This is a genomic window from Pseudoalteromonas sp. OANN1 (genome assembly GCF_024124685.1).
GTDB classification, from domain to species: domain Bacteria; phylum Pseudomonadota; class Gammaproteobacteria; order Enterobacterales; family Alteromonadaceae; genus Pseudoalteromonas; species Pseudoalteromonas piscicida.
Map to the genome: position 1 here is coordinate 1 of NZ_JAMXSE010000022.1, position 57,671 is coordinate 57,671.

A 57,671-nucleotide genomic window follows, 5' to 3' on the forward strand; every position below is an offset into this window, starting at 1 on the left:
GAAGGCACAGGGCGCGAATACATCAAAGAGGCCGAGGTAGCACCTCATCAAGAGCCCGGATATAAGCACGCAATCACACTAATAATGCTAAAAGTGGCTTGTACAATTGGAGGAGTCCATATAAGCGGTTTACTTTTATCCATAAAGCGGCGGATATCTTCAAATAACATAAGGCACTCTATCGGCACTCTTCCATTTTCATTTACAATAGCGGTAATTTTGCCTTTAGGGAACTTCTGTCCATCTTTATGGCTGATTATTGGTGCATAAGTCGTTGCACCATACTGATCTGTAATTACACGTTGATAGCGTAAGTTTATCTCTGAGTAATCAAAGCAACAATTTCCGAACTCATCTCGTTCGGTACAATGAGGTATATCCAAAGTGAATGATACTTTTTGTTTTTCTCTATCAAAATAAACGCATTTTTCTCCAACGAAGGTCGACAAATAGGGAGTAAGATTGACCAGAGCAAAATTTGATAACATTAACCAGCCTATTACCGTTAAGTGTTCCATCCACGGTATACCTTCAAATAAACAAACAATAATAGTGCTTAAAGAACCTAATAGTGCAGTCGTTGATAAAAGAAAAGGAGCAAGTAGTACTAGCCTAACAACAGAATTGCCGATACTGTAGCTTTTGAAACGGTGGGGCTTATGGAAGCGTTTATCATAAATGGTATCAATCATACCCGCTGCAAAGCTTACGCCAGCCCTCTTTTTGTGCGACCCAAACGTTTTTGCATTTAAGTAACAGTTATAGTGAAAAGAGCTAAGCATCATTCTTCTTGAGTCGTCTCTTCAATCTTTTTCATCACCAATTCCATTTTGATTGACCATTATCGGCTTACCAGCTCTCGATCCAATTTTACATCGGTTTTGATGTTAATAGCTGCATAGCAATCAGCATAAACTCTCTTTTAGCCCCCGCCTTTTCTCTTTTTTTGCCATCTGGTTTCCAATAGTTCCAAGGTTCGCTCAGCTCAGGAAGAGGTTCGGTAGGGTGTAACTCATTAAGCTCCAAGATGGGTTCAAATAATTTGTTTCCTATCTCAATTTGTTGCGTCAATGACATCTCGCTCCAATAGCTAGCAGGTCTACCTATCGCTTTATCATGCTCCGCTGTAACTGGATCTAGATGCCTAAACCCCTCATACTCTGGCGATTCAGGGAGTGGCTTACTTTTATCCATAAAGCGGCGGATATCTTCATACAAAATATCGCACTCCATTGTGCTACGAGCATTTTCATTGACTATCGTTGTCACTTTAGCTTTGGGGTATTTATAGCTATCTTTATGACATATAATCGGTACATATGTCATCGCGCCTGTTTGATCTGTAAAAACATGCTTAATATCTAATTTAATTTCTGAGTAATCAAAACAGCAATGCCCAAATTCATCACGCTCTGTGCAATTTGGAATATCAAAAGTAAAGGACACTTTTTGTTTTTCTCTGTCAAAGTAAACATACTTACCAATCATAAAACTAGAGAGGTAAGGCATTATGTTAACTAAGGCAAAATTAATCAGCAATAACCAAGCTATCACTTGTAAATACTCAAGCCAAGGTTTACCCGTGAATAAACATTCGATAAGCACCAAAATATTGATTAACATACAAGATGTTGAAAACAAAAAAGGGCTCAAAAGAAATATTCTCACGACCGAACTATCCCCACCGTAACTTTTAAACCTATGGGGTTTTTTAAATCTTTTACTATATTTACCACCAATCATATCAGCAGTAAAACTCACTCCTGCTCTAGCTTCATAACGCTCAAACGTATTGATGTTTAGATAATAGTTATATTTGAAGTCTGTGCGCAACTTTAACCTCCTATCATTTCAAGTTCGCTATCAAACCTTAAGCGCGCTTTGAAATCAACATCACTAACATACCCTCCCCTAAGACAGTCTTCATCGATCGAGACTGAATAACTCGCTTTTATCATTTTATTACCGTCATTATCTTTTTGATAAGTCGGCAGGTAGGACTGCAACCCCTTTACATACTTCAAATCTCCCTGAATTGGAGAAGCCCCTTTATATTTACCCTTGACTTTAAACTCCATCATTAATTCCAACTCAGACGTACCGCTAATAAAATCAACCAGATCAACTTCTATAATGTATTCAGTACTACTTATCTTGTTAACTAACAACTTTGGAGTTAAAAGTATTTTAATAATATGCGTGAAGTACTTATTCGGATTATCAAACTTTTTGTACTCTCTATCTCCACTATCTGCTAATTCAGCCTTATTTACATCCACACTGCCAAAAGGTCCTAATTTACACCAGCGCTCAATCGCTGAATCTGTCCACATCGCTGATAAAACGGTAAATACAATCGAACCTACAAAGAGTGCCCAGCCTATAGGTCCCATTGCGGCAAAAAAAGTTCCAAAGACAGCGCTCGCAAGCCCTAACCCAGCCGAAATAACACCAGCAACTCCAGCGTCAGAGTCCCCCTTACTTAACAATTTCTGAGAGTCGCAAAATTGGACATACGCTGTGAAAATACCAGCTATACCCGTAGCACTTCTCAATGCGGTCAATTTAACATCGAATTTTTTTAGACTGAAACGCTCCTTTGTAAGCTTTTCAGTAAACTTGGAATCGTCATAGTTTTCTAATACAGCTCCCACTGCAACCAGCCCTCCTAAAACTAATGATAAGTGCTTTGCGAATCGGTAGTATTCATCACCTTTCTCTGCTGCAAACTCTTTCTCATAGTCCATATAGGTTTTTATGACTGTAATCCCCGTGAGCAAAGCAAGTGGAATAGAGGCAAAGCGTTTTCCCTCAAATTCGGTTACTTGACGTGGTGTATAGTTAATTGTTTTGAGACCTCGTTCCGCTCTTATAATGTTCTCTTCATAAATCTCTTCCCTAGAAAAGTTGGATGCGAGTCTGGTGAGTACTTTACCTCCTACATTCGTGTGGTCTTTAAAGGTCCCTTCAATATCAATTACTTCATCTAGCATATTTTCAATTTCGGCTCTCACCACACTTGCGGGCAAGGTTTTAAACGTCTTGTAGCCTTCAAGTTCATTGCGAAGTCGCGTAGCTATCGTTGCAATATGGTTACCATGAATAGGCTTTCCCGCCTTTCTTGCTGCCAAAGCCTTTGTTAGAGCGTGCTCAGATTTAGCATGTTGTTCACCTAACTCTGGTATCACTGTTCGGTTTTGTTTCTTTGCTTTATCTATATCTCTTTGTTGTACCTTAAAGGCTTCAAATAAAGGGTGCTTAGTCATAGGTGCTGTGATGACTACGCGGTTGGCAGGTACATTATTAAAATCGTGCAATTCAATATCACTAAAGGTGCTTAAGCTGGCACTTTTTGCTATGGCTCCTACCTTATGATAGAAACCTATATACTGATTGGCATCTGCAAGCGTTCTATTTGCGAAGCTTTGTTGCCAGTATATAAGGTTTTCACTTAGCCCTTTCTCAACTACTTGGAGAAATCTAAGCTCAAGAAATAAAAAGGGATACTCGTTTTTATCTATGTCTCTTTCAAACGCTGCTTGCGTCAGCTTTTCAGGATTATAAGCACCAAACTCGCTTCGAATATTATCAACGATGTAATTTTCTGATTTTAAATCTTCGCCATACAAATCTTCTCGTGGCGTAAATTGAACGCATAACCATGAATTATCGTCCGCGTGAAGCTCCGAAGTGAAATCTTTATAACCTTCGTGTATTTTTTTAATCTTTTCAGCAATAAACTTGCGGACTTGATGGTCAACCAATGCAGGAAAGTAAATAGGAAATGTTTTTTCAGAAATATTTAAGCTATTTAAGTGCCCGTACGCACATTCAAATGCATGTCGATAAGCAAGCGGCGACAAAAGGCTCAAGTCCCAGTAGGCGGCGGTGAAGCTGGTGGGTGGCGCTATCTGATTATTTCGACAGGTATCCGCCAGATTAATCTCTTTTTGTTCACCGTATTTGCCCTCAAAAAAATGAAGAAGATCCTCTCTAAAGCGTAAAAATTGCTTAATTTTAGTGATAAGGTTCGGCAATTCGTTCGGCGTGTGGACTAAATGCTTTTGCAGCTTTTCAAGACTTAGGCTCTCGCCTATCTTTCTAGTTGCTTCTGATTGTTTATCATTCTTTGTATAAACTAAGTTATGTCGAGTTTCTGGTCCATCGAACCCCCGCACTTGATAAGTTTCCATCTCAGATTCAAAAAGCTCAGGGTTTGCAAACATGGTTGAGGCAAGGAGTGCGGAATCGTAAAAGTCTTGGGAAGCTAGGTGGTTTTGATGCTGCACAAACGCCAGATATAAGACATCACCCTCGAGCTTTAAATTTTGTACAATCCCCAAAACGTCATGAAAATAGATACAGGGTTCACCGTCTTCGTTGGCTTTTAGGTTTTCAATACTGTCCCAGTTGGGGGCTGATGAAAAATCGATGGTTTGCATCCGCTCGCTACGATAGGTCGAGGCTTTACCTTCGTCTGGGCACTTTGACGTCATTGGCTTTTTATCAAAGCGGCTGTCATCAGGTTTCATATCTCCAAGTGCGCTGATGTAATCCCACGACCATTGCACGCGTGAAAAGGCAACTTGATATGTCATGGTTTCAACTGAAGTTGAATCTGAGAAGAGGCCTTTTGCGCGAATTGGCAGTGTGAGTCTTGGCATGTGCGTGCCGTTGTTGGGCCTGAAGCTTTGACCGTGATACTCACGAAGGTCAACTTCACTGAGCATACCACCTGAAATGGCGGCTATTTCTCGCCACAAATAACCATTAACAAAAAAGTAGTAGTAACCAACCGGCTCATCTTCTTGAAATTCTTTTTGATCTTTAAACATGGGCACGTATTCAGGTGCCTTTGCTTTATTAATATCAAGCGAAGCTTCTGAAAATACACGTAGTTCTACCGTCTCCACAAAAGGAATTTGGTCATCCGGTTTTGGTGATGACGCTCGTTGAACTTCAGCAAAACCAAGTGGCACAGTACAATCTTTGCCATTTAATCCTTGAAGTTGCAATTCCAGCATACAAGGTGCTTGCTCGTCGTTGAGTTCCGTATTAAAAATATGTGCGCCCATGCTTTATTGCCCTCCCTGTTCTAGTTTTTTTTGTTGTTTGTTTGCGCCTTGCTTTATCACGAAATTTCCCTGTGAAATAAGACTACGGCTGCTTTGGTTATTTAAACCAAATGCACTTTGGATTGGATCTTGTTCAGTACCCGTTGCATCTCTTTTCGCCACTGACAGTGAACTAGGGGTCGCACCGCCCGGTTGATTCAAGGGAGAAGGTGGCGTGTTTTTACTGTTAGAGATCATAAGATCTCCTTGGCGTACGGCGGGTTTTCCTTCGATATACACATCAAAAGAGCTGGTAATAAACTCTGCTTTGCCTTTGATTGTGCCACTGGCAATGCCTTTCTTTTTACCGGGTTGGTCACCTGTGCTTTTTGAAAAGTTACTTTTTATATTGGCTGCAGGGTTGCCATTAATTTTTACCGAGCTGGCTGTACTTGCCGCGTCTTTGGATTTGGCCATATTACAGTAAGGTATCGGCACCACTACTTTACCAATTTGAGTCCAGCAAACATCTATCGTCGTGAGCGCGCCACCGCTATCTTTGTGTACTGCGGTGCGACCATTAATTAATACGTTTTGGCCGCTTACGATGCCGACTTGCTGTGCTTCGCTATCTACGTCTTTTTCAATTTGTTCCTCAGTGCCAGCTTGCCATCCGATTTTGCGTTCAACCAAATCTAAAAATGCTCGAGCATTGTCGACCGGTTTGTGCATATCCATGCCAGTATCTGGCTCTTGATGAGGTAAAATTGGCTCGTTTTTTTCGTCGTTCCAGTTTGGCGGTGGGACAATATAGTCACTGGCAAACTCAGTTATCATTTCACCCAATACCATATCGCCATATTTAGCGCGCGCAATCTCATCTATAAATGCGTTTTCACCGCTGGCCTTGTCAGGAAATACGGCTATCCCATTTACACAACCAATGGCACCATTATTTTTCGCTGCGATAGTAAGCTTTAGCAATGCGGGATTACTATGTCGCCACGACACACTCCCGCCTACTCTCAGCGTTGCAGACATGGCATCTTGATCGTACTGAATCGAATCTGGCTCTTTTCCCTTTACTGCTGCGATAAAGCTCATAACACACTCCTTGTTACTGAGATTAATTGTGGTTTTTCTTGCTCTGTGATCAGCCACACTCTTTCAATGTGGCTATTTAACGGGTTGTGTAAATAACTGCTGGCAACCGCAAGCCCCATTGCATTATGGCCAGCGCCAATATAACCAATGGTATTTGCCGTGTTGTTGAGTTCAATTAACGCGTCGTGTTCTTGGTACAAGACGCGGCTAGCATTAAGCCATTCTCTTTGCCACTGCTCACTAAGTAAGCGGGTCGAAATATAAGGCTCGTTTATCTCTGCGTGCAGCTCTTTTAATAGCTCACCTAAGTCGCCCTGGTATGCTTTGGTTTGGCATGCATTTTTATTAGCACTTGTACCAAGCAATGCGCAACCGCCTTCACTTAATACAACACCTTCAGGGCCGCCAACAACTTGTAGCTTGCCTACCCAGTTTGGTTTTGACGCTTCATCATAACCAACGCAACTGTCTACAAATACATAGAGGCTATTTGGCAAGAGCGAATCAATATCAAGCGTTTGATGCAACTGAATATCATCAACGTTCAGCTCAAGATGGTCACAAAGCGTCCTAACATCGGACAGTTCTATATATGGCTCTTCTGCTTTTGTGTTGGCAGTAACTAGATTAATGGTGCCATCCCACGCGTTGGCACTACCATCAAGCCGTTGCTTAGTCTGGCTTAATAACGATTCTAGAATGGTTAAACAGCGGTCTTTACGTAGTGTGACCGAGACTTCTTCAATTTGTGCGCGCAAGTATGGGGCATCTAGACTTATATCGTATCTAACAATGGCTTTGCTTGGCGTGCAAAAGCGCATGTTATTTGCGACGGCGGTATATAAAGCACTGGGGTGGTTACCAGCGGGGGTTTCTAGCGCGATTAGTTCAAACTGCATGTGCCACTCCTTGCGCTTGCGCCTCTTCTACTAAGAACACACTGTTACTGCCCGTTTGGCTCTTTTTTACCCTTCCTCGCCAGATTAATGAAAACAGCTGTGTTTGCGAGTCAATTACCAGCGTATCACACTGCATATCAATAGCCGTGGCGTCTGGGCCATTAACCAAACGACAGCGAGGCACGATTCTGGGCAACGTTAGCTTTAGGCTTTGTCCATAAGGTAAATCTGGTGTCAAGCCCATCATATCAATCCACCAGCCATCACTAAATAGGTTTGGAGTTTGTTGGTCTTGCGGCGCGACTTGATAATGCGCAGCGGGGACTGCTGCTTTAAATGGAAACTTACCCGCGAGGGCTTGGGCTTCGTCAACCTCAGGAAGTTTATCCACCCTTGGCGACCAAAATGGTGGGATCGCTGCAAAACTTGCAACCGCAGTGTCGTGACTCGGCTTTTTTAATACCTGATTGGCATATTCCACTTGTGGCAATGGTTGGCCTTTCGCTTCTTTATTTTTGAGCTTATAGCCACGACCAAGGGGATTTTGGGTTGAAACTTGTTCTTCATCCGACGGACTTGTGCCGCCATAGGCAAGTTGGTAATTTAATACACAGGGCGATAACACTTGTGGATCGCTCGCCACAGGCCCGAATAGCGATCGCTTCCACACACGCTCACCAGTAACTCGAAGTAATTTATCAACAAATACCCTGTCGTTACAGCCGAGTTTGAGTCCAACTTCAATCACTCGCGCTTGCTTATCGGTTGGTGGAAAACAGGTCAATTCACCGTATACTTCAAAACCGGTTTTATAAGGCTGAACTTCGCTAACGGCGGTTAGGCAGGCTTCAAGCCCCTCACCGTCAAAGTCATCAGCAAGCACAACTGGCGCTCCAGTTGGATCGGGATATACATTACCCTTTACGTCGTATTCAAAGTTCTGCTTCACAGCGACGACTACGATGGGATCTTTTTCCTCATCCCAAGCCTCAACCGTGCTACTTTGCCACTCGGATTCATTCACTAGCATGGTTCAACTCCTGTTTCACTGATTGCCATTGAAGATAAGCCATCGGCATGTAAAAAAGCGCAGCGCCAAGTGCATGCGAGGAAATTTTGGAAAGCTTGCGCTGTATAGCAAGGCCAGCCAATCCCTGTTGTAACCAAGCCGCTGGCTCAGAGACTTTACGCCCTGCGAGTTGATGTTGGATATTCGCCGTAATTAGGGCTTGGCGTTCGTATTCTGCTCGCTTAAAACTGGGTAATTTTTGCGATTTTTGAGACTTAACGCCAGTTTGTGCATCACTTATTGCAAATTCTTCAGGCAAGTCGAGAGCGGTGATTTGTTTCCACGCCTCGTAAGCTGGACGAGCAGTACTGGGAACTTCGAGTAACTTAACTAGATTTTGTAACGAACGGGTATGAGAAAAGTACGGAAATACTTCTGCAATGTAGCTTGGATTATGCTGACAATAAAGTAAGCATGGTTCATCCCATTTTGGCTCATCGAGTAAACCTGCCAGCTGCAATAATTTTGCTTTTAGCGCGGCATCATCGGTCATCGCAAACCGCTTTACTAGGTGCTCTGAAAGTTGCTCTGTATTACACAACCACATATTTACCAATGCCGTGTAGGCAATTTCAGGGTTGCTATGATCAAGCGCGGCCATGAGTTGGTGGCGCGACAAGTTAGCCGTACTAAATGCTAAATAGATAAGGCTCGTAGGCCAATTTTCATCTGTTGATAAAATTCGCTGCCTGAGTGCATCACCAAAATCAATGCGCCATGCTGATAAGTTATGCATGAGCAGCTCAGCAAGCGCAGGCTCGCTGTTAATCGCCGTGATGATTTCACTAGCTTGATCTTCAAGCGCTCTTGTACCAAAGAGATGGTTAATAAGTAACAACAGCTGTGGTGAGTCAATCTCTTGGGTTAACGTAAATACATCATCAATCGACCCGTGTGCGATACAATCAAGTTGTGAGTGGTTTATCCAGTGTTCTTCGTCCGTCGCAGCTAAGGTATACACATGATTTAATAGTTGTTTTTCAAGGGCATGTAAACGCCCGGTCTCAACTACTTGGCGTGCATTAAACTTTTGATAATGACGCCAAAGCGACTTGAGTTGTTGACGGTGAACGGCCAATTTGGTTGCAGCTAAAAACATAGTCACACCATATCAGCTTAATTTAATCGAATTGGCCAGCCTTGGAGGCTGAGATCTTGCTCAATATCGGCGTTTAGCAGTTTACCTTCAAGCTGTATCTCACCATTGCCGTTAATTGCTATGCTGCCATTTTTGGTTTTGACACAGACTTTTTGCTCGCCATTTAACACCACAGTGCCGTTGTTATTTGTCACCGACGCTGCCGGAAAGTCTTGCGGTGCAGCTAAGCGACCAATAACGATAGGCATTGCCACACTATGTAGCAACACTTCATCGTCAATACTTACGCGTGTCACACTGTCTAATTGACCTTTAACCTTCATTTCTACATTAGATTCGTCACACTTCACTCGTAACACTTTGCCTAATTTATCAATGGCAGATACACGCCATACGATATTACTCAACGATGGTGGAAATTGTACGACATTGGTTTTCATAGACTTTGCTCCCTGCTTAGTTATGGCTAATTGCAGAGCCAGACACTGAAATGTTGCTGGCGCTTAAGTTCAAGTTGTTCGCATCAATGGTAATATTACCTGCCGCATCTATTTCTATTTTGCCGCCGCCTTGAGAAAGCTGAATTGAGCCGCTACCTTGGCCAACGATAGAAATGTTTCTATCGGCATTGATAGTGAAGTTACCATTTTGTGCCGCAAGCTCGACGTTACCATCAACACTGAAGTAACTGATGTCTTGCGCGGCCTCTAGGTTGATGGATTGTTGCGCTTCAAATTGAATATTGCTGTCAGCAGACTGAATTTTAATGTCGGTATCTGCGGTGAGTTGAATCGCCTCTTTGGCATTGATCTCAATATTGGACTCGATACTTTGGATATAAACAGCATCTTCTGCGCGAATGCTTATTTCTTTGTCGGCTTGTGCCACAATATTCGCTTGTGATTGCAGCGTCATCGCTTCTTTCGATTTAATATCGATGTAACCTTTTTTGGTTTCAAGCTTGATAAATTCGCTGCCTTCGGTGGCATTAAATTCGAGCATGTTTTCTTGCGCTTTGGTGAACAGTTGGATTTTCTCTTCGCCTTGTTTGTCATCCATCAACAAGGTGTTTTCTGCCTTTGTTACCAATTTATTTTCAGTAGCATTCTCGGCTGTCACCGGGCTTAGTGCTTCATCGTTAAATAGCGCACCGAGAATAACCGGTCTGTCTAAGTCACCATTTTCGCCCGCCACCATAACCTCGGTTCCTTTGTTTAGAGGAAAGTGCATGCCGTGCCCGCCAGGTCCACCATAGTGCTGCATAAGCCGAGTCGGTTTACTCTCTTCCCCTTCACCATCTTGGTTAAATGGCAGCTTGACTTTATAGCGCCCTTTGTCATCCACTTCTTGCTCAATGGTGGCGTTAAACGATGCAAATACCTTTTTGCGCTTAATAACAGGCGCTTTAAACTGCACATCAATTGGGATAATCGTCGCTTGGTTTTTATAGGTTAAGCCTTTTACCTTGGAGCCGTATTCAACGCTGCCGCCTTGACAGCCTTTGTGGGCAACGGACACCACTAAGTAACGACCACTATAATTAAGGTGATCGGTTATGGTTAAAGCTACGCCCGGGCGAAGCGCTCGGCAGTCGGTATCGATAACAAAAACATTTCTCCGGCAGTCGATGCTTTGCTGGTGTACTTTGGTAAGCGCATCGCCATCTCCTTCAGTCATGAAGTTTTCCGCAAATATACAGTCTTCACCAAAGCCACCAACCTCTGATTGATTATTGCTATTAACAGACAGTGCGCAGCCTTTTTCATAGTCTTCGTCATACAGCCTAAAGCCGCTATTTAGTAGGCTCGCTTTTTTAGAAAAGGCAAAGACAGACTCACTCGGTCTAACTTGTCCGGTGGGTGACGCATAAGGCAAGGTGATCTCTTCCATCTCTGAAGAAAAATCACTGCTACTGCCAAACACCGACAGGTTGGCTTGGCTACCCGTAGACTCTGTGCTGCCGTAAACAAAACCGTAGCGGCGCATTAAACGCGTTACAAAGTCAAAATCACTCTCGTCGTATTGCACTGTCATGGCAAGGGATGGTGATGAAGCCTTAAATTGTAATTTTCCTGACGGGAACCCTGCCTTATCTAACACGCTTTTAATAATTGCATCCGCAGGCATGTCGGTAAAAACGCGATTAGATCGCTGATGTTTGAGCAACACCAAAAGTGATTGAAAAGATAAGGTATAGACGTAGCCTTGATGACTGCGACCATGGCAAACATATTCGGTAATAATTCCCGAAACCGTTCTGTCAGACATGGCCCACGTAATGGAAAATGTAACATCTTTACCAATCACCAGATCAGGCTCAATTAGCTCTTCACTTAACACCTCAATATCGAAGCGATAGTCACTGCATAGGCTGTCATTCTGTGATTCAAAACTCAATACTTTAAATAAACTCCCAGACAGCCCCGCAATTTCGATTGCAAAGTGACTTTCGTTTGCCTTAGGCAGTTTATCGGCAAGTGATGCGAACATTTCCATTTTTGTCTCCTTACTCGTATCTACCGTTAACTTAAGTCGGCGAATACGGCTTCAATTTCACCATTTTCATCCAGTGTCAGCGTCAGCAGATCTGGCATATCTTCTTCGCTCATAAAGCCCAAAATTGAGCGAGCGATCCCAGGTAAAATTTGTTGTTCAATTGTTGCGTTAACCAATCGTGCGCCGCTATCAGACATAGCGCATTTATCGGCTAGATAATCCAGCGCCGTTTGATCTACGCGCAGTTGTATTGCGTGATTGTCACGAAGTCGCGCCGCGACCTTCTCAAGCTTTAGTGCCACGATATGTTTTAACACATCAGTATCAAGCGGGAAGAAAGGCACAACCTGCATACGCGCTAAAAGCGCAGGTGCAAAATGCGCGAGCAAGTTTGGCTTAATTAAGCTGACTAGCTGCTGAAAGCTCGGTCTCTCAAACGGTGTTTCTTCTTCGTTGTTGTCTTGTGCTTCTTCGTCTTCAGGTACGCCTTGCTGAATGATCCCATCCACCATTTGCTGCATGGCTTGCTGCTCGGTTTCTGGTGTACAAGCATTGATGATTTGCTCAGCCCCTAAATTAGAAGTCATGATGATAACCGTGTTTCTAAAATCGATTTCACGCCCTTCACCATCACGCATTACGCCCATTTCAAACACTTGATAGAACATATTCATGACATCTGCGTGGGCTTTTTCCACTTCGTCAAGTAACACCACAGAATATGGACGTTGACGCACAGCTTCGGTCAACACCCCGCCTTCACCATAGCCTACATAACCCGGTGGCGAGCCTTTAAGTTGTGATACCGTATGTGCTTCTTGATATTCACTCATGTTTATCGTGGTTAAGAACTTCTCGCCACCAAATAGTAGTTCGGCTATGTGTTTTGCAGTTTCGGTTTTACCAACCCCTGAAGGACCCGCTAATAAGAATACGCCCAGTGGGCCAGATGAGGCCGATACACCCGCTTTTGCTACCCGTAAGGTTTGTGCAATCGCAGTCAATCCTGCATTTTGCCCCACAACACTTTGCGCTAGTGATTGCTCGAGCTTAAGTAAGTTCTCCAGCTCGTCTTTCACCATGTTACCTACAGGGATCCCAGTCCAACTTGCGATCACTTGCGCTACCGTATCGCTGGTCACTTCGGAGAAAATCGCGTTATCATCTTGATTTAACGCAGCAAGCGCTTGTCTAATCGCAGGTTTCTCTTCGTCACTCGCACCGTGCAAGGCGTTATAAGCATCAATTTGCAGCTCTCGACCTTGCTCAAGCTCAGCAAGCTGCTCTTGGGCTTGTGTAAGCGCATCGGTGAGACTTTGAATACAGGTTTGATCTGCAATCCCAAGCTTTGACTCAATTGCCAAGCGTTCAATTCTGCTTTGATAGTAACGGATCTGCTCTTTGGCTTTATCAATCACCACAGGCGACGTTGCCGGTCCCATTCTGACCATAGCAGCTGCGGTATCTAGTACATCAATGGCTTTGTCAGGCAATTGTCTACCTGTGATATATCGAGCTGACAACGTAACCGCGGCTTCAATTGCACTGTCTGTGATTTGAATTTGGTGGTGCTTTTCGTATTTATCTTTCAGCCCCGTTAGCATGAGCTTTGCAGCTTGCTCGGTTGGCTCATCGACTTTAATTAATTGAAAGCGGCGTTCAAGCGCAGCATCGCGCTCAAAATATTTTTTATATTCGCTCCATGTCGTTGCAGCAAGTGTTCTTACTTCTCCACGTGCAAGCGCAGGTTTTAGTAGGTTTGCGGCATCTCCCATACCAGCATCGCCACCAGCACCAATCAAGGTATGCGCTTCGTCAATAAACAAGATAACGGGGGTAGCTGAGCTCTTTACTTCATCAATGACTTGTTTAAGACGACGCTCAAATTCACCTTTTACACCTGCTCCAGCTTGTAGCAGACCCATATCCAGTACGCAGATCTTAACTTCTTTAAGTTCTGGTGGAACTTGCCCTTCAACAACGCGCTGAGCAAGTCCTTCTACCACTGCCGTTTTACCAACACCGGGTTCACCGACAAAGATTGGATTATTTTTACGGCGACGACACAACACATCGATTGCGAGACGGATCTCTTCGTTGCGCCCAAGGACTGGGTCAATTGCACCAGAACGTGCTTTTTCAGTGAGGTCTTCACAAAATGCTTCTAGCGCGCTTTCACCTTGTGAACGGCTATTCGACACTGTGTTGTCAGCATTTGGCTTACTGAATACTTGACGCTCAGTCGAGCCTTTACAGATCTTATTTAAATTCTGCTTTAAGAAGTGCGTATCAATCTTGTCGAACTCGCGCGCCAGTCCAAATGCAGGGCTGTATATCGCCATGTCTTTGAACGAGTCAATCAGCGCAGCTCCTGTGATCCAATCATTTTGATGGCGCATGTTTGCACTGAGCCATGCTTTTTCTAACCACTCATAGAGGCGACGGGAGAAAACCGGCTTGCTCGGGTTACCAGCATCTTGTTGATTGATAAATTCGAGCGCACTATTCCACAATGCGTCTTGATCAACTTCGAAGAAAGGTAAAATCTTCGCAACATCGCCGTCATTGTGCTCTTCCATTAACTTTAATAGGTAATGCTCTGGTAGCACTTCAAAATGCTTTCGACTCGCTGCGAATCCAGCCGCGGCTTCTAACGCTGTCGCGCTGTGATGATTGAGTTTGTCTATGAGATTCTTTATGCCTGTTGCGTCCATCTTTTAATCCTTGCTATTCCCGTTCGCATTAAAACTGTGATTGTGAATATATTTTCTTCTCTATGCGTGCGTTAACTTTACCTATCGCACAACTTACCCCAAGCTTGCCAGCCCCTAACCGAGTGCCCTCGCGCGCTTGGCGATTGATCTGCACTAACAGTTGCCAATTCATTTTGGTTGAGGTGTGCCAATTTAATAATTGTGATAACCGTTTCGCCTTTACACCACCTGGCTCATATAGCTGTGCCTCAGCCTCGTCCATTGGACCAAGCTCAATGCAAATACGATTGCCGGTGACCAGTACGCGTTTACCCAATACGCCATTGCCACCCAATGAAAAACTGCTTTGTTTTGAGCCTAACTTGCCCGCTTCGGTAATATCTTCCCACTCAACGATATTGTCTTTTAGCGTTAAGCTTTCGTCTTGTAGCGCTTGCTTTAATACTTGCTCAAGCCCAGCTGCACTGGTTTGTTTAGCACTAATAAGATTTAGTTTGCTCTTATCTGACTGATTATTTTCAAATACTGCAGCAACTATCTGATCAAATTGCTGCGCACCAATGCCTGCGAGATTAATCTGAGACTTCTTCCAACTTTGAAATAGCTGGCAATACAATACATGATTAAAGAGATCTAAAAATGCGCGTGTTCTAGCACCTATCTCTTCATCTCCTGCGGCTTGCTCTAATAAGTAGTGCGGCATCGCAGCGTCAACGCCATATAAACCGAGAAATGACGTTTCAAGCCTCAATTTACCTCGTTGCCTTACTTGCAATTCGCAGCGTCTAACGTCTGAGGCTGGAAACCCAAGTTCTTTATACGGTGCAATTTCAACGCGATGACTGTGGCCACTTTGTAACTCGTTATTGCTAGCCCAGTGCTGTTCAATAAGCGTTAGTGCCTTATACAAGCTAAAACGCCAAGGTGTGGCCATCAATTTCGCTATCGGCTCTGGCAGTTTTGCCCAAATGGGTTGGTTTTGCTGCTCCATCATTTACACCTGATAACTATCGCCTGCCGTCACATCCCACTCCCACTCGTGGTAACTTGGCAGCAGCGTAACTCGGGTTTTTAAGCACTCGTTAATTGGCGCATATAATTTAAAGAACTGATGCAACACATCGCAAAAATGATACGCATCAGCTGTGCAAACAAAGCTCTTTTCGTTTAGGGTTAAATGGATCTCTATCCCTTTAACAAACACGCCCTTTTGTAGCAATGAGATAGGTTTAGATTCAGCGCCTTGGATACTCTCAATACGGTTTCGATTTTCAGAGCGCTCCGACCAATCAAACAGTGCCAATAGCTTTTTCAGCTGGGTTGGCTCTGCCAGTTGAGAAAAACGCATATTCAACAAGCTAATGAGCTGCCAATGTAAAGCCTGATCAGGAGAATTAAGCAACTTACTCGGTCTTACGACATTTTTAACGCTAAGTACCGACGGTACATCAGCGCTTTGAGCATTGATATCGCCTTCTTGCAGTGTTTGCCTTGGCCACGCCGCGTTATGCGCCAACAGATCAGTCGATAAAGTAGTAATATCACCCACTTCTTGCATTGAAAGCTGAATGTACGTCTGTGGCGATACCCCGCCAATATCTCGGCTTATCAGTGAATACAAATGGGCGTTATCTTCATATACCGTGCTATACCGAGAAACAAAGTCGATGGCTTCTCCAGTGCTACTGCTTGCGCCTTGTACCGACTTAACGCTATAACAAAAACTTTCTCCAAGCTTATTTTGCACCGGATGCAGTTGGTATTCGGTTTGGTTTTCGCTGACTCGGATAGGCTCCGCATCTACCGGGTAGATATTTACCGCGGGTACACAATTAAGCAGGATATTATCCGCATTTACTTTGTTACCGGGCGGTAATTTAATATCACTGGCTATTTTGATGCTGATGGTATTAGTGTCTGGATCAATATTTAGTGTATCCAGTCCCGTTAGTTCAACAAAATAGAACTTTTCACGAGAGTTAAAGTAATCAAGCAGCAACGCATATGCGGGATGACTCTGTTCGCTATTCGGCAGCATTCCGGTGCTGTCTTTATGAAAAGCAGCATCAATTTTTGACTTGTTCAAGGTATATTGCGTCGTACTGCCAAGTTTTCCTGTCTCAACCTCTATCGCTGCGTTTGGGTTCTTCATCATTTGATAAAGACTGGCACAAAGCGGCGTGTCACCACGTAAATACACCCGCAATTTAGAGAGATCGTAATCATCTAAACTGCCTTGGCCTAACCGCTTGAGGTGCAGGTTTAATGTCGCACCGGTATGGATCTCATGATAGTCCACGGAGTAGATCTCAAACGGCAGCACTTTCGTTTCTGCGGTGGTAGTAAAGTGGCAAGCCACAGGAGCGTTGTCACTTTTATGGGAAGAGATTTTCGCGCCTTTTGGCACACTCACTAGCCCTTGCATGGTGAGTTTTGGCGCAAACTCTAGTACCGTCGTGGACGGATAATAGTTTAATAATATTGGGCAAATCTGTCTGAGTACTTGCTCAGACACTTCAGGTAAGGTCTCGTCTAATCGTTTTTGCGTAAATGCTGTTAGGTAAGCGACTCCTTCGAGCAAGCGCTCAACATGAGGATCTCTATCCTTTAATGCGTCAATATTTAAAAAGCCGGCGTGTTCAGGATACTGCTGAGCAAATTGTTTACCTGCCTGTGTTAACAGCCTCATTTGTGCATCAAAATATTGCTGCATATCCATTAATCTGCTCCTCCTGCATTGACGTTTGCTTTACCACCTGACGCAAACTTAGTATTCAATCTGATTATCTCGCCGGTTTTTAATTGCGCTCTTATCTCAAATCGAATCACACAGTTTTCCTCTTTTATGTCGATGGGTCGAACGATGAGGTTGGTAATTCTTGGTTCGTACTTTTCTATGGTTCTTTTTACTTCATTGGCAAGTGTTTGCTGCGAATAAGGTAGTCCTTCATATAAATCTTCCACATCCGGTAAACCGTAATCACCTAAGTGCTCAAGCACTCCCCTACGCGCATTCAACAGTTGCGTTAGGTGTTTACATACGCTGTCGCTTAGATGCGATAAATTGTTATCGCTATAGGCTTGGCGTGATGGCTGAGCTAGCAAATCAAATAAGGCCATAGAAAAATACGCTCTCTATTCATTATGCGAACTAGTGTAAGCTTGAAAAGGAGGCCAATAGGCCTCCAACACTCGAAATTAACGACCTTCAGTCCATGAGTCAGAGAACTCAATGTTACCGTCTAGGTACGTCCAAGTGATGCGCTTGTAACGCATGTGCACTGTTTCAAGGTGAGGATAACGCTCCTTATCCAAATCTTTAACGTTGTGCATTGTTGGCGTGATTGAAGTGATTTTCACGTCTTCAAGCGTATGGCGGAAGTACTCACGCTCAGTACCCGTGTCATCAATACGGTACCATTTAAGCTCAAGTTGCTTTAATGTTTGACCGTTTGAACACGCTTTGTACATGTACGGAGTAGCAGCATCCACAGCTTTTGTGATAACAAAAGGCTCGTGCTTACGAGTACCTGTTAGCTCGCCGGTGTCGTTATCAGTTGGGATACGCAATTCGTGATCGAAATGCAAAATCTCAATTGAACCTTCACGCTCAGCTACAGTTACTGAACCTTTAACGTCGTTACCTTGGTCGTCCTTTAACCACATATACGCTGGAATTGCCATTTTTAATTTCTCCTTTTAAGATAAGATGTTTCCTAATTATTAAAGGCATTGATCAAACGCATGTTTTTCACGTTTGATCCCCAAACAAAGCGCCACGCTTTATGCCAATTTGGGAACATGTCCCAAGTTGGTGGCAGCCAACTTGGGGCAATCTTTCACTACATGTTATAAGTCACCACGTAATTCCATCACTAAGGTCGCCGCATCAAATGGCGTTTTTAGTATATCCAGCTGCAAAAAGTGCTGCTGAACCGCTTCGGGTAACTGTTTAAATTCGAATTTAGATCTAAGCTCTTCATTCCATCTAAGCGTCACAAAACTGTCTACCGTGATCAGATCATCCTTTGGCGCCGTCTGATTGTAATGCTCAACTGCTTTTAAAAAATTTACATCATGGTCTTGCATACAATCATTAAGCGCCACGTAATGCAGGTAATTTACTGCCTCTACGACTAATTCTGTCTCGAGTTTGTCTGTCTCTAACTCGCTTGGGCGAACGCGTGGAGTATACTCAAAACACGTTTCCATCGCTGCGGTGTAAGAGATAGTTGCTTCTTGTAATTTCTTTTTTGCGAAAAAGAGCTCTGGTGTCATCTCCTGGCTATATGACAAGTTAGTCACCAAGACTGTACTTAGTACCATCAACCAGTTACATACTTTTCGTTTAAACATGACAATCCTTTGCCTCATCGCTTCTTGTCTAAAGCTACCTTCTCAGCCTTAGATAGGTTTATTCACTTATGTTGGCGGTCTTTATCTATCGCTAGGTTGTTGACTAACGAGCTCAAGGCGCACGTCACTTCCACCGTTTAACGCATGCACTAAAGTGCATCATGGAAGTATAAATCGTTTTAACTTTACTCAGCTTTAATAGGTTTTCCTATAAAGCTTCTGTACTTAACTACAGGCAAGGAAAATAAAATTAAAATCCAGATTATATTCCCAAAAAACAACATTTCAGACGAGGTATAACCGCCCAAGTAAAACTCGTTTAACAACGAGTATATATTTGCAAACCACCACACCCAAACTACCAAAATCCATATTCTTCGACTTAACACACGAACTTGTAATATGAGCAATAAGTTTGCTGCCAAAACCAAGTTATCTAAGACAAAGATAACAATATCTACAAACGCAACGCTAATCTCAGACGAGGTAAAAAGCTGATTATCGTATATTAAAAACACAGTTAAAGAACACTGCACTAAAAGTATAACCTTCCAAATAACATGGTCTGCTTTTATGTTCATAAATATACCATTTAATACCAGAAACCATATTAAACTTGGTCTTTTTATTAGTAACTATTTTCCATTATTGCGCTAATCAACCTAACCCGGTTTGAAACTTCTTCCTTTTTCACTTTTAGATGCAAGCTCAACTAACATCTCAAAAGCGCTTGCCGATACTTCTGAGCCTCTACAATTAAGGTTCAATGTCATGCTTAATAATGGGCAGCATTCACTGCCCTAAATACGCTTCATTGGTTCTTCAGGTGGCCTTCATTTTTCGCCAGGCATTTGTCCAACGAGTGCGAGACGTACGTCGATACCTTCCACTTGGAAATGTGGAACCACATACGTATTCACACGGTAATAACCAGGATTACCCGGGATCTCCGACACAGTCACGTTGGCATCTTTTAACGGGTGCGTAGCAATTAGAGACTCGTCTGGATTATTCATCTTAGTAACTAATGCACCTAACCAATCATTAAGTTGCTGTTCTAGCTCGTGACGAGGTTTGCTGGAGCCGATATTTTCACGCTGGATCACCTTCATATAGTGCGCAATACGCGATACCAAGTAGATGTAAGGTAATCTTGCATTGATCCGTGAGTTAGACGTTGCTTCTGGCGTCTCAAAAATTTGCGGCTTTTGCGCGCTATTTGCAGAAAAGAAACACGCAAAGTCACTGTTTTTGTAATAGCTCAGAGGGATAAATCCTTGGTTTGCAAACTCTAGCTCTTTGGTCTCAGAAATAAGTACTTCCGTTGGGATCTTAGTTTCTTGACCACGGCCTGCCTCAAAAGAATGCAGGGGGAGATTTTCAACGCGACCACCAGATTGTGGGCCACGAATATTTACTGCCCAACCATTTTGGTGGAAGCTACGGACAATATTTGCCGCGAACGCAAATGTCGCGTTACCCCATAGATAACGTTCGTGATGCTCGCTGCTAACGTCTTCTTGATAGTTAAAATGGCGAATTGGATTTAAGTCACCGTATGGTAAGCGCAGTAAGAAGCGTGGGAACGCTAAGCCAATGTAACGTGCATCTTCTGATTCACGGAAGTTCTTCCAACGTAAAAACTCAGCACGCTCCATGTAAGAGCCCAAATCCTGAATTTTTGATACTTCTTCAAGCGAATCTTTTAAGAAGAACTTGGCACCAACACTGCCTAAGAAAGGACAATGTGCTGCTGCAGACACCCTTGAAATTTCTTGCAATAACGACACATCCGGCGCTGAACAATCAAATTCAAAGTTTGACACCATAGTCGAAATTGGCTCGCCCCCTGGTGTGTCATACTCAGCTGTATACACTTGCTTATAGAGCGCAGATTGCGTGGTATCTGGTGCTTCTTCGAAGTCGTCACGTAGTGTTTCTTTATCAACATCAAGTAACTCAAGCTTTACGTTTGAGTTATTTGGACAACGATTCACCAAATAACGCAGTGAACGCCACGCCGACTCTACTTTTTGAAACTGCGGATGATGTAAAATTTCGTCCAGCTGTTCAGAGATAATTTTGTCGACTTTAGCGATGTAGTCATCAAGTAATAACTTGTCGATACGTGACACTTCTTTGCTGTCATTAGTGGCCATGTCTAAAAAGACATTGATAGCAGCAGTTAAGCGCTCATTGGTGTCTGTTTCCGCAAGATTATTAGCATCACGGAAGTTATCAATGCTGATTTCACTTGAAACCGGCTCAATAGACACAAGATTACAAATTGTTTCATAAGCTGAAGCTGTCAACGTCTCTTCTTTACGCGCTTCAACGTTTAACGTTTCTTGCATATTCATCGGTTTGTGTCCTTACTCTTGCGGTTGTTTTTCTTGCTCAGACAAAAGCGGCGCCAGCTCATTAAGGCGTGCTTTTAACTCATCAAGTTCTGGTTTGTTTTGCAAAATGCGCTCAAGCTCTTTTCTCAGCGTTGAGTTATCAAGCAAGTTAGATTTCAGATCACGCAATAAGTTACGCATTGACATCATCTTGTTAAGCTCTGGTACTTGCGCTGCAACCTGCTCTGGATCGAATGACTTAAAATCATCAAACGTTAGGTTAATACCGATTTCACCATCACCTGCGATTTTGTTCGATACTTGAAACTTTGCCTTTGGTGACATGTCTTTAAGCACTTGCTCTAAATTATTTTTATTAATAGCAATACGCTCACGCTCAGCGAGGTCACTGTCGTTTTGGCCGTTGGAATAATCACCGACCACCAAAACTTTCATCGGTAGTTCACTCTTTTGCGTTGCACCTTCGGTTTCCAGCTCAAGCGCTATATTAATCCGCGCTCTTGGGATCTCTTTTTGAAACGTATCAGACATAGTCTTTCCTTATTTAATCAGTCGTTGCGCCTGCCGTTACAAGCCCAGCGGTTAACAATCAAACCCAGTCAATCGCTGAGCTTACTTTGGTTACGAGCATCTGCTGCTTTATCGCGGTTGCTCGTAGGTCAAATTCATCCCCTTGCTCCAAGGATACTGCTTCATTGCATTGCTTGGCATAACGCCAAACCTCTAGAGCAAACGACTCGTGCCATAGGTCCAGTCGGTACTGTTCAATGTCTTTAAGCAGCTGCTCAAACATTGGATAGGCAAGATCAGCGCGTTCACTGCGCATCAATAAACGTGCTTGATATAATCTTTGCTTTGCAAAATCGAACTTGTCTTGTGCAAACCCTTCCATTAGCTGCAGTGCTTGCGAAAGCTTATTTTGATCAACAAGCGCCTGCGCTTCTTTAAATTTATCTAACCAAATCTTCTGATTGCCATCAGTGCTTGCACCTTCACCTTGGCTTAGTAATTTATGTTCGCCAATTCGCTCGCGATTTGCTGCTGAGCAAAACTCACTTCCATCTTCATATTTAAGACTGAGCAGTGTTGGGTATTGATCAGCGATTGCGGCGAGTTCTAAATCGATCCACTGTGCTTCTTTAAATAACTTGAGCCCTTCGAGTGCAGCGATGGTTAGCCTTTGTAAATTAAGGTTAAAATGCATCGCCCCTTCCATGAATAAGGCTTCTGCCTTTTCTAACGCTTGGGCAAAGTTCTGTGCAGCTAAGGCGTTTTCAATAGGCACAAATGCTGCTTGCCTTGGGGCTGGTAAGCGCGTTTTCAACTCATTATCGTGTGGTGGTAATGCAAGCGTCCCCCACCTCACTGCACGTGCCAAGCGAATAGCTCGCATCCAATTTTGGCTTTCTTTGTCATACGCCAATAGTTTGCGAACTTGCTCTGTATAAGCCGAGTCTGACTGCGGTGCTTCCACGGCAAGAGCAAGTGTGGAAACTGGCTTTGAAGCAACAGCCGTAGGCTGTGAAGTCGCCGCTACAGCTTGCTGTACTTGAGGCTGCTCAGCTGTGACCACCTCATGCTTCTCGACAGCCTCTTGTACCGTCGCAACAGCTTGTACAGGAACTGGTTGCGAAATCAAACCTTGCTCACACCAGTGTTTTAAATCAGCAAGCGGACCTGAATCTGCATCAAGTATTGCCACGGATTCTGTTGCATACTGTTCAAGTACGCGCTTTAACTCTGGCCACTGCTCCGGCATTGTCGCACTGTGCGCTGTCGCAACACCAAGTAAGCGCTGTTGTTGTTGTAAGAACCAAGTATGAACCGATGCTCTCGCACGTTCTTTCACTGGGTGGATCTGCGCCTGATATTGTTGCAAAAGCTGATTAAACAAATCTAACGAGTGGATCAAACCTTCGAGCCCAAACTCATTAGTAGCGGCCAATGCTAGATACGACGCAATGCGAATATCTTTGGTCTGCTTTTCTAACAGCTCTGATGCCAAAATAAAGTTAGCTTTGAAGTCTGGCTCAGCAACACCTGACGAAGAGGCTTTTAGTAATTTAAATGACTCTTCGTATTTTAAATCGTCACCGCATGGCATGCCGCCTAGAGGCGCTAATAAATTTTCACGCCACTGCTCCCAGCTCTGATACTTATGTGGTTGACTCATAACTTACTCCAACTTCTTAGCGCATCGAAAACACTCATATTTGATGCTTTTGCCAATTCATACATATGGGGTGTCACCGGATGTTGTGGCAAAGTCCCTGTTAGATTAATGGTTGTCGACAAGCTATTGTGCTCAAGCCAAACTGACGCAAAATACGAGGCCGGCATAGGTCTGCAATACACCACCAGCGAAGCTTTCTGGCTCAATTGACCATAGTTGTAAAAACACCAAGGCTGCCAGTGATGATCGGCCACCATATTGGTGATTAGATGCAGCCAAAATGCACCTAACAACTGGGTATCTTCACCCACCTGTGGCATCGGTAACTTCAATCCGAACTGACAACGCAAACAGCCTTGGGTTTTGATCATTTTGAGCGCCGACATCACTTGGCTGATTAATTGTGCTCGCTGGTCAAGATCTTCTAGTTCAAGCGCATCCCATACACGCTGTATCGGTGAAGCTCGTAGTGAAGACATTGCCTTATCAAAATCAATCGGTTGCGAAACCAGCTCACTTACCTGCTTAAGCTCCTGTGCGCTATGGCGCATTTGCTCAACACTACTGCAGTTTCTGATCAGCTCATGGTTTAAACCTAATGATTTAAACGCATTACCACATTCGCTAAATAAAAATGCAGGGTTTTGTTTGTAGTCCGCATTACTCGATAATACAAATGAGCAAAATGGGTATTGTCTTCCACTTTTATCTTCGCTTGGCTGTAATGTGCCTAATAAACAGTTTTCGTCTTGACCTGAGGCGATAAAAAATAGCGTTGACTGCTCTTTTTGAGAAGCTGCATCTTTTATCAACGCCTGTCGGCTCATGTCTGCGTAACCTTCTTGAAGCCAGCGTTCAAGCGCTATCGCTTCTCTTGAGTCAACGTTAAACTTAATAAAGTCCGCTTGAATTGGGTTCTTACCCATAAATCCAAATGGCTGAGTCGTTGGCACCTTGGCGACTTTCTTATTATTAAAAAAACCGAACATGCCTGTGTTACCTCAACGCCAAGTTTTCATTGGAAGCTACACTCACTTTGGTATCAAACAAAGACTCAGGCAGCGCAAATGACGTCATAAAATATTTGCTGAATATGCCACTGTTTCTGCTCGACTTAAGTGCAACTTGAACTTGGATTGGTTCAACACTAGCCTCTGCTTCTCTTTGTAATTGCCATGTTGCCATAAATTCAGTACCACGAACCCACTGTACATTCGCTTCATTCAATACTTTTAGGAATGCCCAAGGCCCTGACTTTTCGATTTCGATTCTGCGGCCTTCACTGTCTAAACCATATACCACTGCTTTTTCAGTACCCGCACGTGCAGGCCAGTTAAAACGACGCCACTCTTCAGGTTCGTTTCTATAGCGGTAATTTTGGTCACTAAAGCCGATATAAGTTTCTTTTAATCCCTTTTGTGCCACAGGCATCATTTGGAAGCTAATCCCTACCTCAGAACCGTCTCGAGGAAATAGAGAACGCGTAACCTTTCTCGCCTTAGTTAGCTTGTCTAGTACCCCAGGCTTAAAGCCGATGCCAATACCATTCCACGTTTTCTCTATCCACTCACCACGTTTTAAACGAAGGTAAGGAGATAGGTTTTCAGCCATAAATTGCCAAAACACACCTGACTCTTGGTTCAGTAGTTCGCTAATATCTTCAACTGCAGCATCTGGCCCGTCGATATTAAACGGATATTTACCACGGATATTTTCTTTGTATGTTAAGAATACTTGATTAGACCAACGCTCATTAAGCTGCACTTTTGCTTCGTTCATTACCGTTTGTACACTCGCTAAAAGTGGTGCTTTTAGTAGTTTTTCAAGTGCTTGCTTAGTATCTGGGTCAAGCGCTCTTACTTGGCTTTCTACCACCACCCATGCACTTTGCAGCGCATGGTTTTTGCTATCTCCATTTAACAGAGTTTGAGTAAAAGACATTGCCATATAGTCATCATTGTTACTCGCGGCTATCGTTTTGATGTCTGAATGGAATGCACTCAACGCACCGAGATATTGCTCTAGGTAGTCAGAGCGTGCATTCTCTTCTCCTTTTGCAGTATAACGACGAAGATCTGCAAAGCGGCTAGACAGTTCAGGTACACGCTTTCTCGCAGCGGCTTCTATTTTTGCACCTTTAACCTTGTTGTTTTTAGACTTTGCAAGTAATGCATTTGCCTGCTCGGTTAACTTTTCTGTCTCTACCGTTTTGTTGGGCGAATCAATTAAGTTCACGTTGTCGTCGATTGACGCCATTAAATCGACCAATGGACCTTCTGGTGACGACAGCTGAGCCAGCGTTAAACTTGCCGCATTGCTCGTATTAAATGGGCTTATTTCTACCGAATTTAAGAACTCAAACCACACATTGGCATAGTCTCTGAAATACAGCGCACGGATAGATTTAACTAAAGCGCTCGCTTTTGCTTCATCAACAGAACCTTGGCTTTCTGCGTTGTCTGTGCCCATCACCCAGTCGCCAGAGAATGCTTTGCTCGCTATGACCTTGATGGCATCGTACACTTCGTTTTCCCATGCTTCTTTGGTGTAAACGTATGGAATGCTGATCTTAGACTGCAAAAAGGTTTTGTTGTTTTGCTGCATCATTTGATCAAGCGTTAGTGCGGCTTTTGATACCGTTACTTTTGCTTTGATCTGCTCATACAATGCGGTTGGCTCTGGCGCGCTCATTAAGTCTGAACGCGCCTGACTCACCAAGAAATCATTATTCTGCCAAATCGCAAGCTGCTGTGGTGCAGGCTCAACCGCTAATTGGGCTAAGTAAAAATCAATCAGTCCTGACAGTTGCTCTGTTAATGCTTGCGTGTCTTCGTTTAGCGTAAGTTCTAGGCGATCCGCCGTGTAGTCTAATAGCTCAGACTTCGCATAGTCTTTGTTTAAACGTTCAAACTCGTTACTCATCATGAGCTGCAGCTTAAGTGCTTGATAATACTTATCACGTAGTTTTGGTTCGATACGTTTAGCAACCTGTTCTTCTGTACTTAGTAGTGCAATCCAGTTTTGGTGGCTTTCAAAAAGCGCTTGTTGCACAAGCTCCGAACTTGGTTCACCAATGAGCGCTTGTACACGTTGACGTAATACCTGCTCTATTGGTTTTATGGTGTTGTCTGCACTGTAAACACCAAGTAAGAAATACCAAGGCAGCTTTTTCTCATAACCGATTAGCTCTTGATAGTGTGCAAAAAGAGACAAAGTTGAGTTAAATTGCTCGGCCAACGGCTGGTTTTCTACACGTGTATTAACCACAGCAGTCGTTAACTTATCACTGGTTGTTAAAAGCTGCTGATTGTGGGTATAAGAGTTAACCAACAAGCCCGCAAGAGCAAATACCGACGTCACACACAAGCATACTGCAAAGCCTTTGAGCCATTTTTGTACGCGGCGCTTTTTCCGGTTACCCCGAGTGAGGTCTTGCAATTTAAACAACACATCTTTGAATACTTGGTTGATAAAGAACGCGGAGGTAATGCTTTCTTGGCGATACTCAAACAATACTGACCTAAACGTAGATAGTTTGCTCGTTGCGCTACGCTCGATAGGCGTACCTTCTTGCGTACCAGAGGTAAAATACACACCAGCAAACCACGGTACTTCCTGGTACGGGTTTTCTTTAAATAATGTGTCAATAAACTCTTCAACTTTGGCAGACGCCGCTTTGAACTGATTGGGAAAATCATAAATCAGTTGTTTACGTTGCGCGTTACGCTCACGCGTCATTTTAACTAGGCGCTGATCACACAGTCGCTCATATAGGCCAGTTAGATGTTTTGAAAAGTTCTCGCTCGCCACTTCACCGGTATTGGTGCCATCTTCCTCAAGTAAATACGCACCCCAGGGTTGCTTACGCTCATCTTCACTTAATTCATTAAAGAAAGGCTCAAAGCCGCTGATCAAATCACATTTGGTAAACACCACGTATACCGGAAAAATGAGTCCAAGTTGGTTAATTAACTCATCAATACGAGCGCGGATCTGTTTAACATGGTCGCGGATCTGTTCGCTGTCTGAAGTCAAGATGTCGGCAACACTAATCGCAACCATCACGCCATTGATTGGCTGTTTAGAGCGATATTTACGTAACAGCTTTAAGAATGACAACCATTGATCGTTATCTGACTCTTCAGTGGTGTAACGACCTGCGGTATCGATCAAAACGGCTTGATCTGAAAACCACCAGTCACAATTACGTGTGCCACCAAAACCTTGAATATGCAGTTGATTAGATTTTGAATAAGGGAAATGCAGCCCAGAGTTTGCAAATAACGTACTTTTACCCGCAGCCGACGGACCAATGATCATATACCAAGGCAATGCATACAACGCAGCATTACCACGATAGCCAGCACCTAAATGAGAAGCTTTTAATGCAGACAGCGCTTCTTCCATTTTGGCTTTAATTTCTTCGACTTCGGCTTCTGTCCCCGCATGATTGTTGGCAATTTCTTTCGCTAACTTGTCTCCAGAGCGCTTCACCCACAACCATCGAACTAATAAAGTAAGACAAAACAGACCAAATACCGCACCCATCACCATTAAACGATGATTTTGATCTTCAAGGCCAATAAACCGACCAGCAAACCAAATTAGCGTCAAAATTGCGAATATGCCGACCCAATGAGCCGTCGCACGAGATGACAAAAATCCTAAGACTAGATGCACTAGTCCACTACGATTCACTCCTGACATGATGTTACCTCGCTTTCCCTGTTTTCTCTAACTGCGTTAGTACTTCAATATGCTTATCAATTTGCACGACTTGCTGGTTAGCACGATTCTCAATGAAATACGTTGAACCAACATACATACTGGCGAGTAAAGCAAGCGTTACCGATAAAATAACCCAATAAGGTAGGTTTCTTCCTACTTTAGTGACCATACTTTCTTGCGGTTTTGCATTATCAGAAAGCTGTAATTTTGCAGGTCCAGCAAGCTCTTCTAATTGCGCTCTAACATCCAACATCAACGCTTTGAGTTGCTCTACCCCTTTGATCTTATAGATCCCTTCGAAACCCAGTTGTAAACAAACAAAATAGACTTCTAATACCGTGCGTTGCTGCGCTGCTGCGCGTCGGATATTTTCAAGCTTTTCAAAAAAAGCTTCTCCCGCACGCATGTTGCCAAATAATTCTAATTGTAAAGGTCGCGCCATCCACTCCATACTGTACGGCTTCTGTGCCGTCATGATTTGCTCGTCGACCAAAGCGGTTAATGCAAATTTGGCTTCCTGCATTTCCGACGCACTGATCCGTGCGTCATAACAGCTCTTTTCATATTCATCAAAAGCATCCATGACTTTACTGCGTAGACCATCAACTCCTTGATGATCTGCACCGCCCTGGCGAATTGAAGTAAGCACTTCAAGTACCGGAGAAATGCAGGCGACTAGTTCAGATTTATTTTTCGACGCTTCCATGATCTTTACCTACTAACTATTTACTCGCCACTGAAACCACTTCAAGTTTCACGCCTTGAAGGCTAAATGGCACAAAGATTCTTAACGCTAATTCCTGTACAACTTGTTCCCAAGCGGCACCATGTGGTTCAACTTTAAAATACTCATATCCACCTTTAACAGACACTCTATTCGGTGGACGCTGGCAATGTGTTAACTTCACACCACCAAGCGCTGAAGCGATTAATATTTCTAACTGACTTGGCGCTGCCAGCTTAACTTGCTCTGCAAACAACTCGATCCATTGCGTAGATTCGTTTTCATAGAAAGCTGCGATATACAATTCACCGCGAGTCAAAGTACTGCTTTCTATGTCTTTAACCTCAAAGATAGACTGAGAGATTGCACTGAGTACCAGATCAGACGAGCGCGCTGCGCTTATCGAACCAATAAGGGTTTGAATATGAGATTCGATTAAACCAAAGCTGCGCGTTAAGTCTTGATGGTCATAAACTGGTAACTCAAATTTACTCGCTTCTGGTTCGAAATTTATCAGTTGGCAGACCAGTTTATTTAGCGCCATAAACAATGCATCTGGACTAGTTTTGGCTGTGGTATTTAACTGCTTAATTTCAGGAAAAACAGAGCTAAATGTTTGTAATAACAAAAAGTGTTTGAGTTCTGTTGGACCAAAATCTTCCACGATCCCCATACTTGCGCGGTTTGTAAACATCGCGGTGTACTTAGCTTCAACCATATTGACGAGTTTATTTACACGCTCGGCCAAATAGCCATGGGCTTTGATGTTTAGCAGTGGAGGAATATAACTTGAGTCAATTTCGAACTGCCCATGCTCACCACGTATAACTTTTATACAAGGCAATTGCTCTATAAAACTATTACTTGGGCTGAACTCAACCAGCATAAGTTTAGGTTTAGCAACCATCACTTCTGCTTTTCGGTTTGGATCATGTGCATCTTGAAGCTCAACAAAATCACAGTCATAAGCACTAAGCTGCCCAGTTTGCGGGTAACCTTGGATATTACTTACTGAATGATTGTTCGCGAGCGCCACACTAATGATGTATTCGCGTTTGTTATCTTCAAGCTCAAACATAGGTGCTTCGTTGTCAGCAAAAACATGATGTATATGACGACCACTTTTGAAGATTGCCGCAATACTTTGCAATTTGACTACACCTTTGGCCAATGCCGATTCGTCAAATACAATGCGGTCTAAACCATATGCATTATCTCTAAGACTTTGCTGTACACCAGTTAGTTGAGATTGCTGGTATTGATCGAACAGTTGTAAGTGCTGCTGACTGAGCATTAAACCTTCAGCCCAAACAGGTTTGTATACGTTGTTGTGCTGCATTACTTGTCCTCCTCTACTTCAGGTAAGCGAAGCGAGTTACTTGTAATTTCAATATCTAGAGAAGTAGATAAAGGCACAGGCCAATCATTTAAGTCATAAAATGCGCGCCAGTTACCACCCGTTCTATCTCTAAATAGCGCAACAAAAGCCACGTACTTTGCAGATTCAGCTTGTTCAAACTCGATTTTTATACGATCTGAGGGGTTTACGGTGCGTTCTTCCACCGTAACTAAGGTGTTAGCCAGAATTGATTTATCTGACTTCCAAAGCTGTTCAAATGTAGAATTTTTAAACGCTTGAATATCAGTAAGTTGATATACTTTTAATACCACAGGTAGTGGCTCGTTAAACTGGTTTAAATTTATGTTATCAGTAGCAGTTACGTCTAACTTAACGTAAGTAGACATACAACCAGTCAAAAACAAAACCATTATAAATAAAGCATTCCTAGCCATATCCGCCTCAATTATAAGACATCCAAATTAGATTATTGGAAACAATTAATCTTTTTAATTTCCAGTACAATAGTAAAAATACATTTGATTTAACTATTTAACAAGAAATTACAGAACACAAGTATGCAGTTTGTAACTGAATACTAAGTTAACATTCGGAAATCTTCTTAAAAAACATTTAAACCATTGTTTTTTTGTAGGTTTTACTTTTTATTGGGCATTCAGAGAGGAAGTCATGAAGCTTAGTGAGCAATTCAGTTTGCATTAAGCTTTCTTACAACTTGTTGAGATAGACACTTCCCTGAAAACAAAAACCACACTAAACATCTGGACTTTTGATGTACATTCTCGAACGGCGCATACGATACACAAACGAATTTTCTAGATCAACCTTAATATCAAATTAATATTATCAAGCTATAAAAAACACACTTGCATTCGACTAAATCCATGTAATAACCTCTATTATTATATGAATTTATTTAATAACAGATAATTACATAAAAAAATCATGTTTACACTGCATTAACCAAGCTTTGTGGATTGTTGTGAGAGTTTTTAAATCAACTAAGGTTAAATATCATGCACACAAGGATGACCATTTACGACATAAGCCAAAGTACTAAGATCGTTAGTTTTGAACTAAGTACTTGTATAAAGGAAGCTTTTGTTTACCATAGCACTTTAGGGCCATGTCCCTATCTTTCTTACGAACTTTTTACTGGGAATGATGTAACTTTTGAAACAATCAACTCAGATCAAACAAGCACTTTTTTCATGGGTACCCTTTTTAAAATTTTCACGAGGATGGCTTCTGAGCACACTTATTCTTATCAATTCACCTCAAAGCCAAGGACTGAACTACGTAAACAAACAGAGAAAAACCAAGTTTTTGTAAAAACCAATGTACAACCTTTGATCAACTCCCTTATTTTAAAAGCCAACTATTCACAAGAGTATATAAAATGGCGAGTTACTGAAGATTTGCGCACGCTACCGCGGTGCGTAAAGCGCTAAAAAACGACGACCCTTTTTTCAGCGGACTCTTGGCAAAGTACAGCTTAATTTATTGGCTTGAATGCCATGATTTTATTGGATCGAGAGTGATTCCGGAGAGTAATTGAACCGAACAATTTATGAAACGTTTCTTTAAAGCGACAGAAAATAAATAAAATAATTTACTCATCTATTAATAAGGAAATACCATGATCACAATGGAACAGTATTTTATTGGTTTTTTGGTGTCTTTTACCAGTTTCGTCGTTGCTGTATTGATTAGCAAAAAGAGACATAAGCTAGTTCACCTTGGATAAAAGCCATTGTGTTACTAGGGCCTGTTGACCTTTGCTACTTGAAAGATCAACAGGCCCTAACATCAGTGCTTTCGTTTTTTATCTGTATGTCTATACTTTCAGGGCTATTTTCCAATGCAGTTATCATAAGTAAAGCCGCGGGTCAGTCGCTCATATTTATACTGGTCGGTTTTGGGATCTACAAGTTTATAGCACATACTAAAGTTAAAAGTCGCCAGTAAAATCAGAGCAACATTTATCGCTGAACATAACAAGGAGTTGGAATGCGAGAAGAAAACCGACAAGTCCCACAACAATTGGGCCAGTATCTATACCAGCAAATTAAAGAGCCGTGGAGTGAAGCACGGCTCGTATTGGACTACCATGACGACAATATGCCTAGGTGTTCCGCCTTTTACTATGACACCAGCACACCAAAACAAGCACACGTTATACCAGTAAGTGATGAAATTTCCGTTCTGTTTTTAAGCTTGTTCGAAAATGCAACGTCAAATCAAGAAGAGAACTGGCAAAAGGCCATTTTCTCAGTACAGCGCAGTGGTCAGTTTAGTTTGAACTTTGAAACTGCGGATAATGAAGAGCCATAATCACCAAAAGGGGGGAGCTCCCCCCTTATCCCAAGATGAAAGCATACTTCGTTAACGACCATCAACCGAAGATAAGCTCTGCCCTGAATTCATCGTCAAAGCTGGCCCGAACACACTTGCCACGTATAGAATCTTTACGGCCTGTGTGCTGTTTTACCAGATTGCGAACAACCCGTCTGAACAGCGCCATGTTTTCCGCGGAAATAGGCTCACTTATCTGATAGGCATCTTCTTTAAACACCACGTCCAACACCAATGCTGCTGGTTCTCGATGTGCCAATGGTGGCGGATGGCCTTTTGTAACATCTGTGCATCTGGCTCAACAGAAGTAACATAAAAGTGCGTGTCTATTTTTGTTATCGACTCGGATTTTTTTTGTCTTTCAACCGCGACCAGCGAAGTGATCCCAGGCCATTTTTCTTTTATCTCATCAGGCAGGTTGTTGGCCTTCAGAACATAAGTGATGCGTGTTTACTAATGTCCATGACCACCGCTGACTTGTACATCTTCAAGCAAACTACTCTCTTCTGCAAAGGCTGTTTCAAAACATGAAGTGACTGCTTTATAAAGTGTTCTCTGATTTGCTTTAATCTGAACCAGATAAGTCAGCCCCTCTTGAAATAAGTGTTGATAGTGTCGCTTTCTGACAATGTAGCGCATCTAGTGTGACGATTGCATCTGAAACATCAAGCACATCTAACAAGGCTCTGACTGCCGGTATCTCATTGGATTTATTGTCGACTGTACGCTGATATGAAGTTAAACCAGACTCGCAATCAAAAGCTGATACCAGGTGTAAGTTGTGTTCATACTTTTTACTTGCACCGCGTAGGGTTTTGCCATCAAACGTAATAATTGGCTTACCAGATTGAGAGCGCTGCTCGTTGACCCAGCTGAACAAGGCCAAAACCAATGAATCAGTCTCCACTGTTTTAAGAATTCGTGCAATGCTGTGTCGCGTTGGGATACCGTGTTTAAAGGCTCTGAACTGTCTGAGCCAAGGGAGTTTACTGTGCCCGAACACTTCAATATCTTTCCAGCCCTCACAACCGGATAGAAACGCCGAGATGATAAGAAAAAAACATTCGTAAGATCATGATGTTGATTGGTAGAAGAACGCTTATCTTCAACAAGTTCAAGGTGGCTAAATAACGACATAATTAACAAGTAGATAGTGACAATGTAGGTGTTATTAGATCAGAAAGAGGCGGGGGTTAAAGCCTTTTTACAAAGTGCGATCCCACCATGATGAGCAAACTGAGATCAGTCGGGGGGTTGATTTTATTGCCAGTGGAAATTATAAGCTTAGAGAGAGTACGCTTACGCTTAAGGTTGGTGCAACCGACAATTCAAAGTTAGAAAAGTTTAGCTTTGTTGCTAGTGACGATCCTAACTATACGTTTATGGGAGAGTGGTATATAAATAACAAAACCAAAGTATATGACCAATACTATGGTAAAGATTATTTTACTATGCGTTTAGTTGTGACTTAAGGCTCAGTCAATAGCAGACATGACCAACGCATCTTATGCGTTGATCATTAAAAAATGTAAATTTATACGTTTAAAGTGAAGCTATACTTTGGTTAATTGCTTCTAGAGCTGCCGCTGGGTTTTCAGCTTTAGTGATCGGACGCCCTATCACTAGATAATCACTACCCGCTTTCACTGCTTTTTCAGGTGTCATAATACGTTTTTGATCGCCAGCATCAGCACCTGCTGGTCGAATACCTGGTGTCACAAGCTTAAACTCTTCACCGAGTTGAGCTTTTAAAAGTTCGGCTTCTTGTGCAGAACAAACCACACCATCTAGGCCTGATTCTTTTGCTAATTTTGCTAGAGATAGCACTTGCTCTTGAGGTGTCTTTTCAATTCCAAGCTTTAATAACTGTCCTTGATCCATACTCGTTAGCACGGTCACAGCAATAAGTAACGGCGCTTTATCCCCATAAGCTACCAACGCTTCTTTTGCTTTTGACATCATTTCGTGACCGCCACTGGCGTGAACATTTACCATCCACACACCAAGCTCAGCTGCAGCAGTTACTGCCTTTGCGACTGTGTTTGGAATATCATGAAATTTCAGGTCTAAGAATACATCAAAATTCATATCTACCAGTTTTTTTACAAACTGAGGGCCAAAATAGGTAAACATCTCTTTACCTACTTTCAATCGGCATTCGTCAGGTGAAAGCTGAGAAACAAATGATAATGCAGCTTCTTCATTATCATAATCAAGCGCAATCAAAACCTTTTTTAAATCTTGTGTCGACATAGTTACCCTATTTGGCCAAATTAAAAACTTAAAAACCGTCTAACCCACGGCTTGGAGCAAGTGACTCCCAATGTTTGCAGGAGGGACATAACCAATACATCGTATGACTTGTAAACCCACAATGACCACATTGATAGTTTGGCTTAGTTGCAATATAAGACTTCACCAATTTATCTATTTCTTGTAGTACGTGATCTATTTTAGCATCTTTGCCGCTAATGAGTTGCAGCAAATAACTAAAGCCCCTAATTGATGGTTCACGCTTTAAACTATCAGTTAGAAACTCTATTGCCTCAGAAATATGACCTTTTTGGACCAACCCTTGGCAAAACTTAATTCTGATCAGCACGCCTCCTTTTTCTAATAACTCTGAGACTAGCTCAAAGAATTGATCGTGAATATTTAATTTAACATAACAGGATTCGAGCTCTTCAATTACTAGTGGTGCCATAAATACAAATTGGCTCACGAGCTTTCGCCAATAATATATACACTTCACGTAATCATCATGTTTGTATGCATCTTTGCCCATTTCGTACAAGGGTCTTACTGTTTCATGCGCGAGCGCTGTCGCTTTTTCGAATAGGCTTGGATTCTTTTCTTGATTTGCAGCTTCACAATAGAAGTTTGCAATAGTGGCGCAATGGGACGACTTTTTGAAAAGCTCAGGATGCGCTTCATACATATGAACGCCTTTTCGCCAATCTCTAGTTTGAGAGTATAGGTTTAAAATTGGATCGAGTGCATCCTTAAACCCAAGCTTTACAAGAATGACTAAGTGTTCTTCAGCACTATCCAACAGACCAGCTAAGATGTAATCTTGAGCTAGCTCTAGACGACAGGACTTCACCACTTCTTCATCTAGATTAGGTTGTTTAAGTAATAGCTCATGAATTTTTATCGCTCTATCTAACTCTCCCCGCTTTCTAAAAAGCGATGCGAGTGTTAAATAATGATCAACGGAGTCTGCTGAGACTTCAAGTAATTTGGTGAGGTGTTCAAGACCCTGATCTTCTTCCCTATCTAGTAGGAATTTTAGGCCTTTACTGTATTCAGAAGTAATTTGTCTACTTTGCTCTAGGGCTTGATTCTTTGCACTATTTTTACCCATAACATAACCGTAAGCGGCGGCTACAGGTAGTAATAAAAACAGCAGCTCGATCATAACTAGCGTTCGGCTGCTTGACTAAGCTTACTATTACTTTTTTTTAGGCGATGATTTTGCCATTTAAGCTTAGATAAAACCGACGCAGTTACAAGTAAACCAATAATTATCCCAAGAGCTAAGCAAATACTCATTAAGGTTGCGAGTGGTAACTCTGCACTTGCAATTACAAAATTGACATTAACAACTTGTGGATTTTGTGTTCCAACTAAAAATGCAATCAGTATGGCAACAACAGCTAATCCCTTTTTCAATACTGCAACCAAGTTTAGCTCCGTTAGACTTAATTATTTAAGCTTTCGTTTACTCTATCGCGCAGCTCTTTGCCTGGCTTAAAGTGTGGTACGTATTTACCATCCAATTCTACAGTTTCGCCCGTCTTAGGATTACGACCAGTGCGAGGTGAACGGAAGTGAAGCGAGAAACTACCAAAACCACGGATTTCGATACGTTCCGAGTCTGATAATGAGCCAGCCATTTGTTCAAGGATTTCTTTTACCGCATTCTCTACATCTTTAACAGGAACGTGAGCGTGCTGCAGTGCAAGTTGTTCTATCAATTCAGACTTTGTCATAATGTTTCCTTTAGTGTAAAAGGAAGGGCTAAGCGCCCTTCCTAGTTTAAAGACTGATTAATTAGTCTTTTTGAGCATTTTTGAAAGCTGCAGCCATTGCGTTTTCGAACGCTGGCTCATCTTTCTTAAGCTTCTCTAGTACTTCTTTTTCTTCAGCTTCGTAGATAGCTTTAACCGATAGGCTGATAGTACGGTTCTTACGATCAACACCTACAAATTTAGCTTCGATTTCGTCGCCTTCAGAAACAGCAGCAGTCGCGTCTTCAACACGCTCTTGCGCGATGTCAGCTACACGGATGTAACCTTCAACGCCTTCGATTAGCTCAACAGTTGCGCCTTTAGCATCAACTTCAGTCACTTTACCTTTAACAATAGCACCTTTTTTGTTGGCGTCTAGGTAGTTAGTGAATGGATCAGCGTCGATTTGCTTAACGCCTAGAGAGATACGCTCACGCTCTGGGTCAACTTGTAGAACGATAGCTGTGATTTCGTCACCTTTCTTGTACTCACGTACAGCTTCTTCGCCTGGAGTGTTCCAAGAGATGTCAGATAGGTGTACAAGACCGTCGATACCGCCGTCAAGACCGATGAAAATACCAAAGTCAGTGATAGACTTGATCTTACCAGAAACTTGGTCGCCTTTGTTGTTAAGACGAGCAAATTCTTGCCAAGGGTTAGCTTTACACTGCTTAAGACCTAGAGAAATACGACGACGCTCTTCGTCGATTTCAAGAACCATAACTTCAACAGTATCACCTAGTGAAACTACTTTTGAAGGGTGAATGTTCTTGTTAGTCCAATCCATTTCTGAAACGTGTACTAGACCTTCAACGCCTTCTTCGATTTCAACGAAACAGCCGTAGTCAGTTAGGTTAGTTACACGACCAGTAAGCTTAGCACCTTCTGGGTAACGACCAGCGATAGCAGCCCATGGATCTTCGCCAAGTTGCTTAAGACCTAGAGAAACACGAGTCTTCTCTTTGTCGAACTTAAGTACTTTAACGTTGATTTCGTCACCTACGTTCACGATCTCTGAAGGGTGCTTAACACGCTTCCAAGCCATGTCAGTGATGTGTAGAAGACCGTCAACACCACCTAAGTCTACGAATGCACCGTAGTCTGTAAGATTCTTAACGATACCCTTAACTTCTTGACCTTCAACAAGGTTTTGAAGAAGCTCTTCACGCTCTTGTGAGTTCTCAGATTCGATAACAGCACGACGTGAAACAACAACGTTGTTGCGCTTCTGGTCTAGCTTGATAACTTTGAACTCTAGCTCTTTACCTTCAAGGTGAGCTGTGTCGCGAACTGGACGTACATCAACAAGTGAACCAGGTAGGAATGCACGGATTGAATCAACTTCAACTGTGAAACCGCCTTTAACTTTACCGTTGATCATACCAACAACAGTTTCGTGCTCTTCACATGCTTTCTCTAGACGGATCCAAGCTTCGTGACGCTTCGCTTTCTCACGAGAAAGGATAGTCTCACCGAAACCGTCTTCGATAGCGTCAAGTGCTACATCTACTTCGTCGCCAACAGCAACTTCTAGTTCACCAGCAGCATTTTTGAATTGCTCTGCAGGGATTGCACTTTCAGATTTAAGGCCAGCATCAACAAGAACAACGTTGTTCTCGATAGCGATTACTGTACCTTTAACGATTGAGCCTTGCTCAACTTCAAAACCCTGTAGGCTTTCTTCAAATAACTGCGCAAAATTTTCTGACATACTAAATACGTCTCTATAAAGTTAAATTACCAATTAGCAACCATGCTGCATGGGGTTGTTAAATAAACACTAGCTTCCTGCCTGTGTCATTAAAAAATTACTTAGGTAAACAACTTTTTGGAAGTTTACCTGCCACAATGGCGTCTTGAATAAAAGACATAACCTGTTCGAACACTTGCTCAGCATTATTCTCAGTTGTATCAACAACTATCGCATCGCTAGCAGGAACTAATGGGGCAACCTTGCGATTCATATCGCGATCATCGCGAGCTTTAATGTCTTCTAACAGACCACTTAGTGTAACATCATGGCCTTTCTCATTCAACTCAACAAATCGCCTGCGAGCACGTTCTTCTGCACTTGCAGTCAAATAAATTTTAAGTTCAGCATCAGGGAACACCACCGTTCCCATGTCACGTCCATCTGCAATTAAGCCAACTTCAGTTCTAAAAGCGCGCTGACGTCGTAATAATGCTTCTCTCACACGAGGTAGCGCCGCAATTTTTGACGCAGCTGCGCCGACTTCTTCATTGCGAATGGTGTTAGTAACATCTTCACCTTCAAGTACAATTTTGCTTTTTTTAGTTTCTTTATCGATAGAAAATTGTACATCCAAATTGGCAGCGAGTGGGACCAACCCCTCTTCGTTATCAGTTGCAATTTGGTGGTGTAATGCTGCTAACGAAAGCACGCGATAAATCGCACCGCTATCCAACACTTCCCAATTTAATGTTTCAGCTAACAAGCGACAAACAGTTCCTTTGCCTGAACCACTTGGGCCGTCTACGGTGATAACTGGCATAGCTGCCTGCATTTAGACCTCCTAAAAATGCTCACCTGAATTTGACGGCGCATAGTATACGTCAATTTGCTGAATATATCCTTATTTACCTGTCATTTTTTGTTATATCTCAAATTATTAGTGCAGCGAACGGTGCTAAATGCCAGGTGCTGACTGGCTTTGACTGAATGAAATTCAGTCAAATATACGCGTTTTTGACTTTGTAATGATGACTATTTTAGAGAAGATTTTAAGGTGCTGAACATCTTCAGCACCTTGGATGAAATTAATACTGACTAATACTTTCTAACACTGAAAAATAGGTTGGGAAAGTTTTTGCCGTACATTTAGGGTCGTTAATCGTGATAGCTTGACCACCCACTGCCACCATCGAAAAACACATCGCAATGCGATGGTCATTGTATGTGTCTACATCCGTAAAATTAAAATTAGCTGGTGGTGTAACTTCGATAAAGTCGTGCCCTTCTACTACTTCTGCGCCTACTTTTTTAAGTTCAGTCGCCATGGCAGCTAGCCTATCGGTTTCTTTCACGCGCCAATTGTAGATATTACGAATTGCCGTTTTACCTTTTGCGAATAGTGCTACGGTTGCAAGCGTCATCGCCGCATCGGGGATAGCGTTGGCGTCAATGTCCACACCATTTAGCTCACCTTTTCGGACAACGATACGCTCATCGTGCCAATCAATGTTTGCACCGACTTGTTCCATCACTTTGGCAAAGCCGATATCACCTTGCACACTTTGTTTACCCACTCCCTTTATCTCAATTTCACCACCTGCAATTGCAGCCGCTGCGATGAAATAAGAGGCTGACGAGGCGTCCCCTTCAACCATAAGTGTTCCAGGAGATTGATACTGCTGGCCTGCTTTTACCACGAAATGTTGATAATCGTGGTTTTCGACATGAACCCCAAAGTGCGCCATCACGCCAATGGTAATATCAATATAAGGCTTTGAAACCAGTTCACCTTTAATCGCAATATTCGTATCGCCACTAAAAAGCGGTGCTGCCATCAATAATGCAGTTAGGAATTGGCTTGAGATACTACCGTCAATCTCAACTTCACCACCAGCAAGTTGCTTACCTGTAATTTTTAACGGCGGGTAGTCTTTGTTTTTGAGATATTGAATATCTGCACCAAGCGTTTGCATGGCATCAACAAGATGGCCAATTGGACGCTCTTCCATTCGTGGCTCACCAATCAGTTCATAATCACCGGATATAGCTGCAAGCACTGCAGTTAATGGGCGATATGCTGTACCGGCATTGCCTAAAAATAGCGGCTCAACGGGGGTGTTAAAGTTACCACCATTTCCTTTGACCAGTGCCACCGTATTATCATCTTCTAACGTTACTTCAACGCCTAACTGAGACAATGCGCCTAACATATGGCGGATATCATCGCTATCCAATAAGTTCGTCACTTTTGTCGTGCCTTCACACAACGCTGCAAGCAACAAAATACGATTTGATAAGCTTTTAGAGCCAGGTAACGTGACACTGCCACTGACTTTAGTAATAGGCTTGAGGGTCAATTGTTCCATCAACTGTTCTCCCGTGCGAATTTATCCATAAATGCAACTAACGCTTTGATCCCTTCAATTGGCATGGCGTTGTATATACTAGCTCGCATGCCGCCAACAAAACGGTGGCCTTCAAGTGCAATTAAACCGTTTTGTTCTGCCTCTGCCAAGAATTTAGCATTTAGGCTATCATCATTTAACCAAAATGGTACGTTCATCAATGAGCGACAATGTTTTGCAACTTTGTTTGAATAGAAGTCAGAGTCGTCAATATAATCGTATAAAATGGCTGCTTTTTCTTGATTGTGCGCTTCCATGGCTTTAACACCACCAATGCTTTCAAGATACTTGAATACCTCAAACGCAAGATACCATGCAAATGTCGGTGGTGTGTTGTACATGCTTTGCTGATCAGCCTCAATGGCGTAATCAAGGATAGCAGGTCTTGGCAGCCCTTCACGCTTCAATAACGTCTTGCGTACAATGGCGATACTGAGACCCGAAGGACCGATATTTTTTTGTGCGCCAGCATAGATCAAATCAAAGTCATCGACGTTAATTTCACGAGATAAAATATTGGAAGACATGTCCGCTACAATTGGTGCGGTTGCATGCTTTGGAACGTCAAATATTTCGATACCGTCGATGGTTTCGTTTGGACAATAGTGAATAAATGAAGCGTTTTCTGGTAACTTCCACTCGGAGACCGGTAAAATGTCGAATTGACCATTTTCGTCAGTACGAATATTAACCGCATGCGTTTGCGTGAATTTTTCACCTTCTTTCGTCGCACCGGTAGACCAGATCCCGTTCTCGATATATACGCCAGGTACACCATCTACATGTAGGTTTAGCGGTACAGCAGCAAAGTGACCTCGACCACCACCATGCATAAACAGGACTTCAAATTCATCAGAGATGTTCATCAAACGACGTAAGCTTGCTTCACATTGCTTTGCCATTTCGAGATACGGTGCCGAACGATGGCTCACTTCCATCACTGAAACACCTAGATTTTGCCAATCTAGAAATTCTTTTTGCGCATTTTTCATAACTTCAACAGGTAACATCGCAGGACCCGCGCAAAAATTATAAACCGTCATATTTTTCCTCATTCCAAATAATCTAGATCATCCAAAGAATAGCGTTATTCTCATGACTTTTTGGATGAACAATAGGCTGCCCGACTAAAATGTCGGATTGTTGGTAGCCTTAATTTATCAGGCTTCAGGCTGTTGTCATAGAGGAACAGATTGAAAAAATTGACAGAAAGAAAAAAAGCGACCGAAGTCGCTTTTTTTGAGTAGGATTTTTTTATTCCTCTGCGTCAGATCCCGCATCAGGTGTTGCTTCACCTTCTAGCTCTGCAACGTCACCTTCAGGCAGCGCTTCCACTTCAATTTCTTCGATGCGTTGAAGACCTACTACCTTTTCTTCTTCCATCGTACGGATCAGAATAACACCTTGGGTGTTACGGCCTACCGTAGAAACTTCGTTTACACGCGTTCTAACTAGCGTACCACGGTTTGAGATCAACATGATTTCATCGTTGTCATCAACTTGAACCGCGCCAACCACAGAACCATTTCTTTCAGTTACTTTGATTGACACTACACCTTGTGTTGCACGGCTCTTCGCTGGGTACTCTTCAAGCGGTGTACGCTTACCATAACCATTTTCAGTTACGGTCAAGATTGCACCATCGCCTTGTGGTACGATTAGTGATACCACTTTCACGTCATCAGGCATCTTGATACCACGAACACCTGTTGCTGTACGGCCCATCGGACGTAAAGCCAACATTTCTTCGCCAGTTTCAGGATCACGCTTCACTTCACCTGTTTCTGAATCTCGCTGCTTCTCGTTAAAGCGTACAACTTTACCATGCTCAGTAAATAGCATGATGTCATTTTCGCCTGTGGTGATATTAGCACCGATCAGGCTATCGCCTTCGTTCAAGTTGATAGCAATAATGCCACTTGCTCGCTGACGGCTGTATGCAGTCAGAGGTGTTTTCTTAACGATACCACTTGCCGTCGCCATGACGATAAACTTATCTTCTTCGTATTCACGAACCGGTAAAATAGTCGTAATACGCTCATCAGCTTCGAGTGGTAACAAGTTAACAATTGGCTTTCCGCGCGCGGCCCGTGATGCAAGCGGCAGCTGGTAAACTTTCAACCAATACAAGCGGCCAGAAGTGGAGAAACAAAGAATTGTATCGTGAGTATTTGCAACGAGTAGACGTTCGATAAAGTCTTCATCTTTCATCTTAGTTGCAGATCGCCCTTTACCACCACGACGCTGAGCTTCGTAATCGCTAAGAGGTTGATACTTCACATAGCCTTCGTGAGAAAGCGTAACTACAACGTCTTCTTCGTTGATCAAATCTTCTAAACTGATATCGTGCGCAGCAGCAGTGATCTCTGTGCGACGCTCATCACCATACGTTTCTTTGATTTCAACTAACTCATCGCGGATCACTTCCATCAAACGCTCTGGAGTAGAAAGGATGTACAGTAGCTCAGCGATAAGATCGAGTAGTTCTTTGTATTCTGCTAGAATTTTCTCGTGCTCAAGACCCGTTAATTTGTGAAGTCTTAAGTCTAGGATTGCTTGGGCTTGTTGCTCAGACAAATAGTACTGACCATCACGGATCCCTAATTCTTCCGCTAACCAATCTGGACGCGCAACATTTTCTTCACCAGTACGCTCAAGCATTGATTTAACGTTACCAAGATCCCAAGCTCGCGCAGTTAGCGCCGCTTTCGCTTCCGCTGGTGTTGGTGACTTACGAATAAGCTCAATGATTGGGTCAATATTGGCTAGCGCAATTGCAAGGCCTTCAAGCGTATGCGCTCTGTCTCTAGCCTTACGCAGGTCAAATACAGTACGACGCGTTACGACTTCACGACGGTGAATAATAAACGCATCAAGCATTTCTTTCAGGTTGAAACACTTAGGCTGGTTGTTGTCTAGTGCAACCATATTGATGCCAAACACAGTTTGTAGTTGTGTTTGCGCGTATAGGTTGTTTAGTACAACCTCACCGACTTCACCGCGTTTGATTTCCATAACAATACGCATACCATCTTTATCAGACTCGTCGCGTAGTGCACTGATCCCTTCAACCTTTTTATCTTTAACAAGCTCTGCAATCTTTTCAATTAATCTTGCTTTGTTAACTTGGTAAGGAATTTCATGAACGATGATGGTTTCTTTGTTTGTTTTCTCATCGACTTCGATTTCAGCTTTCGCGCGGATATAGATCTTACCACGGCCAGTTTTATAGGCTTGTTCGATGCCGTTTTTACCGCTGATGATGGCGGCAGTCGGGAAATCAGGACCCGGAATATAGTCGATTAACTCTTCAATGGTGATGTCTGGATTCTGGATCACAGCCAAACAGCCATTGATCACCTCAGTTAAGTTGTGAGGTGGAATATTGGTCGCCATACCAACCGCGATACCAGATGAACCATTCACCAATAAGTTAGGCACTTTAGTTGGTAACACATCTGGAATTTGCTCTGTACCATCGTAGTTTGGTACATAATCAACGGTTTCTTTTTCAAGGTCAGCAAGTAACTCGTGAGCGACTTTCGCCATACGTACTTCGGTATAACGCATCGCAGCTGCAGAGTCACCATCGACAGAACCAAAGTTACCTTGTCCATCTACGAGCATGTAGCGTAGAGAGAAAGGCTGAGCCATACGTACAATAGTATCGTAGACCGCGCTATCACCATGCGGGTGATATTTACCGATTACGTCACCAACTACACGAGCTGACTTTTTATAAGGTTTGTTCCAGTCATTTTTAAGTTCATTCATCGCGAACAATACACGACGGTGAACAGGCTTTAGGCCGTCACGTACATCAGGTAATGCACGACCTACGATTACACTCATTGCATAATCTAGGTATGAATTTTTTAATTCATCTTCGATATTGACTGGCAGGATTTCATTGGCGAGATCAGACATTTGACTCCACTTTCCTTCAGTGTCCACCCCTTTTGTGTCACACTACAACTTGTGTTGAGATGCTATCTGAATATCAAATTGCTTATTCTGCTGAAGCGCCAATTAAACGCACTTCAAAAAATAGCCGAATTGCCTCAGAGTATCAGCGGGGGCTTTGTTTATTATAAAATTCGTCAAGCATGCTAACACACTTTTTACCGTTTTACAGGTGCTATTTTTATCTAATCCCCTTTATAATGCGCTCAATTCGACGAGGAAGTTTTTTATGACCGAACATCAAAATGTAGACCCTAATGAAATCGCTAAATTTGAAGAAATAGCAGAGCGCTGGTGGGACCGAGAGGGAGAATTTAAACCATTACACGACATTAACCCTTTGAGGTTGGACTTTATTAACGATAAGTGTGAAGGCCTATTCGCAAAAACAGTATTGGATGTCGGTTGTGGTGGTGGGATTTTAACAGAAAGCATGGCTAAGCTGGGTGCAAATGCAACCGGTATCGATATGGGGCAAGAGCCGCTTAACGTTGCAAAGCTTCACGCATTAGAGGTCGGCGTTAACGTAGACTATCAAAAAGTGCCAGCGGAAGAATTCGCAGCCATGCACCAAAGTGAATTCGATGTAGTAACTTGCATGGAAATGCTAGAACACGTGCCAGACCCAGAATCCATTATTCGTTCAGTCGCACAGCTAGTTAAGCCTGGTGGTCATGTATTTTTTTCTACCTTAAACAAAACTACAAAAGCATATTTACTGGCTATCGTCGCCGCAGAAAAACTGCTTAAAATGGTTCCTGAAGGCACGCATGAGCATGATAAGTTTATTCGCCCTTCGACCTTAATTGATTGGGCTGAAAAGTACGACCTCAAAGTTAGAGCAGCGACAGGGATTAACTACAACCCTATCGGCAAAACATTTACCTTAACTAAAGACGTTTCAGTTAACTATATTCTACACTTTGAGAAGCTGGCATGATCCAAGCGGTACTATTTGATTTAGACGGCACCTTGCTGGATACCAGTGATGATTTGGGCGCTGCACTAAACCACGTTTTAACTGCTAATAAAATGCCTACTGTCGGCAAACAGGCATATAGCAGTGCGATTTCAAACGGCGTAGCAGCGATGTTGCAGGTAGGATTTGGTGAGTCACTAAAGCACTACGACACTAAGGTTTTACATCAGGGTGTGCTCGACTACTACCTGGAGAATTTATCAGTACATTCCCAATGCTTTGCGCAAATTGGTGAGTTATTAGCGGCACTTCTAGAAAAAGAGATTCAGGTTGGGATCATGACAAACAAGCCTGAGTTTTTAACACTTCCGCTACTAAAACAGATCCCTGAACTTGCAAAGATCGAGACAGTAGTATGCGGAGATACACTGGCGGTGGCCAAACCTCATCCCGAGCCTTTACTGTTAGTGGCGTCAAAATTGGGGGTTTCACCAGAGCAGTGTATTTATGTTGGCGATGCTGAACGAGACATTATTGCTGCAAAATCCGCAAAAATGATTAGTGCCGCAGCAATGTGGGGATTCATTCCATCTGAAGCTGAAGCTAAGTCTTGGTATGCGGATCTCTATCTTACTAACCCATTAGACACGTTATCGCATATTTAGTGTCGATAAAAAAATAAAACACCATATATTGTGTTTTTGCTATAATAGATACGAATTTGTGTAGAAAAAAATCAGTTAGAATTTTTTTTTATTTTTGCTGAAAAGCATCATCTTTTTGTTGATTTTTCTTTGTGGGCAGATAAGTGGAATGTCATAGGTTAGTGGATACTTACATAAATAAATTATCCCAAACTTATCCACAATTCTGCCCGAGTTGTTCTCTTGCAAATTCACGTCAACCCCACTATCTTGTGATCCCTAGCCACTAGGGCACCATATATAGTGGTGGTTTGCTAAACAATTTTATATTCGTGCGATATCTAAAGCGCGTTCCTAAGGAATACAGGCACATAACATGAACCAACAGCTATCTGTATGCAAAAGAAACGGTCGCAAAGAACCGTTAGATCTAGATAAGATCCATCGTGTCATTACATGGGCGGCAGAAGGCCTAGATAACGTCTCAGTTTCTCAGGTTGAATTAAAGTCACACATCCAGTTTTATGACGGTATTCGTACTGGTGATATCCACGAAACGATTATTAAAGCTGCAGCCGATCTGATCTCAAAAGAGTCTCCAGATTATCAGTATCTAGCCGCTCGTTTGGCTATTTTCCACTTGCGTAAGAAAGCCTATGGCTGTTTTGAGCCGCCGCACTTACACGACCACGTGGTAAAGCTGGTTGAAGACAAGCGCTATGATCAGCACCTTCTCACTGACTACACAAAAGCAGAGTTTGATGAGCTAAATAGCTACATCGACCATAGCCGAGATATGAACTTCAGCTATGCAGCCGTTAAGCAGTTGGAAGGTAAGTACCTTGTACAAAACCGCGTAACAGGCGAGATCTATGAAAGTGCGCAGTTCTTATATGTTCTTGTTGCTGCAAGCCTGTTTGCAAACTACCCGAAAGAAACGCGTCTAGATTACATTAAGCGATTCTACGATGCGGTTTCAACATTCAAAATTTCATTACCAACGCCAATTATGGCGGGTGTTCGTACGCCGACACGTCAGTTTAGCTCATGCGTACTGATTGAATGTGCCGATAGCCTAGATTCAATCAACGCAACTTCTTCTGCGATTGTAAAATATGTCAGTCAGCGTGCTGGTATTGGTATCAACGCTGGTCGTATTCGTGCACTAGGTAGCCCAATCAGAAATGGTGAAGCGTACCACACAGGATGTATACCGTTTTATAAGCACTTCCAAACTGCCGTTAAAAGCTGTTCTCAAGGCGGTGTGCGTGGTGGCGCAGCTACCCTATTCTACCCGCTTTGGCATCTTGAAGTTGAAAACCTATTAGTACTAAAAAATAACCGTGGTGTTGAAGAAAACCGCGTGCGTCATTTAGATTATGGCGTGCAGTTCAACAAAACCATGTATAGCCGCCTAATTAAAGACGACTATATCACGCTATTTAGTCCATCAGATGTGCCAGGTCTTTACGACGCATTCTTTGAAGATCAAGATAAATTCGAAGAACTGTATGTTAAGTACGAGCAAGATGAGTCTATTCGTAAGAAACGCATTAAAGCGATTGAATTATTCTCAATGTTTGCACAAGAGCGTGCGAGCACTGGTCGTATTTATCTACAAAACGTTGACCACTGTAATACGCACAGCCCGTTTGACTCTAAGGTTGCACCGATCCGCCAGTCAAATCTATGTCTTGAAATTGCACTACCAACGAAGCCGTTAAGCCATGTAAATGACCCTGAAGGTGAAATTGCACTTTGTACGCTTTCAGCATTTAACTTAGGTGCCATCAAGTCTCTAGATGAGCTAGAAGAGTTAGCAGAGCTGGCGGTTCGCGCACTTGATAACCTATTAGACTATCAAGACTACCCTGTTCCTGCTGCGTACAATGCGACGATGGGACGCCGTACACTGGGTATCGGTGTGATTAACTTTGCTTATTATCTTGCAAAGAACGGTGTTAAGTACTCAGACGGTAGCGCTAACGGCCTAACACACAGAACATTTGAAGCGATCCAATACTATCTGATGAAAGCATCGAATGAACTGGCAAAAGAGCGCGGCGCTTGTCCTAAGTTTAACGAGACGACTTATTCACAAGGTATCATGCCAATAGATACCTATAAGCGTGACCTTGATAAAGTCTGTGAAGAGCCATTACAACTTGACTGGGATGCATTAAGAGCAAGTATCCAAGAACACGGTATGCGTAACTCAACGTTGTCAGCCTTGATGCCATCGGAAACATCATCGCAAATTTCAAATGCGACAAACGGCATTGAACCACCTCGTGGCCATATCAGTGTCAAAGCGAGTAAAGATGGTATCTTGAAGCAAGTTGTACCAGAGTACGACCGCCTCAAAGACAACTATGAGCTACTTTGGGATATTCCATCTAACGATGGTTACCTTGCGCTAGTTGGTATTATGCAGAAGTTCATCGATCAAACTATCTCTGCAAATACCAATTATGATCCAAGTAAGTTTGAAGCGGGTAAAGTTCCTATGAAGCTATTGCTAAAAGACTTACTCACCGCGTACAAACTTGGTGTTAAGACACTTTACTACCATAATACCCGCGACGGTGCTTCGGATGCTCAAGATGAGTTGAAACCAGAAGCAGAAGACGATGGCTGTGAAGGCGGCGCTTGTAAGATATAACTTTTTATGCGGGTGGTCTTCACCCGCTTTTTTAGGTATTGAGTAACACATTTATGGCATATTCTACGTTTAGCAGAAATCATAACGACCAATTAAAAGAACCGATGTTTTTCGGGCAAACTGTTAATGTATCTCGCTACGACCAACAGAAGTTCCCTATTTTCGAAAAGCTAATTGAAAAGCAATTATCGTTTTTCTGGCGTCCAGAAGAAGTAGACGTAAGTAAGGATAGATTGGACTTCCAGGCACTTCCTGAGCACGAAAGACATATCTTTTTGAGCAACCTAAAATATCAAACATTGCTAGACAGTGTGCAAGGTCGCTCTCCAAACGTTGCACTTTTGCCGATCGTCTCCATTCCTGAGCTTGAAACTTGGATCGAAACTTGGGCATTTAGTGAAACGATCCACAGTCGCTCTTACACTCACATTATTCGTAATGTGACGCAAAACCCGGAAGTGATCTTTGACGACATCGTGGGCAATGACAAAATTGTTGAACGTGCGGATGCAGTGACCAAGTATTACGACGAACTGATTGAAAAGGTAAGCCTTTATAATCAGTACGGTGAAGGAAAACATGAAATTAACGGCACAACGGTCGTCATTAATTTGTTTGAGCTGAAAAAGCTTCTGTACCTTTGCATCATGTCAGTAAACATCTTAGAAGCGATCCGCTTCTACGTGAGCTTTGCTTGCTCATTTGCTTTTGCTGAGCGAGAGCTTATGGAAGGTAATGCAAAGATAATCAAGCTAATTGCTCGTGATGAGGCGCTTCATTTGTCTGGCACACAGCATATGCTGAATATCATGCAAGAAGGCAAAGACGATCCAGAAATGTCTATCGTGGCAGCACAATGCCGTGAAGAAGCAATTAAGATGTTTGTTGAAGCAGCTGAGCAAGAAAAAGAATGGGCTGAGTACCTGTTTAAAGACGGTTCAATGATTGGCCTAAACAAAGATATTTTGTGTCAATACGTTGAGTACATCACAAATATTCGTATGGCAGCAGTTGGTTTACCAACGCAATTTGAGACCAAATCGAATCCTATTCCGTGGATCAATGCTTGGCTTGTTTCTGACAATGTTCAGGTTGCACCACAGGAAGCTGAGATCAGCTCATACCTTGTTGGACAAATCGACTCTGAAGTTGATGCCTCAGACTTTGGCGATTTCGACCTGTAATGGTTGAAAAGCCACCCTTCCTAATTCAGGTTGAGAATATTAAGGAGCCACTGGAATATGTGGCTTCTTCGTCTTCGATACTCGAAACACTTGAAGCCGCAAATATTGAAGTCCCCTATCAATGTCGCGAGGGTTTTTGCGGCGCCTGCCGCGCCAAACTCATCGAGGGACAAACACAGTACGCGAACGAACCACTTGCTTTTGTGAGAGATGGGGAAATTTTATTGTGCTGTAGCAGACCCACAAGCCATATTAAAATAGAGTTGCCGTAAATAACCAAAACACGAGATAGTAATTTGTTCTCTAACAGCCGTTATCCCTAACTAATGCCTTAAATCAGCTTGGTAATTTGAGTACGAATATAGTGTTCACTATCAGTAACACTCATCGCCCCATTTTCAAAAATCACATCCCAATGCAAACTTCGCGTCAGCATTTCACACAATTCAGCTACAAAGTCCGTGGGAATACTAAACACAGAGAAAGATCCAATAAACTGTAATTGCGCTCGACGCTCTTCAAACCATTGCTCACCGCCAGCACACAACACCACAACCTTAGTATAAAGCTTTTCATACTTGAGTATCTCATCGACTTCTAAGGTACCAATAAACAAAGCGACTTCAACCTGTTCGTTGTCATCTTCTAGCCATACATCCGGCCAATATTTTTTCTCCGCCTTGCTCCACTTTGCCGGCTTATCAAAAGATAGTGCGCAGATCCCAAGCAGTTTCATCGCAAAGTGCTCGCTACTTTCTTTTGACAACATGGCAGTAGTAAACGCTTCTTCATGGTGGCTATGGTGAAATAAGTCAGCAACCTTAATCCTTGCCTTGAAAACAAATGGCTTATTCATTATGTTGTGCTCACTTTAGCTTGTTTCTTAACTATAGCTGTAATTCTAATTTCAACAATAACTAAGTTATAGTATAACGTTATTGATCCGCAAAATTTGTAGTGTTATATTATCACTCTATTAGTAGAACAGCTCACTCGTTCAATACATAACCTAACTCGTGGTAATAAAAATATGTTTAAGCAGTCTCTTATCGCCAGCGCATTAATTTCAATAATAGGTGCAGCGCCAGCTTATGCTGCACAACTAACAGGTAAAGTGGTTGATGCAAACAACCAACCGCTCAGTAACGCCACTATCCACCTTCATGGCAAAAGCAAATCGGTAAAGTCAGATAAATTTGGCCAATTTACGATTGAGCTTGATGCTGACTCGCAGCTTCATATCTCAAAGCCAAACTACTTAGACCATCGTATTAATGTTACCGAAGAACAAGGTTTCGTACGTGTTGAGCTAACACCAACGTCCGTTGAGAGCATAGTTGTTTATTCTTCTGCCCTGCACAAAAATAGTATGGAAATGACCTCTCCAGTAAGTGTATTAAGCGGTGATGAACTAAAAAACCGTGCAAAACCCACACTGGGTGAAACACTAAAAGGCCAACCAGGGATCAATGCTAGTTACTTTGGTCCGGTGAGTTCAAGCCCAATCATTCGTGGCTTAGATGGACCGAGAGTCAAAATCACACAAAATGGGTTAGACAGTAGCGATGCCTCGCGCGTTGGTCCAGATCACGCCAACACTAATGACTCGCTAGCCGCGCAACAGATTGAAGTGCTAAGAGGCCCAGCTACCCTACTATACGGCTCAGGTGCAATAGGTGGTGTGGTTAATGTCGTTGATAATCGTATTCCGACTGATGTGATCGAAAGCCTTCAGGGCGCTGCCGACTATAGCCATGATACCAACTCAAATACCAATACCTTTGCGGTGTTATTAGAATCAGGCTTTGACGGCTTTAACTTCCATTTCGATGGCGTTAAGCGTAAAGGTGGTGACTATGAAACCCCAAATTTTGCGCTACCTCATGACGAACATGAAGAACACGAGCATGAACATGAAGGCGAAGATCATGCCCACGAAGCAGAAGAGCATGAAACAGAGTACGCCAGTCGCGTCGATAATACCTTTATCGACTCTGAGCAATTTAACTTAGGTACAAGTTACGTCGGCGATCATCTGACCGTTGGTTTCTCTTATGGCCGTGTTGATACGGACTATGGCATTCCTGCTCACTCTCATATTGGTCATGACCATGATCACGAACATGAAGAAGAAGGACATGACCACGAAGAAGAATCCGTATTTGCTCGAGTAAAGCAAGATCGTTGGCAAGGGCTTGTAAATTATGCAGTACACAGTGATTGGCTTGAATCTGTTGGTCTACGTGTCGGCTACACCGATTATGGACACGCTGAAATTGAAGATGGAAATATTGGTACTGTATTTGAGAATGATACAACTGAGTTACGCTTAACGGCGGAGCACCGCTTAGGAGAGTGGCACGGCACTGTTGGTTATCATTTCTCCGACAGCGATTACGCCGCGAACGGTGAAGAAGCTTTTACACCATCGACCAATACCAAAACGCACGCACTTTATATCCTTGAAGAACGTCGCTTTGGAGATTTTACGCTTGAGTTAGGTGCTCGAATCGAAGACTACCAGCTATCAAGTAAAGGTAACCAACTGGAAGCGTACGAAAACGACCATGACCATGACCATGACCATGAAGGTGAACACGACCACGACCATGGTGGTAACTTAGATAATGGGTTTATTTCTTATGACCTAGAAATGACTAATCTAAGCTTATCTATTGGTGGTGTGTACGACTTTGCTGAAGGTCAAAACGTTGCTGTTTCGCTGTCTCGCTCGGAGCGCGCACCATTAACCGCGGAACTTCTTTCAAATGGTATTCATATCGCAACCAGCACCTATGAACTAGGGCTTGGTTATGAGCTAGAAGGCGATCATTTACACTTTGAGCCACAAGATATTGAACAAGAGACATCAAACAACTTAGACATCAGCTTTAGAAAGTTCTCAGGTGACTTTGGCTATACCGTTAACTTCTTCTATAACGACATCGAAAACTTCTACTATCAAGCATTAACAGACTATATCTATAGTCCAGAGCACGGTTTAGAAGTGGCAGATCACGAACATGAAGGCGCTGTTCCAGTGTTTAAGTTTGAAAGCAGTGATGCCAAACTATACGGTCTTGAGTTTGATGCCCATTACAAATTAAGCAACTTTGCACGCGTTAAAGTGTTTGGTGACTCGCTAACAGCCAAGTTAGATAACGACGAATATTTACCACGTATCCCAAGTAACAAGCTAGGTCTTGATTACGAACACAGTTACGAGAACTTAACTGCTAACTTCACAGTGACGCATTACTTCAAGCAAGACAACATCGCCAGCTATGAAAGTGAAACTAAGGGCTATACGTTAGTGGATATGTCATTTAACTATGACTTTGAGTTTATGGGCAGTGACATGGTTGGTTATGTTAACCTTGATAATTTGACTAATGAACTCGGCTTTGTGCATAGCTCGTTTATCAAAGAGCAAGCCCCACTTCCAGGTCGTAACATTAAGCTTGGTATCAGAGGCTACTTTTAATACCGATTCCTTTCTTTTATAGAAACCAAAAAGCTACCTCTTATCGGTAGCTTTTTTATTTGGGTTGTTTATATTTTACTGCTTCTTATACTCAACATGATGAAGTGCTCAAAGTTGGTAGCGTCTAAAATATCAAGCGTGAACCTATGGCTATTCACCCAACGAGATAATATCCAATCAATGTTAGGGTTTTTCAAGTCACGCAGTGCAAGGATAAAGTCGCCTGTTGATGCTCCGCTTTTAACATGTTCTGCATAAAAAGTACGTAGTAAATGATTAAACCTTTCCTCTCCTAGCTCATGATGCAAGAGCGCAAAAAATAGCGCCCCTACCGAATAGGCATTAAGCCCCGCTTTGCCATATTCTTCAAACGTAGTCGTTAAATATTTTGGCTGTTTAACAAATTGTTTCTTTGCCCGTTTTAACACGTTTGTCATATGCGAGCTTAAAGACACCGTTTTATTCAACCGCGAATCCGTTAAATACTCTAAAAAGGTCGCCTTGCCTTCATTCCAACGCGGTGAGTAACTTTCATTCGAACGTGGATCCCATAAATGACTAAGTTCATGATACAGGCGGGTTACCTCCACAAACCCTTCGCTGTCTTGGATAATTGCGGTAACGTCAGCTTGAGCACCAAACCCCTTTGGGATCTCTATAAAACTAAACTCACCAGTACTTTGACGTTGACCAAACCAACTTTCATACAGTGTTATAGTTTGCTTTGCCTTTTCTATATAGTCAGTTGCATATTTATTTCCAGGTAACGTAAATAGCTTAAAGCCATGTCCTTTTGTCACGGTATATGGTGCAACCATGAAGTCCATTCTCCATGAGGGTTTCTGGTTTTTGTATGAATACACCTTTCGACCATGACTGGTTTCTATTACGCCTAGTAAAATGCCACCATTTGCTACTACTAAGCCACTATCCACTTCGATGTCAGCAGTGTAGTTATACAACTTCTGCCAAAAGCGTGACGCGCGATTTACCCTATCATCAGGCACTGTGATGAGCGGGTAAGCATATGCGTCCATACGAATAATAGAAAATAAAGGGGTGATGTCATCTTTAATATAACCCATCCCAGTTTCCACATATCCCTTTATATGGCCAGAATAATTAACAGTAAAAGTTGTTTGTTGATCTGGTTGGAGCGTCTCAGATAACGATAATTTAATATAATTAGACTGAAATAGTGAGTCATCAATATTACTTACTACTCGTTGTGTATAGTTGAGGGATTTACCCGCTTCCGAAGTGATACTGACTACACTAAGCAAGCGATAAAGTCTTAAAGGGATTACTCTAGTTGGTGTTGTTCCTTGGTTTTTAACCGTTATCGTTGCGCTGCCAGATAGACTGCTTGTTTGTGTATGAATGCTGAGATTGAGATGATAGTTAGTTGCAAATGTTTCTATTTTTTCAATACTAGGGAGCTCGTTTGCTGAAGCAGAAATGCAGCTTAGCCACAAAAAAATACGTAGCAAATACATCGTCTATCCTTAATATTATTTTGTTGTTTTAACAAAAATAGAGCGGAAGACGTGTTTTTACTACCATATTTTTTTGTATCATTGTTTTAGATCAAAAAACAATATCTATTAATCACTAAACCAGCTAGGTTCTCGTACCAAAGATTTTGTCACCGGCATCACCTAGACCTGGCACAATATATCCTTTTTCATTTAGATGACTATCCAGCGAAGCGGTATAAATTTCAACATCAGGATGCGCTTCTTCCACCAGCTTTACTCCCTCTGGCGCTGCCACAAGTACAATCGCTCTGATCTCTTTTGAACCTGCTTTTTTTAGCATGTCGATAGTAGCAATCAGTGAACCACCAGTCGCAAGCATTGGGTCAATAACTAATGCAAGTCTGGCATCGATATTGCCCACCAACTTCTCAAAATAAGGCACAGGCTCAAGTGTTTCTTCGTTGCGCTGTAAACCCACAACACTCACTTTAGCTGCAGGGATCAACTGCAGTATGCCATCTAGCATTCCCAAACCGGCTCTTAAAATTGGCACTAAGGTGATCTTTTTACCTGTAAGCCTTTTAACTGTTAACTCGTTACCGTCCCAAGCAGAAATAACTTGATCGCTCAACGTCAAATCTTTTGTTGCTTCGTAAGTGAGTAAGTTGCCAACTTCTGAGACAATTTCGCGAAAGTTTTTGGTTGATATACCCTGCTCTCGCAAGAGTCCAAGTTTATGCTGAACTAATGGGTGATCAATTACATGTAATGCCATGGCTGCGTATCCTTATAAACTGCTAAAGAAATCTTCTGGTTTATGCCTTACTGGCTTTGTACACTGCACTGTAGGCGTGCCTAAATAAAGGTAGCCTACGATCTCATCTTTTTCATCGAGACCAAGTTGCTTTTTCACTTCAGGGCTTTGGGCAAAGTAGCCCGTTCGCCACACACCAGACAACCCCTGTGCAAAAGCCGCTTGCTGCATAGCAAGTACACTACAACCGGCACTTTGAATTTGCTCAATACGAGGCACTTTTGGATGTTCTTGATAAGGAGATACTGCGATGATCAACATAGGCGCGCGCTCTGGTAGTTGTCTCGCTCTATCTATCACCCGCTGCTCTTGCAGCTCTTTCACCGCCGCTTGATAATAGATTTCACCTAGCTTTTCACGGCCTTTTTCTTCAACTGTAATAAATCTAAACGGTGTTAAGCCACCATGATCTGGCACTTTTAGTGCTGCTTTTTTAATGATTTCTAACTGAGCTGGATTAGGTCCAGGAAAAGACAGATTGCTATCTGACTGGCGTGTTAAGAGTAATTCTATGGCGTCCATTAACTCATCCCGTGTTGTGCCTTCAAAATGGCCGTGAATTATACCAATTTGACTTATTACGTGTCTCGAAATAGACCAAATACTTAAGCAAATTGGTATTACGTGGCTTGTAGTCTACCATTTTCCCTTAAATTCGACCACGCGACATCACGGATTTCTGAATAGCATCTTTGCAATATTTCGTTTTACTCTGGAAGTAAATCGCGTTGTTTCCTATCAATAAGTATCCTCAACCAATAGTCGACACTGACATAACGTCCACCACCGGTAAAAAATAGTGAAAGTAGTAATGCAAAGTAAGTTGCCGCAAATTCAATTCCATTGTTTAAAATAACAATATTGCCTTTTTCGTAGAGATAATTCGGTCTGCCATTTTCTTCGACTATCTCTTTAATTAAATCCAAACGTTGCTTTGCTGCTACGCTATTTTCTAAACTCACTTTGGCTTCGTCAAAGCCGAGCCAGTCTAATACTTTAGCGGCGCTGGTGTCTGGGTTTGTTGGCGTTACCGAAAACCAGCCATGCTCCAAATGCACCGTAGTTGCAGCAACAACCATAGTCACCATGAGCGGAATAGACACTAAACGAGTAAGCAGGCCAAACAAAATTAACCAACCACCTAAAAACTCCGTCCAAGCGGCGAGAAAGGCAAGCAAGTCAGGAAAAGGTAAACCTAAGCCCCATTCACTATTGCCAAACCATGCGACAATATTGGGATCGGCGAGGAGACTTTGTAAAAATGTCGCGTCCGGATTAGCCAAATTTAATTTATTGTAACCTGCAATGATCATAACTGGCGCGACAATAAGGCGCATGAGTAATGGCGCGATACCAGAAAAATGTTTAGATAAATGTTGTAGTTGCCGATACGGCTTTAGTAGGTTGGCAAGCATATGCGGTCCATAGTTGATGTTTGAATTATCAGTATAGACCGCAGATTGGGTTGGGTTATTTCGTAAGGGCCTGTTAATCTTTCAAGTTTGTTTTTGCAGCAGTTTGATTGGTGTTTATACAAGGCAGAGCCTGCGTAGCATAGTTGTTCTATGTGAGTCAGGCGATAACACAGTAGAAATGCCAATCAAGCGCTGCCCTATGGGTTCACCTGAGTGCGCTTTGTTCATTGTTGCTCAACTCTTGCTTAGATTACTAGGCGGCAAGTCGAGCGTCGCGACCAAAACACACTCAGGAGAACAAAAATCAAACAGTAAAGTTCAACAGACCCTAAATCTTTCTTGCTACCTGAAGGGCCTCTGCAATCGCTCGCTTAGCATCAATCGCTGCGGCCAGTTTAGCCCCACCAATAACGTGCTGATTTTCAGGTAGTGCTTCTTTATCGAACAAGCTATCGTTAGAAACTTGTCCAATACAAGCAATGACTGTATCTACATCTAACAGTTGTTCT

The 57,671-nt window shown here is 42.7% G+C and carries 47 protein-coding genes and 1 pseudogene (1 of these 48 running past the window's edge); 8 read left to right on the forward strand and 40 right to left on the reverse strand.

The genetic code is table 11. The features are described 5' to 3' along the window. Positions 1 to 47: 47 nt before the first annotated feature. The 24 genes from NH462_RS16945 to tssJ all read right to left on the reverse strand — a co-directional run bounded on the left by NH462_RS16945 (position 48) and on the right by tssJ (position 30,570). The gene (locus NH462_RS16945; protein ID WP_253106768.1) at positions 48 to 692 is read right to left on the reverse strand and encodes a hypothetical protein; all 645 of its coding nucleotides are present in this window, start codon (positions 690 to 692) and stop codon (positions 48 to 50) included. 178 nt (positions 693 to 870) lie between these two features. Beyond that, on the reverse strand, positions 871 to 1,761 hold the full coding sequence (locus NH462_RS16950) for a hypothetical protein (protein ID WP_253106770.1): 891 nt from the start codon (positions 1,759 to 1,761) through the stop codon (positions 871 to 873). Between the two features lie 74 nt (positions 1,762 to 1,835). Then, on the reverse strand, positions 1,836 to 4,835 hold the full coding sequence (locus tag NH462_RS16955; RefSeq protein ID WP_253106772.1) for a hypothetical protein: 3,000 nt from the start codon (positions 4,833 to 4,835) through the stop codon (positions 1,836 to 1,838). A 243-nt stretch (positions 4,836 to 5,078) separates the two neighbouring features. Next, positions 5,079 to 6,158: a DUF4150 domain-containing protein gene (locus tag NH462_RS16960; protein ID WP_253106774.1), complete on the reverse strand. Its 1,080-nt coding sequence runs from the start codon at positions 6,156 to 6,158 to the stop codon at positions 5,079 to 5,081. Further along, complete coding sequence (locus tag NH462_RS16965) at positions 6,155 to 7,057, reverse strand: hypothetical protein (protein WP_253106776.1); 903 nt, start codon at positions 7,055 to 7,057, stop codon at positions 6,155 to 6,157. Before NH462_RS16965 ends, NH462_RS16960 begins: the two co-directional genes overlap by 4 nt. Continuing rightward, the gene (locus tag NH462_RS16970) at positions 7,047 to 8,087 is read right to left on the reverse strand and encodes a DUF2169 domain-containing protein (protein ID WP_253106778.1); all 1,041 of its coding nucleotides are present in this window, start codon (positions 8,085 to 8,087) and stop codon (positions 7,047 to 7,049) included. Before NH462_RS16970 ends, NH462_RS16965 begins: the two co-directional genes overlap by 11 nt. Next, positions 8,074 to 9,225, reverse strand: coding sequence for a hypothetical protein (locus NH462_RS16975; protein ID WP_253106780.1), 1,152 nt, complete (start codon positions 9,223 to 9,225; stop codon positions 8,074 to 8,076). The genes NH462_RS16970 and NH462_RS16975 overlap by 14 nt, the downstream gene beginning before the upstream one ends. Before the next feature lie 17 nt (positions 9,226 to 9,242). Beyond that, positions 9,243 to 9,665 carry a hypothetical protein gene (locus tag NH462_RS16980; protein ID WP_045963381.1) on the reverse strand — a complete coding sequence of 141 codons (423 nt, stop codon included), beginning with the start codon at positions 9,663 to 9,665 and terminating at the stop codon, positions 9,243 to 9,245. Positions 9,666 to 9,681: 16 nt separating this feature from the next. Continuing rightward, positions 9,682 to 11,721 (reverse strand): type VI secretion system tip protein TssI/VgrG, encoded by a 2,040-nt coding sequence (gene tssI / locus NH462_RS16985; protein ID WP_253106782.1) that lies wholly within the window; start codon positions 11,719 to 11,721, stop codon positions 9,682 to 9,684. Between the two features lie 26 nt (positions 11,722 to 11,747). Beyond that, the gene (tssH, locus tag NH462_RS16990) at positions 11,748 to 14,435 is read right to left on the reverse strand and encodes a type VI secretion system ATPase TssH (protein ID WP_253106784.1); all 2,688 of its coding nucleotides are present in this window, start codon (positions 14,433 to 14,435) and stop codon (positions 11,748 to 11,750) included. A 28-nt stretch (positions 14,436 to 14,463) separates the two neighbouring features. Next, positions 14,464 to 15,429, reverse strand: coding sequence for a type VI secretion system baseplate subunit TssG (tssG, locus tag NH462_RS16995; RefSeq protein ID WP_253106786.1), 966 nt, complete (start codon positions 15,427 to 15,429; stop codon positions 14,464 to 14,466). Further along, complete coding sequence (gene tssF / locus NH462_RS17000; RefSeq protein WP_039495808.1) at positions 15,430 to 17,154, reverse strand: type VI secretion system baseplate subunit TssF; 1,725 nt, start codon at positions 17,152 to 17,154, stop codon at positions 15,430 to 15,432. After that, a complete protein-coding gene (gene tssE / locus NH462_RS17005) occupies positions 17,154 to 17,555 on the reverse strand; it encodes a type VI secretion system baseplate subunit TssE (protein ID WP_039495807.1) in 402 nt (133 codons plus the stop codon). Before tssE ends, tssF begins: the two co-directional genes overlap by 1 nt. Positions 17,556 to 17,633: 78 nt before the next feature. Beyond that, on the reverse strand, positions 17,634 to 18,119 hold the full coding sequence (locus NH462_RS17010) for an Hcp family type VI secretion system effector (RefSeq protein WP_010377064.1): 486 nt from the start codon (positions 18,117 to 18,119) through the stop codon (positions 17,634 to 17,636). A 165-nt stretch (positions 18,120 to 18,284) separates the two neighbouring features. Continuing rightward, entirely contained in the window at positions 18,285 to 18,791 is a 507-nt protein-coding gene (locus NH462_RS17015) for a hypothetical protein (RefSeq protein ID WP_253106787.1), read from the reverse strand. Between the two features lie 185 nt (positions 18,792 to 18,976). Continuing rightward, positions 18,977 to 19,372, reverse strand: a complete 396-nt coding sequence (locus tag NH462_RS17020) for a hypothetical protein (RefSeq protein ID WP_253106789.1) — start codon at positions 19,370 to 19,372, stop codon at positions 18,977 to 18,979. Positions 19,373 to 19,624: 252 nt separating this feature from the next. Next, a complete protein-coding gene (tssC, locus tag NH462_RS17025) occupies positions 19,625 to 21,151 on the reverse strand; it encodes a type VI secretion system contractile sheath large subunit (protein ID WP_010377056.1) in 1,527 nt (508 codons plus the stop codon). Between the two features lie 12 nt (positions 21,152 to 21,163). Further along, positions 21,164 to 21,682: a type VI secretion system contractile sheath small subunit gene (tssB, locus tag NH462_RS17030; protein WP_039495804.1), complete on the reverse strand. Its 519-nt coding sequence runs from the start codon at positions 21,680 to 21,682 to the stop codon at positions 21,164 to 21,166. A 58-nt stretch (positions 21,683 to 21,740) separates the two neighbouring features. Then, entirely contained in the window at positions 21,741 to 23,324 is a 1,584-nt protein-coding gene (locus tag NH462_RS17035) for a TssA family type VI secretion system protein (protein ID WP_253106791.1), read from the reverse strand. Beyond that, positions 23,321 to 24,313 (reverse strand): type VI secretion system-associated protein TagF, encoded by a 993-nt coding sequence (tagF, locus tag NH462_RS17040; RefSeq protein WP_253106793.1) that lies wholly within the window; start codon positions 24,311 to 24,313, stop codon positions 23,321 to 23,323. The genes NH462_RS17035 and tagF overlap by 4 nt, the downstream gene beginning before the upstream one ends. A gap of 7 nt (positions 24,314 to 24,320) precedes the next feature. Then, on the reverse strand, positions 24,321 to 28,031 hold the full coding sequence (tssM, locus tag NH462_RS17045; RefSeq protein WP_253106795.1) for a type VI secretion system membrane subunit TssM: 3,711 nt from the start codon (positions 28,029 to 28,031) through the stop codon (positions 24,321 to 24,323). Between the two features lie 4 nt (positions 28,032 to 28,035). Beyond that, positions 28,036 to 28,758: a type IVB secretion system protein IcmH/DotU gene (gene icmH / locus NH462_RS17050; RefSeq protein ID WP_010377048.1), complete on the reverse strand. Its 723-nt coding sequence runs from the start codon at positions 28,756 to 28,758 to the stop codon at positions 28,036 to 28,038. 16 nt (positions 28,759 to 28,774) lie between these two features. Next, entirely contained in the window at positions 28,775 to 30,115 is a 1,341-nt protein-coding gene (gene tssK / locus NH462_RS17055; RefSeq protein ID WP_253106797.1) for a type VI secretion system baseplate subunit TssK, read from the reverse strand. Next, entirely contained in the window at positions 30,115 to 30,570 is a 456-nt protein-coding gene (gene tssJ, locus NH462_RS17060) for a type VI secretion system lipoprotein TssJ (protein WP_096040868.1), read from the reverse strand. Before tssJ ends, tssK begins: the two co-directional genes overlap by 1 nt. A 1,576-nt stretch (positions 30,571 to 32,146) precedes the next feature. Between tssJ and NH462_RS17065 the strand changes: the two genes are divergently transcribed. Next, positions 32,147 to 32,470, forward strand: coding sequence for a hypothetical protein (locus NH462_RS17065; RefSeq protein ID WP_045962427.1), 324 nt, complete (start codon positions 32,147 to 32,149; stop codon positions 32,468 to 32,470). Between the two features lie 61 nt (positions 32,471 to 32,531). Here NH462_RS17065 and NH462_RS17070 read toward each other — a convergent pair. Beyond that, positions 32,532 to 33,628 (reverse strand): annotated as a pseudogene (locus tag NH462_RS17070) (ISAs1 family transposase). A 74-nt stretch (positions 33,629 to 33,702) separates the two neighbouring features. On the opposite strand from NH462_RS17070, the gene NH462_RS17075 reads away from it, so the two are divergent. Beyond that, positions 33,703 to 33,963, forward strand: a complete 261-nt coding sequence (locus NH462_RS17075) for a hypothetical protein (protein WP_253106799.1) — start codon at positions 33,703 to 33,705, stop codon at positions 33,961 to 33,963. Between the two features lie 70 nt (positions 33,964 to 34,033). On the opposite strand, the gene pyrF is transcribed toward NH462_RS17075, so the two are convergent. The 9 genes from pyrF to gyrA form a co-directional block, all read right to left on the reverse strand. Next, positions 34,034 to 34,744 (reverse strand): orotidine-5'-phosphate decarboxylase, encoded by a 711-nt coding sequence (gene pyrF, locus NH462_RS17080; protein ID WP_253106802.1) that lies wholly within the window; start codon positions 34,742 to 34,744, stop codon positions 34,034 to 34,036. Positions 34,745 to 34,772: 28 nt separating this feature from the next. Beyond that, positions 34,773 to 35,909: a lipopolysaccharide assembly protein LapB gene (locus NH462_RS17085; protein WP_010377036.1), complete on the reverse strand. Its 1,137-nt coding sequence runs from the start codon at positions 35,907 to 35,909 to the stop codon at positions 34,773 to 34,775. Positions 35,910 to 35,911: 2 nt separating this feature from the next. Beyond that, positions 35,912 to 36,175, reverse strand: a complete 264-nt coding sequence (locus NH462_RS17090; RefSeq protein WP_010377035.1) for a LapA family protein — start codon at positions 36,173 to 36,175, stop codon at positions 35,912 to 35,914. 17 nt (positions 36,176 to 36,192) lie between these two features. After that, positions 36,193 to 36,483 carry an integration host factor subunit beta gene (gene ihfB / locus NH462_RS17095; RefSeq protein WP_010377033.1) on the reverse strand — a complete coding sequence of 97 codons (291 nt, stop codon included), beginning with the start codon at positions 36,481 to 36,483 and terminating at the stop codon, positions 36,193 to 36,195. Positions 36,484 to 36,544: 61 nt separating this feature from the next. Further along, positions 36,545 to 38,212 carry a 30S ribosomal protein S1 gene (gene rpsA / locus NH462_RS17100; RefSeq protein WP_017217321.1) on the reverse strand — a complete coding sequence of 556 codons (1,668 nt, stop codon included), beginning with the start codon at positions 38,210 to 38,212 and terminating at the stop codon, positions 36,545 to 36,547. 97 nt (positions 38,213 to 38,309) lie between these two features. Then, complete coding sequence (gene cmk / locus NH462_RS17105; protein WP_010377029.1) at positions 38,310 to 39,026, reverse strand: (d)CMP kinase; 717 nt, start codon at positions 39,024 to 39,026, stop codon at positions 38,310 to 38,312. A 253-nt stretch (positions 39,027 to 39,279) separates the two neighbouring features. After that, a complete protein-coding gene (gene aroA, locus NH462_RS17110) occupies positions 39,280 to 40,560 on the reverse strand; it encodes a 3-phosphoshikimate 1-carboxyvinyltransferase (RefSeq protein WP_045962438.1) in 1,281 nt (426 codons plus the stop codon). Next, positions 40,560 to 41,642 carry a 3-phosphoserine/phosphohydroxythreonine transaminase gene (gene serC / locus NH462_RS17115; protein WP_253106811.1) on the reverse strand — a complete coding sequence of 361 codons (1,083 nt, stop codon included), beginning with the start codon at positions 41,640 to 41,642 and terminating at the stop codon, positions 40,560 to 40,562. Before serC ends, aroA begins: the two co-directional genes overlap by 1 nt. A gap of 211 nt (positions 41,643 to 41,853) precedes the next feature. Then, the gene (gyrA, locus tag NH462_RS17120; protein WP_253106812.1) at positions 41,854 to 44,526 is read right to left on the reverse strand and encodes a DNA gyrase subunit A; all 2,673 of its coding nucleotides are present in this window, start codon (positions 44,524 to 44,526) and stop codon (positions 41,854 to 41,856) included. 265 nt (positions 44,527 to 44,791) lie between these two features. Between gyrA and ubiG the strand changes: the two genes are divergently transcribed. The 5 genes from ubiG to yfaE all read left to right on the forward strand — a co-directional run bounded on the left by ubiG (position 44,792) and on the right by yfaE (position 50,243). After that, the gene (ubiG, locus tag NH462_RS17125) at positions 44,792 to 45,502 is read left to right on the forward strand and encodes a bifunctional 2-polyprenyl-6-hydroxyphenol methylase/3-demethylubiquinol 3-O-methyltransferase UbiG (protein ID WP_010377022.1); all 711 of its coding nucleotides are present in this window, start codon (positions 44,792 to 44,794) and stop codon (positions 45,500 to 45,502) included. Then, positions 45,499 to 46,146, forward strand: a complete 648-nt coding sequence (locus NH462_RS17130) for an HAD-IA family hydrolase (RefSeq protein WP_253106813.1) — start codon at positions 45,499 to 45,501, stop codon at positions 46,144 to 46,146. The genes ubiG and NH462_RS17130 overlap by 4 nt, the downstream gene beginning before the upstream one ends. A 355-nt stretch (positions 46,147 to 46,501) precedes the next feature. Next, complete coding sequence (gene nrdA / locus NH462_RS17135; RefSeq protein ID WP_010377018.1) at positions 46,502 to 48,787, forward strand: class 1a ribonucleoside-diphosphate reductase subunit alpha; 2,286 nt, start codon at positions 46,502 to 46,504, stop codon at positions 48,785 to 48,787. Positions 48,788 to 48,840: 53 nt separating this feature from the next. Beyond that, positions 48,841 to 49,971, forward strand: a complete 1,131-nt coding sequence (nrdB, locus tag NH462_RS17140) for a class Ia ribonucleoside-diphosphate reductase subunit beta (protein WP_010377015.1) — start codon at positions 48,841 to 48,843, stop codon at positions 49,969 to 49,971. After that, positions 49,971 to 50,243 carry a class I ribonucleotide reductase maintenance protein YfaE gene (gene yfaE, locus NH462_RS17145; protein ID WP_010377013.1) on the forward strand — a complete coding sequence of 91 codons (273 nt, stop codon included), beginning with the start codon at positions 49,971 to 49,973 and terminating at the stop codon, positions 50,241 to 50,243. Before nrdB ends, yfaE begins: the two co-directional genes overlap by 1 nt. A 59-nt stretch (positions 50,244 to 50,302) precedes the next feature. On the opposite strand, the gene NH462_RS17150 is transcribed toward yfaE, so the two are convergent. Next, entirely contained in the window at positions 50,303 to 50,827 is a 525-nt protein-coding gene (locus NH462_RS17150) for a YaeQ family protein (RefSeq protein ID WP_253106814.1), read from the reverse strand. Positions 50,828 to 51,001: 174 nt separating this feature from the next. Here NH462_RS17150 and NH462_RS17155 point away from each other — a divergent pair, with 174 nt between their 5' ends. After that, positions 51,002 to 53,455, forward strand: coding sequence for a TonB-dependent receptor (locus NH462_RS17155; RefSeq protein ID WP_253106815.1), 2,454 nt, complete (start codon positions 51,002 to 51,004; stop codon positions 53,453 to 53,455). Positions 53,456 to 53,523: 68 nt separating this feature from the next. On the opposite strand, the gene NH462_RS17160 is transcribed toward NH462_RS17155, so the two are convergent. The 5 genes from NH462_RS17160 to NH462_RS17180 all read right to left on the reverse strand — a co-directional run. Then, complete coding sequence (locus NH462_RS17160) at positions 53,524 to 54,951, reverse strand: M1 family aminopeptidase (RefSeq protein WP_253106816.1); 1,428 nt, start codon at positions 54,949 to 54,951, stop codon at positions 53,524 to 53,526. A 124-nt stretch (positions 54,952 to 55,075) separates the two neighbouring features. After that, positions 55,076 to 55,708, reverse strand: a complete 633-nt coding sequence (upp, locus tag NH462_RS17165) for a uracil phosphoribosyltransferase (protein ID WP_010377000.1) — start codon at positions 55,706 to 55,708, stop codon at positions 55,076 to 55,078. A 12-nt stretch (positions 55,709 to 55,720) separates the two neighbouring features. Next, the gene (locus NH462_RS17170; protein WP_010376998.1) at positions 55,721 to 56,269 is read right to left on the reverse strand and encodes an NAD(P)H nitroreductase; all 549 of its coding nucleotides are present in this window, start codon (positions 56,267 to 56,269) and stop codon (positions 55,721 to 55,723) included. Between the two features lie 185 nt (positions 56,270 to 56,454). Further along, the gene (locus NH462_RS17175; RefSeq protein WP_253106817.1) at positions 56,455 to 57,162 is read right to left on the reverse strand and encodes a DoxX family protein; all 708 of its coding nucleotides are present in this window, start codon (positions 57,160 to 57,162) and stop codon (positions 56,455 to 56,457) included. Between the two features lie 328 nt (positions 57,163 to 57,490). Beyond that, a protein-coding gene (locus tag NH462_RS17180) for an NADPH-dependent 2,4-dienoyl-CoA reductase (RefSeq protein ID WP_253106818.1) crosses the window boundary here: on the reverse strand, positions 57,491 to 57,671 show its 3' portion. The gene runs 1,781 nt beyond the window's last position; only the last 181 of its 1,962 coding nucleotides appear in the window; its start codon lies beyond the right edge, outside the window; the stop codon is at positions 57,491 to 57,493.

Coding starts and splice junctions, on each gene's coding strand:
- NH462_RS16945 (WP_253106768.1), bottom strand. CDS start 692: ATGATTGATACCATTTATGATAAACGCTTCCATAAGCCCCACCGTTTC.
- NH462_RS16955 (WP_253106772.1), bottom strand. CDS start 4,835: ATGTTTAAAGATCAAAAAGAATTTCAAGAAGATGAGCCGGTTGGTTAC.
- NH462_RS16960 (WP_253106774.1), bottom strand. CDS start 6,158: ATGAGCTTTATCGCAGCAGTAAAGGGAAAAGAGCCAGATTCGATTCAG.
- NH462_RS16965 (WP_253106776.1), bottom strand. CDS start 7,057: ATGCAGTTTGAACTAATCGCGCTAGAAACCCCCGCTGGTAACCACCCC.
- NH462_RS16970 (WP_253106778.1), bottom strand. CDS start 8,087: ATGCTAGTGAATGAATCCGAGTGGCAAAGTAGCACGGTTGAGGCTTGG.
- NH462_RS16975 (WP_253106780.1), bottom strand. CDS start 9,225: ATGTTTTTAGCTGCAACCAAATTGGCCGTTCACCGTCAACAACTCAAG.
- NH462_RS16980 (WP_045963381.1), bottom strand. CDS start 9,665: ATGAAAACCAATGTCGTACAATTTCCACCATCGTTGAGTAATATCGTA.
- tssI (WP_253106782.1), bottom strand. CDS start 11,721: ATGGAAATGTTCGCATCACTTGCCGATAAACTGCCTAAGGCAAACGAA.
- tssH (WP_253106784.1), bottom strand. CDS start 14,435: ATGGACGCAACAGGCATAAAGAATCTCATAGACAAACTCAATCATCAC.
- tssG (WP_253106786.1), bottom strand. CDS start 15,429: ATGATGGAGCAGCAAAACCAACCCATTTGGGCAAAACTGCCAGAGCCG.
- tssF (WP_039495808.1), bottom strand. CDS start 17,154: ATGGATATGCAGCAATATTTTGATGCACAAATGAGGCTGTTAACACAG.
- tssE (WP_039495807.1), bottom strand. CDS start 17,555: ATGGCCTTATTTGATTTGCTAGCTCAGCCATCACGCCAAGCCTATAGC.
- NH462_RS17010 (WP_010377064.1), bottom strand. CDS start 18,119: ATGGCAATTCCAGCGTATATGTGGTTAAAGGACGACCAAGGTAACGAC.
- NH462_RS17015 (WP_253106787.1), bottom strand. CDS start 18,791: ATGTTTAAACGAAAAGTATGTAACTGGTTGATGGTACTAAGTACAGTC.
- NH462_RS17020 (WP_253106789.1), bottom strand. CDS start 19,372: ATGAACATAAAAGCAGACCATGTTATTTGGAAGGTTATACTTTTAGTG.
- tssC (WP_010377056.1), bottom strand. CDS start 21,151: ATGAATATGCAAGAAACGTTAAACGTTGAAGCGCGTAAAGAAGAGACG.
- tssB (WP_039495804.1), bottom strand. CDS start 21,682: ATGTCTGATACGTTTCAAAAAGAGATCCCAAGAGCGCGGATTAATATA.
- NH462_RS17035 (WP_253106791.1), bottom strand. CDS start 23,324: ATGAGTCAACCACATAAGTATCAGAGCTGGGAGCAGTGGCGTGAAAAT.
- tagF (WP_253106793.1), bottom strand. CDS start 24,313: ATGTTCGGTTTTTTTAATAATAAGAAAGTCGCCAAGGTGCCAACGACT.
- tssM (WP_253106795.1), bottom strand. CDS start 28,031: ATGTCAGGAGTGAATCGTAGTGGACTAGTGCATCTAGTCTTAGGATTT.
- icmH (WP_010377048.1), bottom strand. CDS start 28,758: ATGGAAGCGTCGAAAAATAAATCTGAACTAGTCGCCTGCATTTCTCCG.
- tssK (WP_253106797.1), bottom strand. CDS start 30,115: ATGCAGCACAACAACGTATACAAACCTGTTTGGGCTGAAGGTTTAATG.
- tssJ (WP_096040868.1), bottom strand. CDS start 30,570: ATGGCTAGGAATGCTTTATTTATAATGGTTTTGTTTTTGACTGGTTGT.
- NH462_RS17065 (WP_045962427.1), top strand. CDS start 32,147: ATGCGAGAAGAAAACCGACAAGTCCCACAACAATTGGGCCAGTATCTA.
- pyrF (WP_253106802.1), bottom strand. CDS start 34,744: ATGTCGACACAAGATTTAAAAAAGGTTTTGATTGCGCTTGATTATGAT.
- NH462_RS17085 (WP_010377036.1), bottom strand. CDS start 35,909: ATGATCGAGCTGCTGTTTTTATTACTACCTGTAGCCGCCGCTTACGGT.
- ihfB (WP_010377033.1), bottom strand. CDS start 36,483: ATGACAAAGTCTGAATTGATAGAACAACTTGCACTGCAGCACGCTCAC.
- rpsA (WP_017217321.1), bottom strand. CDS start 38,212: ATGTCAGAAAATTTTGCGCAGTTATTTGAAGAAAGCCTACAGGGTTTT.
- cmk (WP_010377029.1), bottom strand. CDS start 39,026: ATGCAGGCAGCTATGCCAGTTATCACCGTAGACGGCCCAAGTGGTTCA.
- aroA (WP_045962438.1), bottom strand. CDS start 40,560: ATGGAACAATTGACCCTCAAGCCTATTACTAAAGTCAGTGGCAGTGTC.
- serC (WP_253106811.1), bottom strand. CDS start 41,642: ATGACGGTTTATAATTTTTGCGCGGGTCCTGCGATGTTACCTGTTGAA.
- gyrA (WP_253106812.1), bottom strand. CDS start 44,526: ATGTCTGATCTCGCCAATGAAATCCTGCCAGTCAATATCGAAGATGAA.
- ubiG (WP_010377022.1), top strand. CDS start 44,792: ATGACCGAACATCAAAATGTAGACCCTAATGAAATCGCTAAATTTGAA.
- NH462_RS17130 (WP_253106813.1), top strand. CDS start 45,499: ATGATCCAAGCGGTACTATTTGATTTAGACGGCACCTTGCTGGATACC.
- nrdA (WP_010377018.1), top strand. CDS start 46,502: ATGAACCAACAGCTATCTGTATGCAAAAGAAACGGTCGCAAAGAACCG.
- nrdB (WP_010377015.1), top strand. CDS start 48,841: ATGGCATATTCTACGTTTAGCAGAAATCATAACGACCAATTAAAAGAA.
- yfaE (WP_010377013.1), top strand. CDS start 49,971: ATGGTTGAAAAGCCACCCTTCCTAATTCAGGTTGAGAATATTAAGGAG.
- NH462_RS17150 (WP_253106814.1), bottom strand. CDS start 50,827: ATGAATAAGCCATTTGTTTTCAAGGCAAGGATTAAGGTTGCTGACTTA.
- NH462_RS17155 (WP_253106815.1), top strand. CDS start 51,002: ATGTTTAAGCAGTCTCTTATCGCCAGCGCATTAATTTCAATAATAGGT.
- NH462_RS17160 (WP_253106816.1), bottom strand. CDS start 54,951: ATGTATTTGCTACGTATTTTTTTGTGGCTAAGCTGCATTTCTGCTTCA.
- upp (WP_010377000.1), bottom strand. CDS start 55,708: ATGGCATTACATGTAATTGATCACCCATTAGTTCAGCATAAACTTGGA.
- NH462_RS17170 (WP_010376998.1), bottom strand. CDS start 56,269: ATGGACGCCATAGAATTACTCTTAACACGCCAGTCAGATAGCAATCTG.
- NH462_RS17175 (WP_253106817.1), bottom strand. CDS start 57,162: ATGCTTGCCAACCTACTAAAGCCGTATCGGCAACTACAACATTTATCT.